51 protein-coding genes, 2 riboswitches and 1 other annotated feature (2 of these 54 running past the window's edge) are annotated in these 57,671 nt (G+C 40.1%); of the genes, 11 read left to right on the top strand and 40 right to left on the bottom strand.

The window, feature by feature from the left end; translation table 11 throughout:
* Positions 1 to 623 carry the 5' portion of a bifunctional folylpolyglutamate synthase/dihydrofolate synthase gene (locus tag G8782_RS00830; protein ID WP_172369023.1) on the bottom strand. Its footprint begins 583 nt before the window's first position, so the window shows 623 of its 1,206 coding nt (coding positions 1-623); its start codon is at positions 621 to 623; its stop codon lies beyond the left edge, outside the window.
* 62 nt (positions 624 to 685) lie between these two features.
* Between G8782_RS00830 and G8782_RS00825 the strand changes: the two genes are divergently transcribed.
* Complete coding sequence (locus tag G8782_RS00825; protein WP_172369022.1) at positions 686 to 1,552, top strand: ATP-grasp domain-containing protein; 867 nt, start codon at positions 686 to 688, stop codon at positions 1,550 to 1,552.
* Positions 1,549 to 2,370 (top strand): ATP-grasp domain-containing protein, encoded by an 822-nt coding sequence (locus tag G8782_RS00820; protein ID WP_172369021.1) that lies wholly within the window; start codon positions 1,549 to 1,551, stop codon positions 2,368 to 2,370. Before G8782_RS00825 ends, G8782_RS00820 begins: the two co-directional genes overlap by 4 nt.
* Positions 2,371 to 2,498: 128 nt before the next feature.
* Here G8782_RS00820 and G8782_RS00815 read toward each other — a convergent pair whose 3' ends face one another.
* The 13 genes from G8782_RS00815 to G8782_RS00755 all read right to left on the bottom strand — a co-directional run bounded on the left by G8782_RS00815 (position 2,499) and on the right by G8782_RS00755 (position 20,383).
* Positions 2,499 to 5,144, bottom strand: a complete 2,646-nt coding sequence (locus tag G8782_RS00815) for a valine--tRNA ligase (RefSeq protein ID WP_172369020.1) — start codon at positions 5,142 to 5,144, stop codon at positions 2,499 to 2,501.
* A gap of 60 nt (positions 5,145 to 5,204) precedes the next feature.
* Positions 5,205 to 5,434 (bottom strand) — a binding site (T-box leader).
* Positions 5,435 to 5,660: 226 nt separating this feature from the next.
* Positions 5,661 to 6,329, bottom strand: coding sequence for a hypothetical protein (locus G8782_RS00810; protein WP_172369019.1), 669 nt, complete (start codon positions 6,327 to 6,329; stop codon positions 5,661 to 5,663).
* 707 nt (positions 6,330 to 7,036) lie between these two features.
* Positions 7,037 to 8,329: a glutamate-1-semialdehyde 2,1-aminomutase gene (hemL, locus tag G8782_RS00805; RefSeq protein ID WP_172369018.1), complete on the bottom strand. Its 1,293-nt coding sequence runs from the start codon at positions 8,327 to 8,329 to the stop codon at positions 7,037 to 7,039.
* Complete coding sequence (gene hemB / locus G8782_RS00800; protein ID WP_172369017.1) at positions 8,330 to 9,310, bottom strand: porphobilinogen synthase; 981 nt, start codon at positions 9,308 to 9,310, stop codon at positions 8,330 to 8,332.
* Positions 9,303 to 10,070 (bottom strand): uroporphyrinogen-III synthase, encoded by a 768-nt coding sequence (locus G8782_RS00795; protein WP_172369016.1) that lies wholly within the window; start codon positions 10,068 to 10,070, stop codon positions 9,303 to 9,305. The genes hemB and G8782_RS00795 overlap by 8 nt, the downstream gene beginning before the upstream one ends.
* Positions 10,057 to 10,992 carry a hydroxymethylbilane synthase gene (hemC, locus tag G8782_RS00790; RefSeq protein ID WP_172369015.1) on the bottom strand — a complete coding sequence of 312 codons (936 nt, stop codon included), beginning with the start codon at positions 10,990 to 10,992 and terminating at the stop codon, positions 10,057 to 10,059. The genes G8782_RS00795 and hemC overlap by 14 nt, the downstream gene beginning before the upstream one ends.
* Positions 10,993 to 11,019: 27 nt before the next feature.
* The gene (gene ccsA, locus G8782_RS00785; protein ID WP_172369014.1) at positions 11,020 to 11,850 is read right to left on the bottom strand and encodes a cytochrome c biogenesis protein CcsA; all 831 of its coding nucleotides are present in this window, start codon (positions 11,848 to 11,850) and stop codon (positions 11,020 to 11,022) included.
* 108 nt (positions 11,851 to 11,958) lie between these two features.
* Complete coding sequence (gene hemA / locus G8782_RS00780; protein ID WP_172369013.1) at positions 11,959 to 13,323, bottom strand: glutamyl-tRNA reductase; 1,365 nt, start codon at positions 13,321 to 13,323, stop codon at positions 11,959 to 11,961.
* Positions 13,324 to 13,582: 259 nt separating this feature from the next.
* On the bottom strand, positions 13,583 to 14,164 hold the full coding sequence (gene yihA, locus G8782_RS00775) for a ribosome biogenesis GTP-binding protein YihA/YsxC (RefSeq protein ID WP_172369012.1): 582 nt from the start codon (positions 14,162 to 14,164) through the stop codon (positions 13,583 to 13,585).
* Positions 14,151 to 16,487 (bottom strand): endopeptidase La, encoded by a 2,337-nt coding sequence (lon, locus tag G8782_RS00770; protein WP_343034902.1) that lies wholly within the window; start codon positions 16,485 to 16,487, stop codon positions 14,151 to 14,153. The genes yihA and lon overlap by 14 nt, the downstream gene beginning before the upstream one ends.
* Positions 16,488 to 16,588: 101 nt before the next feature.
* Positions 16,589 to 17,854 (bottom strand): ATP-dependent protease ATP-binding subunit ClpX, encoded by a 1,266-nt coding sequence (clpX, locus tag G8782_RS00765; RefSeq protein WP_172369010.1) that lies wholly within the window; start codon positions 17,852 to 17,854, stop codon positions 16,589 to 16,591.
* A gap of 159 nt (positions 17,855 to 18,013) precedes the next feature.
* Entirely contained in the window at positions 18,014 to 19,300 is a 1,287-nt protein-coding gene (tig, locus tag G8782_RS00760) for a trigger factor (RefSeq protein WP_172369009.1), read from the bottom strand.
* A gap of 108 nt (positions 19,301 to 19,408) precedes the next feature.
* On the bottom strand, positions 19,409 to 20,383 hold the full coding sequence (locus G8782_RS00755; protein WP_172369008.1) for a tetratricopeptide repeat protein: 975 nt from the start codon (positions 20,381 to 20,383) through the stop codon (positions 19,409 to 19,411).
* A 694-nt stretch (positions 20,384 to 21,077) separates the two neighbouring features.
* Here G8782_RS00755 and G8782_RS00750 point away from each other — a divergent pair.
* A complete protein-coding gene (locus tag G8782_RS00750; RefSeq protein WP_172369007.1) occupies positions 21,078 to 22,274 on the top strand; it encodes a chromate transporter in 1,197 nt (398 codons plus the stop codon).
* A 38-nt stretch (positions 22,275 to 22,312) separates the two neighbouring features.
* On the opposite strand, the gene G8782_RS00745 is transcribed toward G8782_RS00750, so the two are convergent.
* The 4 genes from G8782_RS00745 to G8782_RS00730 are packed head-to-tail and all read right to left on the bottom strand — an operon-like array spanning position 22,313 to position 24,196.
* On the bottom strand, positions 22,313 to 23,122 hold the full coding sequence (locus G8782_RS00745; protein WP_172369006.1) for a DUF2935 domain-containing protein: 810 nt from the start codon (positions 23,120 to 23,122) through the stop codon (positions 22,313 to 22,315).
* Between the two features lie 12 nt (positions 23,123 to 23,134).
* Positions 23,135 to 23,704, bottom strand: coding sequence for a manganese catalase family protein (locus G8782_RS00740; RefSeq protein WP_172369005.1), 570 nt, complete (start codon positions 23,702 to 23,704; stop codon positions 23,135 to 23,137).
* 16 nt (positions 23,705 to 23,720) lie between these two features.
* A complete protein-coding gene (locus tag G8782_RS00735; RefSeq protein WP_172369004.1) occupies positions 23,721 to 23,993 on the bottom strand; it encodes a spore coat protein CotJB in 273 nt (90 codons plus the stop codon).
* Complete coding sequence (locus tag G8782_RS00730) at positions 23,990 to 24,196, bottom strand: spore coat associated protein CotJA (protein ID WP_172370167.1); 207 nt, start codon at positions 24,194 to 24,196, stop codon at positions 23,990 to 23,992. Before G8782_RS00730 ends, G8782_RS00735 begins: the two co-directional genes overlap by 4 nt.
* Before the next feature lie 156 nt (positions 24,197 to 24,352).
* Between G8782_RS00730 and G8782_RS00725 the strand changes: the two genes are divergently transcribed.
* Positions 24,353 to 25,054 carry a DUF421 domain-containing protein gene (locus G8782_RS00725; RefSeq protein WP_172369003.1) on the top strand — a complete coding sequence of 234 codons (702 nt, stop codon included), beginning with the start codon at positions 24,353 to 24,355 and terminating at the stop codon, positions 25,052 to 25,054.
* A gap of 51 nt (positions 25,055 to 25,105) precedes the next feature.
* On the opposite strand, the gene G8782_RS00720 is transcribed toward G8782_RS00725, so the two are convergent.
* Positions 25,106 to 25,798 (bottom strand): DUF421 domain-containing protein, encoded by a 693-nt coding sequence (locus tag G8782_RS00720; protein ID WP_172369002.1) that lies wholly within the window; start codon positions 25,796 to 25,798, stop codon positions 25,106 to 25,108.
* 199 nt (positions 25,799 to 25,997) lie between these two features.
* On the opposite strand from G8782_RS00720, the gene G8782_RS00715 reads away from it, so the two are divergent.
* Complete coding sequence (locus tag G8782_RS00715; RefSeq protein ID WP_172369001.1) at positions 25,998 to 26,237, top strand: hypothetical protein; 240 nt, start codon at positions 25,998 to 26,000, stop codon at positions 26,235 to 26,237.
* 61 nt (positions 26,238 to 26,298) lie between these two features.
* On the opposite strand, the gene G8782_RS00710 is transcribed toward G8782_RS00715, so the two are convergent.
* From G8782_RS00710 to G8782_RS00670, 9 genes are all read right to left on the bottom strand, one after another.
* On the bottom strand, positions 26,299 to 27,021 hold the full coding sequence (locus G8782_RS00710) for an MgtC/SapB family protein (RefSeq protein WP_425505465.1): 723 nt from the start codon (positions 27,019 to 27,021) through the stop codon (positions 26,299 to 26,301).
* 94 nt (positions 27,022 to 27,115) lie between these two features.
* Positions 27,116 to 27,718 (bottom strand): protein kinase domain-containing protein, encoded by a 603-nt coding sequence (locus G8782_RS00705; protein ID WP_172368999.1) that lies wholly within the window; start codon positions 27,716 to 27,718, stop codon positions 27,116 to 27,118.
* 283 nt (positions 27,719 to 28,001) lie between these two features.
* Positions 28,002 to 29,597 carry an FAD-dependent oxidoreductase gene (locus G8782_RS00700; RefSeq protein ID WP_216667733.1) on the bottom strand — a complete coding sequence of 532 codons (1,596 nt, stop codon included), beginning with the start codon at positions 29,595 to 29,597 and terminating at the stop codon, positions 28,002 to 28,004.
* Between the two features lie 106 nt (positions 29,598 to 29,703).
* Positions 29,704 to 30,444, bottom strand: a complete 741-nt coding sequence (locus G8782_RS00695; RefSeq protein WP_172368997.1) for an ABC transporter ATP-binding protein — start codon at positions 30,442 to 30,444, stop codon at positions 29,704 to 29,706.
* 1 nt (position 30,445) lies between these two features.
* Positions 30,446 to 32,077: an ABC transporter permease gene (locus G8782_RS00690; protein ID WP_172368996.1), complete on the bottom strand. Its 1,632-nt coding sequence runs from the start codon at positions 32,075 to 32,077 to the stop codon at positions 30,446 to 30,448.
* Between the two features lie 125 nt (positions 32,078 to 32,202).
* Positions 32,203 to 33,267, bottom strand: coding sequence for a Fe(3+) ABC transporter substrate-binding protein (locus G8782_RS00685; protein ID WP_172368995.1), 1,065 nt, complete (start codon positions 33,265 to 33,267; stop codon positions 32,203 to 32,205).
* A gap of 371 nt (positions 33,268 to 33,638) precedes the next feature.
* Positions 33,639 to 35,126 carry an aldehyde dehydrogenase family protein gene (locus G8782_RS00680; RefSeq protein ID WP_172368994.1) on the bottom strand — a complete coding sequence of 496 codons (1,488 nt, stop codon included), beginning with the start codon at positions 35,124 to 35,126 and terminating at the stop codon, positions 33,639 to 33,641.
* 102 nt (positions 35,127 to 35,228) lie between these two features.
* Positions 35,229 to 35,366: a hypothetical protein gene (locus G8782_RS00675; RefSeq protein ID WP_172368993.1), complete on the bottom strand. Its 138-nt coding sequence runs from the start codon at positions 35,364 to 35,366 to the stop codon at positions 35,229 to 35,231.
* 159 nt (positions 35,367 to 35,525) lie between these two features.
* Complete coding sequence (locus tag G8782_RS00670) at positions 35,526 to 37,058, bottom strand: AbgT family transporter (RefSeq protein ID WP_172368992.1); 1,533 nt, start codon at positions 37,056 to 37,058, stop codon at positions 35,526 to 35,528.
* 424 nt (positions 37,059 to 37,482) lie between these two features.
* Positions 37,483 to 37,592: riboswitch (SAM riboswitch) on the top strand.
* A 129-nt stretch (positions 37,593 to 37,721) separates the two neighbouring features.
* Between G8782_RS00670 and G8782_RS00665 the strand changes: the two genes are divergently transcribed.
* The 5 genes from G8782_RS00665 to G8782_RS00645 are packed head-to-tail and all read left to right on the top strand — an operon-like array spanning position 37,722 to position 41,922.
* On the top strand, positions 37,722 to 38,009 hold the full coding sequence (locus G8782_RS00665) for a hypothetical protein (protein WP_172368991.1): 288 nt from the start codon (positions 37,722 to 37,724) through the stop codon (positions 38,007 to 38,009).
* A 37-nt stretch (positions 38,010 to 38,046) separates the two neighbouring features.
* Positions 38,047 to 39,423: an LLM class flavin-dependent oxidoreductase gene (locus tag G8782_RS00660; protein WP_172368990.1), complete on the top strand. Its 1,377-nt coding sequence runs from the start codon at positions 38,047 to 38,049 to the stop codon at positions 39,421 to 39,423.
* Positions 39,424 to 39,450: 27 nt separating this feature from the next.
* Positions 39,451 to 40,266, top strand: coding sequence for a MetQ/NlpA family ABC transporter substrate-binding protein (locus tag G8782_RS00655; protein WP_172368989.1), 816 nt, complete (start codon positions 39,451 to 39,453; stop codon positions 40,264 to 40,266).
* An 11-nt stretch (positions 40,267 to 40,277) separates the two neighbouring features.
* Positions 40,278 to 41,279, top strand: coding sequence for an ATP-binding cassette domain-containing protein (locus G8782_RS00650; protein ID WP_172368988.1), 1,002 nt, complete (start codon positions 40,278 to 40,280; stop codon positions 41,277 to 41,279).
* Positions 41,269 to 41,922: a methionine ABC transporter permease gene (locus G8782_RS00645; protein ID WP_172368987.1), complete on the top strand. Its 654-nt coding sequence runs from the start codon at positions 41,269 to 41,271 to the stop codon at positions 41,920 to 41,922. The genes G8782_RS00650 and G8782_RS00645 overlap by 11 nt, the downstream gene beginning before the upstream one ends.
* 236 nt (positions 41,923 to 42,158) lie before the next feature.
* Here the strand turns inward: G8782_RS00645 and G8782_RS00640 are convergent, their stop codons facing one another.
* The 5 genes from G8782_RS00640 to G8782_RS00620 form a co-directional block, all read right to left on the bottom strand.
* Positions 42,159 to 42,803, bottom strand: coding sequence for an alpha/beta hydrolase (locus G8782_RS00640; protein WP_172368986.1), 645 nt, complete (start codon positions 42,801 to 42,803; stop codon positions 42,159 to 42,161).
* A gap of 96 nt (positions 42,804 to 42,899) precedes the next feature.
* Positions 42,900 to 43,319, bottom strand: coding sequence for a GNAT family N-acetyltransferase (locus tag G8782_RS00635; protein WP_172370166.1), 420 nt, complete (start codon positions 43,317 to 43,319; stop codon positions 42,900 to 42,902).
* A gap of 495 nt (positions 43,320 to 43,814) precedes the next feature.
* Positions 43,815 to 46,892, bottom strand: a complete 3,078-nt coding sequence (locus G8782_RS00630) for a PQQ-binding-like beta-propeller repeat protein (protein WP_172368985.1) — start codon at positions 46,890 to 46,892, stop codon at positions 43,815 to 43,817.
* Positions 46,893 to 47,428: 536 nt separating this feature from the next.
* Positions 47,429 to 48,079, bottom strand: a complete 651-nt coding sequence (locus G8782_RS00625; protein WP_343034898.1) for a M15 family metallopeptidase — start codon at positions 48,077 to 48,079, stop codon at positions 47,429 to 47,431.
* Positions 48,080 to 48,339: 260 nt separating this feature from the next.
* Positions 48,340 to 49,095: an SDR family NAD(P)-dependent oxidoreductase gene (locus G8782_RS00620; RefSeq protein ID WP_172368984.1), complete on the bottom strand. Its 756-nt coding sequence runs from the start codon at positions 49,093 to 49,095 to the stop codon at positions 48,340 to 48,342.
* A gap of 226 nt (positions 49,096 to 49,321) precedes the next feature.
* Between G8782_RS00620 and G8782_RS18570 the strand changes: the two genes are divergently transcribed.
* Positions 49,322 to 49,450, top strand: a complete 129-nt coding sequence (locus tag G8782_RS18570; protein WP_281357860.1) for a hypothetical protein — start codon at positions 49,322 to 49,324, stop codon at positions 49,448 to 49,450.
* Positions 49,451 to 49,631: 181 nt separating this feature from the next.
* Here the strand turns inward: G8782_RS18570 and G8782_RS00615 are convergent, their stop codons facing one another.
* From G8782_RS00615 to G8782_RS00585, 7 genes are all read right to left on the bottom strand, one after another.
* Entirely contained in the window at positions 49,632 to 50,309 is a 678-nt protein-coding gene (locus G8782_RS00615) for a carboxymuconolactone decarboxylase family protein (RefSeq protein ID WP_172368983.1), read from the bottom strand.
* A gap of 138 nt (positions 50,310 to 50,447) precedes the next feature.
* Positions 50,448 to 52,151 (bottom strand): acetate--CoA ligase, encoded by a 1,704-nt coding sequence (gene acsA / locus G8782_RS00610; protein ID WP_172368982.1) that lies wholly within the window; start codon positions 52,149 to 52,151, stop codon positions 50,448 to 50,450.
* A gap of 302 nt (positions 52,152 to 52,453) precedes the next feature.
* Positions 52,454 to 52,568: riboswitch (SAM riboswitch) on the bottom strand.
* Between the two features lie 302 nt (positions 52,569 to 52,870).
* Positions 52,871 to 53,629, bottom strand: a complete 759-nt coding sequence (locus G8782_RS00605; protein ID WP_172368981.1) for a ParB N-terminal domain-containing protein — start codon at positions 53,627 to 53,629, stop codon at positions 52,871 to 52,873.
* Between the two features lie 14 nt (positions 53,630 to 53,643).
* Positions 53,644 to 54,852 (bottom strand): type III PLP-dependent enzyme, encoded by a 1,209-nt coding sequence (locus G8782_RS00600; RefSeq protein WP_172368980.1) that lies wholly within the window; start codon positions 54,850 to 54,852, stop codon positions 53,644 to 53,646.
* Complete coding sequence (locus G8782_RS00595; protein WP_172368979.1) at positions 54,849 to 55,628, bottom strand: HpcH/HpaI aldolase family protein; 780 nt, start codon at positions 55,626 to 55,628, stop codon at positions 54,849 to 54,851. Before G8782_RS00595 ends, G8782_RS00600 begins: the two co-directional genes overlap by 4 nt.
* Positions 55,622 to 57,433, bottom strand: a complete 1,812-nt coding sequence (locus tag G8782_RS00590) for an IucA/IucC family protein (protein WP_172368978.1) — start codon at positions 57,431 to 57,433, stop codon at positions 55,622 to 55,624. The genes G8782_RS00595 and G8782_RS00590 overlap by 7 nt, the downstream gene beginning before the upstream one ends.
* 3 nt (positions 57,434 to 57,436) lie before the next feature.
* Positions 57,437 to 57,671, bottom strand: partial view of an IucA/IucC family protein gene (locus tag G8782_RS00585; RefSeq protein ID WP_172368977.1) — the end only. It continues 1,523 nt past the right edge of the window; 235 of the gene's 1,758 nt are visible here — the last part of the coding sequence; its start codon lies beyond the right edge, outside the window — the gene reads right to left on this strand; it ends in the stop codon at positions 57,437 to 57,439.

Genomic DNA, 57,671 nt, shown 5'->3' with positions numbered 1-57,671 from the left:
TTCTTCTTTGCCGCCTGCGAAACAACTTGAAGAGCTTTATCCGATAAGGGACCTGTCACTACTGGAATTCCAGTTTTTATTATCCCGGCTTTATGAGCCGCGACCTCATTTAATGCGGTTCCAAGAAATGCTGTATGATCTAGCGCAATCGACGTAATGACAGATACAAGAGGCGTAATTACATTTGTGCTATCCAGTAATCCGCCCATTCCAGTTTCAAGTAATACGTAATCTGGTTGCAACCGATTAAAAGAAATGAATGCCGCCACCGTCAATAATTCAAAATCCGTCAACATGCCGCTTAGTTCAGTCATTTCTTCAAATGTTCGATTCAATTCTTCTTTTGTTATAGGTGATCCATTGAATCGTATTTGATCATGAATGTCTATGATTGCTGGTGATGAAAATACGCCAGTTGAATACCCATGTTCTTTCAAGATGGATTCCATAAAGGCTATGGTTGACCCTTTGCCATTCGTCCCCGTTACATGAATGACTTTTAGCGTTTTTTCTGGATTTCCTATTACGTCAAGAGCTCTTTCTATTGCTACTAAGCCTGGTTTTATTTCATCATCGCTATTAATTCCCCAGCGCTCTTTATATTCTTTCATTTTTGGAATCATCATAAGTCCCCCGTATGTTAAAATATTAGTAGCTAGAGTATATCATGACCGGAGGAAATTCTATGTACAGTTGTTGGGTAATTTATAACGGAAGTTTGACAAGCGATAAATTTAAAGACCAAGCCGTATTAATAATAGAAGCTGCTGAACGAGCAGGTATAAAAGCCGAGTTAAAGAAAAATTATGAAGTGCTAATGGATTTGACAAGCGAGTTTGAACAGCAACCTGATTTCGTTGTTTTCCTAGACAAAGACATTCTGCTTGCGAAGTTTTTGAAAAATAATAACATCAGAATATTTAACGATCCCATTGTTATCGAAACTTGCGATAATAAAGCGAATCAATATTTGGAGTTAGCGAAACATGGGATTTCAATGCCGAAAACCATCATCGCGCCGAAGGTTTATCCGTCATTTACGATTGCTGATTCTGGTTATTATGAAAAAGTTCTTAGTGAATTGGGACTTCCAATGATTATTAAGGAAGGTCACGGATCATTCGGGATGCGGGTTTATTTAATAGAAACAGAAGAAGAATTTTATGCGAAGACGGAAGAGTTACGCGGGGTCGACTACGTTTTTCAAGAATTTATTGAAACTAGTAAAGGTAGAGATATTCGAGTTAACATCGTAGGCGGTGAAATCGTCGCAGCAATGTACCGCCATTCGGAAACCGATTTCCGTGCCAATATTACAAACGGCGGTGTGGCTGAAGTCATCGAATTAACAGATGCACAGCGAGATTTAGCAATCAAGGCTGCCGATGCGGTAGGCGCAGAGTTTGCAGGCGTCGACTTATTGTTCGGAGAAGATGAAAAACCGCTCGTCTGCGAAGTGAACGCTGCTGCCCATATACGAAACATTTACAACGTCACGGGGATTAACGTCGCGGATGAGATGATTGCGTACATATTGAGGGAAATCGGATGAAGGGATATGTCTATTATTCTCTTACAGAGTCTGTAAGAAATTATGCATTTATAGAGGATTTAATCGAAAAGGCAGAACATATTGGCATCGAACTTAGGTTAATTGTAGATAACGATCAACCCAGTGCTGATGCAGATTTCATTTTATTTAGAGACCGGAATCCAGAAAAGGCTGCATTATTTGAGCGACTAGGCTTTCGAGTTTTCAACCGTTCTGAAGTGAACAGGATTGCGAATGACAAACTTCAGTCGTTTGAATTAGCTGCCCTGTTAGGTGTGCCATCGGTGCCGACAAAAAAACTGAATTCAGCAGAAGATGTGAAATCCTATCCTGCTGTATTAAAAACCGCGGATGGTCATGGCGGAGATGAAGTATATCTTAGTACGTCTATGAAAGAGACCGAATCATTTATTACTAGGTTCAAGAATCGTAATCTAATCGCTCAACCATATATCGAATCCAACGCAACCGATGTACGTGTTTTCGTTATCGGAAAAGAAGTCGTAGGAGCTGTTAAACGTACAGGAAATGATTCATTTAAATCGAACTATACATTAGGCGGATCGGTAGAAAAATATGTGCTCTCTAGTTGGCAGGAAAAAGAAGTCGTTCGGATTGCACGAGCGTTAAAAAGCGACTACATTGGAATCGACTTCCTTATATTGCCTGATGGTCGCTGGATTTTGAATGAAATTGAGGATCCTGTGGGCGCCCGGTCATTGTACACAACGTATGATTTTTCAATAGCCGAGAAATTGATGGGATATATTAAAGAACAAACAACTAATTATTTCACTGTTGTTAAATCTGTCATTTAAGTAGAAGGCTTAATTAGACCTCTCCCTCTCTACAGCAAAACAATAATATTTTTCAAGTAACTGAAATATAATCAATATAAAACATGTAAAAACACCCTGTTGAAAATTCCAACAGGGTGATTTTTGTATTAAATCTCTTTCAATTCCTTCATACGCTTCTCAACTGTCGCGTATTTTTCGAGATAGTCTTTTTCTTTCGCACGTTCTTCAGCTACAACTGCTTCTGGTGCGTTGTTGACGAAGCGTTCGTTTGAGAGTTTGCCTTGGACGAGTTTGACTTCGCTTTCCCATTTCTTTAACTCTTTTGCCAAACGCGCTAGTTCTTCGTCGATATTTAGCAAGCCTTCCAGCGGTAAGAACAACTCAGCGCCGGTAATGACGGCTGACATTGATTTCCCTGGTGCTGATATTCCTTTACCGATTGTTAATGGTTTTGGATTACAGAAACGTTCGATGTATTTTCGGTTCGTTTCAAATATCTCGGCTGTTTTATCGTCTCTTGTTGAAATATAGAGCGGAACTTCTTTGCTCATTGGCGTGTTCACTTCTGCACGGATGTTTCTTACAGAACGGATAATGTCCATGAGCAACTTCATTTCAGAGGCACGCTCTTTATTCGACAATGATTCATCAACTGTCGGCCACGGCGCGATCGTAATTGATTCGCCTTCGTGCGGGAGGTTCTGCCAAATTTCTTCAGTGATGAATGGCATGAACGGATACAGGAGACGCATCGTATTGTCAAGAACATACGCGAGTACTGAACGCGTCATCTTTTTCGCTGCTTCATCTTCCCCGTATAATGGCAATTTCGCCATTTCGATGTACCAATCGCAGAAATCATCCCAAATGAAGGAGTAAAGCGCACGGCCTACTTCACCGAACTCATATTTGTCGGCAAGATTTGTTACTTGCTCGATGGTTTCATTCAAACGAGTCAAGATCCATGTGTCTGCGACAGATTTCTCGCCGGATAAATCGATTTCGTCATATGTCAATCCGTCCATATTCATGAGAGCGAAACGAGATGCATTCCAGATTTTATTGGCGAAATTCCAGTTGGATTCCACTTTATCCATGGAGAAACGGATGTCTTGCCCCGGGGATGCGCCCGTTGATAGTGTATAACGAAGTGCATCGGCACCGTATTTTTCGATGACTTCCATCGGATCGACACCGTTATCTAGTGATTTAGACATTTTACGCCCTTCGGCATCACGCACTAATCCGTGAATTAACACATCCTTAAATGGACGCTCTTCAGTAAACTCGAGCCCTTGGAAAATCATTCTTGACACCCAGAAGAAAATGATGTCATATCCTGTAATAAGTGCATCAGTCGGGTAGTATCGTTTGAATTCTTCATTATCTACATCTGGCCATCCCAATGTTGAGAAAGGCCAAAGTGCGGAAGAGAACCAAGTATCTAATACGTCTTCGTCTTGTTTCCAGTTTTCGATGTCAGTTGGTGCATCGTGACCGACATATACTTCGCCGGTTTCTTTATGGTACCAAGCTGGGATGCGATGACCCCACCATAGTTGACGCGAAATACACCAGTCATGGATATTTTCCATCCATCTTAGATACGTGTTTTCAAAACGACTTGGAACGAAGTTTACTTTACCTTCACCTTTTTGAAGTTCGATTGATGCATCCGCGAGTGGCTGCATTTTAACGAACCATTGAGTCGATAAGTACGGTTCAACTACCGCGCCGCTTCGTTCTGAATGGCCGACTGAGTGGAGATGGTCTTCGATTTCAAAAAGAACGCCGCTTTCTTGCAGATCTTTGACGATTTCTTTACGGCACTCGAAACGGTCCATTCCTTTGTATTTTCCAGCGAGATCATTCATCGTTCCGTCTTCGTTCATCACGAGAACGCGTTGCAAGTTATGACGGTTTCCGATTTCGAAATCATTTGGATCATGCGCTGGAGTGATTTTAACCGCGCCGCTTCCGAATTCCATATCCACGTAATCATCGGCAATTATTTCAATTTCACGGCCGACAATCGGAAGTGTGACTGTTTTACCGATTAAATGTTTATAGCGCTCATCTTCAGGATGAACGGCAACCGCAGTATCGCCGAGCATCGTTTCAGGACGCGTCGTCGCAACTTCAATGCTGCCTGTGCCATCTGTTAGTGGGTAACGCATATGATAGAATGCACCCTGCACATCTTGATGGATAACTTCGATATCCGATAAAGCTGTTTTTGTTTTCGGATCCCAGTTAATAATGTATTCGCCGCGGTAAATTAACCCTTTATTGTAGAGTTTGATAAAGACTTCCTGGACCGCTTTTGATAATCCTTTATCTAACGTGAAACGTTCGCGCGTGTAATCGAGGCCAAGACCGAGTTTTGCCCATTGTTCGCGAATATGGGATGCATATTCTTCTTTCCAATTCCAAGTTTCTTCAATGAATTTTTCGCGTCCCAAGTCATAACGGGATTTTCCTTCTGAACGAAGACGAGCTTCTACGCGTGCTTGAGTTGCGATTCCAGCATGATCCATTCCTGGAAGCCATAACGCATCATAACCTTGCATTCGTTTCATTCGCGTTAAAATATCTTGGAGTGTCGTATCCCAAGCATGCCCGAGATGGAGTACGCCTGTAACGTTCGGCGGCGGGATGACGATCGTATAAGGCTCTTTACCGCTTTCTGGTTTGGCTTCAAAGTACTTTCCTTCAAGCCACCATTGGTAACGGCCATTTTCAATTGTTTGCGGTTCGTATTTAGTCGGCATTGATAAATCTTCAGTTGACATGGTTAGTTCCTCCTGTTAAATAAATTTATTTTCGGACACAAAAAAACTCCGTTCGTCTTAAAAAAGGACGAAGGAGTTGTTCGCGGTACCACCTTTATTTGTGCACAGCAAAAAATGTACACCTCATACTTGTATAACGGCTTCAAACCGGTTTCCACTAATGAAGAAGGTTCTTGTTCATGGAAACTGCTCACGGGGGACATTCTGTGCATTCTTTACGGGGCCTCTCACCTTTGGCTCCCTCTCTTTAGAAAATTATGTCACGTACTATTCCCGTTCATCGCATCAATATGCAGTTGAATTGATTATATAGGAAAACAGGCGTGTACGTCAAGTAAATCAAGAAAGGATTGTGTTATGAGAAAAGGGTATAATCCATACTTATTGCCACCTTGGCTGCGAAAAACCCGTTTTTATTGTAAAACCATCATTATTCCAATCGCCGTTTTTCAATTAATTCGGATGTTGATCGTGCCGACTGCCGGTGACTTTCTATTACTGTGCTTTCTCGCGGGATTAGCTTTCGCCCTGCACCGAAACATTATTTGAGCGGAAAACTGTTGTTGAAATCCCATCTTCCAAGCCAGCGATGAATGACAATGTTTCATCTTCTTCCCGGTCTGGAATTGATACATTTTCATATTTCACAGTATGTTCCGGGGCTGGATTATCTTCAACAACCTCTTCTGTTTCAGCAACTTCTGCAGCAACATTTGAAGGTGATTCTGGTGTTTCTTCTGTATTGGGTTCTTTTTGTTTAGGGTTAGAGCTATCCTCTTGAACTTCGATGATTTCCCTATAGGAACATTGGACTTCCCAAATGACTGCAATTGCGCCTTGTCCCTCCATCTCGCATTGCGCATTTGCTGTCGCGATGTTTAACGGATCATTTGCTTCTGGTGGTAAATCGATATTAAACGGAACCGCATATTCAAAATAGCCTAAATTCCCATTAAGCTCAACATCGTCAATTAATATTGCAGAGTCTGCTTTACCCGTTCTAGGAACTTCTAAGTCAAATTCTACATTCACTGCTAGATGGTAGATGCCGGTCATCCGAACCGATTCCCCCGAACGATCGATTGTAAATCGAGGCGTCACCCTGACCGACTCTGTACCTGTTGGAGTTCCTGTCGATTCTGGAAATACAAAGTCCTCTTTCATTTGCCATTGTACAGTTTTCATATTTTTCTCCTCCTATTCCCTTACAAACAATTGTATGCATGATGATTGATTGTTAGAAGATAATCGGGGGAGGATGTTTTAATATTTATATTGTCGCGATGGGGACGTTTCCTGGTTTCGGGGAAACGTTTCCTTCTTTTGCGTTAACGTTTCCAAGTACGTGCGATACGTTTCCTAGTTTGATGAAAACGTTTCTTACTCCCAGTAATGTTTCCTACTTCGACGGAAACGTTTCCTTCTTTTGCGTTAACGTTTCCAAGTTCATGTGAAACGTTTCCTAGTTTGATGAAAACGTTTCTTACTCCTAGTAACGTTTCCTACTTCGACGGATTCGTTTCCTTCTTTTGCGATAACGTTTCCAAGTTCATGCGAAACGTAACCTAGTTTAATGAAAACGTTTCTTACTCCCAGTAACGTTTCCTACTTTGACGGAAACGTTTCCTTCTTTTGCGTTAACGTTTCCAAGTACGTGCGATACGTTTCCTAGTTTGATGAAAACGTTGCGTTCTCACAAGAACACTTCTTTCTTCGTCGACACACAATCTAATCACAATGAAATCTATAGTTGATCGAAGTTCGAACTCTTCGTTGTTCGATTGGCTCGACGCTCGTCCGCAGGAAAGCGCCGCCCGGAACGTAGACCAACGGTATCCATAAAAATACCGAGTACTTGAAATCGTTCAAGTACTCGGTAAAGGTTTTATTAATTATCGCGCTAACTTTTCAAACACCGTATGGAAGGCTTCAACAGTTTTCGCAATATGTTCTTCAGTATGCGCAGTTGAAATGAACATCCCCTCAAACTGTGACGGTGGTAAGAAGATACCCTCTTCCGCCATTAAGCGGTAGTAATCTGCAAACAATTCTAGATCTGATGTTTTAGCTGCATCGTAATTGACGACATCTTCATTCGTGAAGAAGAAACCGATCATTGAACCAGCACGGTTTACTGTGTGCGGAATATTATACTTTTCCGCCGCTTCGCGGAAACCATTTTCAAGTTGGTCGCCAAGCTTCATGAAGTGATCATAAGATTCCGGCGTCAACTTTTTCAACGTTTCAATTCCCGCAGTCATGGCAAGCGGGTTACCTGACAATGTACCTGCTTGGTAAACAGTTCCAGCCGGCGCGACATTTTCCATGATTTCTCTGGATGCACCGTATGCACCAACTGGAAGTCCGCCGCCGATGACTTTTCCAAGACATGTAATATCTGGTTGCACATCAAAATGACCTTGCGCACAGTTATATCCAACACGGAAACCTGTCATAACTTCATCAAAAATTAAGAGCGATCCATTTTCGGTAGTTAATTCGCGGAGACCTTCTAGGAATCCTGGCTGCGGTGGGACAACTCCCATATTTCCAGCAACAGGTTCAACAATGATCGCTGCTAAATCGTCGCCGAACTCATCAATCGCAACTTTCACGCTATCGAGATCATTGTAAGCAACTGTAACTGTGTTTCTCGCTACGGATTCTGGGACTCCCGGGCTGTCTGGAAGTCCTAGTGTTGCAACACCAGAACCTGCTTTGATCAATAAAGAGTCACCATGTCCATGGTAACATCCTTCAAATTTCAAAATAATATTACGTCCTGTAATGCCTCGTGCAAGACGTAATGCGCTCATCGTCGCTTCTGTTCCCGAGGATACCATGCGCACCATTTCAATCGAAGGTACACGATCAATGACAATCTCGGCAAGTTCATTTTCAGCCAATGTAGGCGCACCGAAACTGGAACCAGTTTCCGCAACGCGTTGAATGCCTTTAACAACATCCGGATCCGAGTGACCTAAAATAAGAGGCCCCCATGAAAGAACGTAGTCGATGTATTCATTCCCATCGATATCCGTAATCATTGCACCTTTACCGCTTTGCATGAAAATCGGGTCCATATTTACTGATTTAAATGCACGAACTGGTGAATTCACACCACCAGGCATTAAGTCTACTGCTTTTTCAAACGCTTGTTTCGAGTTCGTATAATTTTTCTCCAATTATTTTCCCTCCAACCAGCGCGCCGCATCTTTCGCATGGTACGTCATAATTAAGTCCGCACCCGCACGCTTCATACTTGTTAATGTTTCAATGACAATATCTTTTTCGTTTATCCAGCCATTTTGTGCTGCCGCTTTCACCATAGCGTATTCCCCGCTCACATTGTAAGCGACGACCGGCAATGTGAAGTTATCTTTCACATCGCGCATGATATCGAGATACGAAAGTGCCGGTTTAACAATCAGGAAGTCGGCTCCTTCAGCAACATCGGATTCAGCTTCTCGAATGGCTTCAAGTCGGTTTGCCGGGTCCATTTGATACGTTTTGCGGTCACCTGATTGCGGTGATGAATGAGCCGCATCGCGGAACGGTCCGTAATATGCAGACGCATATTTTACTGCGTAAGACATAATAGGGATATTCACAAATCCTGCTTCGTCAAGCCCGCGGCGAATTGCAGCGACAAATCCGTCCATCATATTGGACGGCGCAATGATGTCAGCTCCGGCTTCAGCTTGGCTAACTGCTGTTTTCGCAAGTAATTCCAGCGATTGATCATTTAATACATAGCCGTCTTCGATGACTCCGCAGTGCCCGTGGTCTGTATATTGGCAAAGACAAGTGTCCGCAATCACGACGAGTTCCGGGTGGCGTTCCTTCACAAAACGAGTTGCCTGCTGCACGATTCCTTCTTCCGCGTATGCTTGGGATCCTATAGCATCTTTTTCTTTCGGAACACCGAATAAAATAATCGATGGAATGCCAAGTGAAACTACTTCATCCACTTCGGCAGCTAGATGATCAAGCGACAATTGATAGACGCCCGGCATCGATTCTACCGCATTTTTCACATCGTCCCCTTCGACGACGAAAATCGGATAGATGAAATCTTCTTTTTGCAAAACTGTTTCTCTTACCATGGAACGAAGAGTTCCAGAATTCCGCAACCGTCTATTTCGACGGAAATTTAAATTATCCAAACGTAACATCCTTTCGACTCGCCAATTTATCGACGAGATGCTTTAAAGTATAAGTTTCAGGTCGAACATGAACGGGCGCGCCGACTTCTTTAAGCGCTTTCTCGGTGACATGCCCGATAGCACCAATTATATAGCCGTCCCACCCAGTTTTGGGTGCCACTTCTTCCGCGAAAATTTCGACTGCTGACGGACTTGCAAATAACACCGATACCGCCTTTTCTCGTTGCAATAAATCCACAAGTTCATCTGTGTTTTCATCCGCTTTTTCGGTTTTATAGATTGTCCATTCATCAACAATAAACGGCAGTTCCTCACTGATTGTCGGTCCCGCGATCGTTCCGCGCAAAAACAGCAACCGGCGCAGATCATTTTCCTGCGGATTAAATTCTTTCACGAAAACGTCCGCGCTAAAAACTGTCGGGATAAACTGCACTGAAAATCCGATCTTCTCAAGAGCGGCCGCAGTGCGCGTGCCGATTGCAGCTACATTTGAAGGAATCGTGTCTGTAGATACCCCGTGACGCTTCATTTTCGCTTCAAATGCCGATACGGCGCTTTGACTCGTGAAGATAAGCCAGTCGTAAGTAGGACTGGCATCCAGGCGTAATTTATCGGTTGGTTCTATTAATTCCGTGACTTTTATTAACGGGAGAGAAACTGGGTGTCCCCCGTAATTTCTAACCAATTCAAATACATCTTCTGATTTGGGAGTGCCTGTGAAAACGACTGTCTTCCCTTTTAACGGTTCACTTTCCTTCATCCATCTCGGCCATCACTTTCTTTATAACATCGCCGGCCCCTTCAGCACGCAACGTATTTGCCACTTGCATTCCTGCTGCAACCGGATCCGAGTTGACAACGGTATTTTTAAATACTTGTGTAGCGTCTGGTGAAGCGACGTAACCCGTAAAGTGAATGTTTTCTCCGTCATACTGAGCATATCCGGCGATTGGAACTTGGCATGAACCGTCCATTTCCGATAAAAATGTGCGTTCTGCTTCAATCTCTTTCCATGTTTTATCGTCGGATACTTTTGCGAGTTCATCCAATAATTCTTTGTCATCTTTACGGCATTCAATCGCCAATGCACCTTGCCCGATTGCAGGTATGCAATCCTCGACGGACATGAATTCTGTTACTACATCGTCATCCCAACCGACACGTTTCATTCCCGCAGCAGCCAGTAAAATCGCATCGTATTCTCCGTCGCGCAATTTCTTCATGCGCGTTTCGATGTTTCCGCGTATCCATTTGATTTCTAAATCTGGACGCAAGAGTAATAATTGCGAACTACGGCGGAGGCTCGATGTACCGACAACTGCACCGATCGGAAGATCCATGAATTTGACATGGCCATTTGAAATGAATGCATCGCGTGCATCGACACGTGGCGGGATGCAACCGATCATGAGTTCTTCAGGCAATTTAGCTGGCATGTCTTTTAAGCTATGTACCGCAAAATCGATTTCTTTATTGAGGAGCGCTTGTTGAATTTCTTTTACAAACAAGCCTTTACCACCCACTTTGGAGAGCATGACATCAAGGATTTGATCGCCTTTCGTCACGATTTCCTTGATTTCAAATTCGAATGGCGCACCTGCTTCTTTCATTTGTTCAATAAACCACTTTGTTTGTGTCATGGCAAGATTACTTCTTCTCGAACCTACGATGATTTTTCTCATTCTGATCAACCTTTCATAAAGGGTTCATTAAACCCAAAAATGGAATCCGGACAATGTGCTGCCCAAAAAGAAATTAATAATAACAAAGAGGAATGCAAATATATTCGCCCATGCACCGTTGTTTCCTCTCAGCCTACCAGTTTGCATGGCCAATAAAACAAGAATATACAAAATTAGAATCAAAAACGAGCTAATAATCTTAAAATCAAAGAAAGACCAATTACTTAACACGAGATGCGCCCATTGCATGCCGAGAATCAAACTGATCATCAGTAAAGGGATTCCGATGATGACCCCGACTTTCATGCCAGTCGCGGTTTGTTGAAGTGACGGCAGGCGAACAAATTGTTTCGACCATTTCCGCTTCTTCAATATCTTATATAATAGTAAATATAATATCGCATAGACAAAAGATATCGCAAAAGCGACATAGGACAAAATCGCGAATGTAATGTGAATGAAAAGGAGTTCAGATATTAAAGCGTCTCCAATTGGCGATTGCTTTATTTGCGTCCTGGCAAATGTATGAATCGTCATAAATATAAACCCGATAACATTAAGGAAAAATACCATATAACTCGGCTTTGAAAATAAATGCAGCAAAATAGAAACTGTTAGTAGCAACCAAGCGTAAAAATAAATTCCTTCAAATAATGATAAAATCGGAAAGCGTTTCGTTTCAACAATATACATGATTAAAGAAGTTGTTTGCATCGCATAAACAACCATGAGAATCCAAAAAGCAACTCGATGCGCGATTTTATCTTTATTTAAATAGTCAATAAAGTAAAAGACAAGACTGAACGCATACAAGATGACCATCCACTCGTGCAGCCTTGTCATCGTGATATCAGCCAAAACGTCTCAGTCCTTCCCGAAATAAAGTCTGATTTTAAACGATATAAAAAGGCGTCTCCCCATTTACAGTGTAACATTTGCAATGAGGAAAAGCCCTTTTAGTAATCGTCAAAATGACAAATCAGGTTCCGAGGAAAGATTTTTTTTCGACCTTGACGCTAGCCGCTCTTGTGCTAATCTCGCCAATTCCTCTTTTTCCTTTTCAACTTCTTCATCAATCCCGAAAATCTGTTGGAATAACGCGATTTTTTCAGCTGATTTAGAATCCATTGCCATTTCTTTCACTTGCAAGATTGGATCTTTTAGCAGTTGATTGATAATCGATTTTGTATGTTTGCTTAAAACTTTCTTCTCGCGCTCTGTTAAATCTGGAATTTTGTTCATCATGCTTTCCATCGTTGTAGCTTGTATGCGGAGCGCTTTTTCACGGAGTGCAGTGATGACTGGAACGACGCCAAGTGTCGCGAGCCATTCATTGAACTCGATGATTTGTCCTTCAATCAATAAGCCGATTTTCTCTGCAGCTTTTTCACGCTCTGCAAGATTCGCATCGACAATTCCTTGTAAATCATCTATATCATATAGAAACACATTTGGAATCTCCCCAATTTTAGGGTCTAAATCTCTTGGAACTGCAATGTCGATCAAGAAAATCGGATTGCCTCTTCGCATCTTATCAACGTTTTTCATTAATTCATAATCAATGACGTAATTTGATGCCGATGTTGAACTGATCAAGATGTCTGCTTCCAATAATGCGCATTGCAACTCACTGATCGGCTTCGCTACCCCGCCAAATTTCTTGGCGATTTCTTCAGCAGTTGAAAATGTACGATTCAGAACTGTGACTTTTTCAGCACCGCTACCTTGTAAATTTTGAAGTGCCAATTCGCCCATTTCACCCGCGCCAAGAATTGCGATGTGCTTGTGATTTAATGAACCGAATATTTGTTTTCCTAGTTCGACTGCCGCATAAGAAATCGAAACAGCGTTTGCACCGATATCCGTTTCTGCATGCGCACGCTTGGAGAATGTTACAGCTTGTTTGAATAGCTCATTAAAAACAGTGCCTGTAACGCCAATAGACTGCGCTTCGAGAAAACTATCACGGACTTGTCCTAAAATTTGTGTTTCGCCAAGTACCATTGAGTCCATTCCCGCAGCCACTTTCATTAAATGTTCAATCGCTTTATCGTTTTCATTGACAACTAGGTGCGCTTCGAATGATTCGATTGGCACATTGAACCAATCCGCTAAAAAGCGTTTTACGTAATAACGTCCTGTATGCAATTGATCGACCACTGCATAAACTTCAGTTCTATTACAAGTTGATATGATTGTGTTTTCCAAAATACTTTTTTGTTGTTGCAACGTTTGCATCGCTTCTGTCAATTCTGATTCAACAAACGACAACTTTTCCCTTATTTCAACAGGTGCAGTTCGATGGTTAACACCTACTACGATTGTATGCACTTGGTGCTCACACCTTTCACGTTCTAATTCACTATTTCAATTATAACATATTTCAGCCCGAATTTCGCTCCCAAATGTGAACAGCCTATGACTGACACTAGTTTACTCATCATATTGAGAATTATTCTAATCTAATTTCACCCTGTTTACAATTGATGTGCTCTTATTGTCGAAATAGGCCAAACGACCAATACGCCGCAAAACTTCTACCGTAAAAACAAAAACTCGATTGATTAAAACCATCAATCGAGCCATCTAATCACATTCTTTTTTTTATTTCTCCCCACGCTTCATCCATCCCTATGCCTTTTTCAGATGAAAAAACAATGAGTGGATCTTCGGGACGCATGTTGAGTTTCTCGCGAATGATTTTTTTATGTTTATTCCAACTGCCTTTTGGAATTTTATCGGCTTTTGTTCCGATAATAATTGCCGGTAGTTGGTAATGAACTAAAAACTCATACATGATTTTATCATCCTTGGTCGGCGGATGACGTAAATCTATAATTTGAACTACCGCTTTTAAGATTTCTCTTTCAGTCAAATATTGTTCAATCATTTTTCCCCATGCTTCACGCGAAGACTTAGATACTTGCGCGTAACCGTAACCTGGAACATCAACGAAAAATAATTGTTCTTCGATTTTATAAAAATTCAATGTTTGCGTTTTTCCCGGTTTCGAGGAAGTACGCGCCAGACTTTTACGTCCGATCATTTTATTGATAAATGACGATTTCCCTACATTTGAACGACCCGCGAGTGCAAATTCAGGATAACCTTCAGTCGGATATTGTTCCGGCCTGACTGCACTCATGATCATTTCTACGTTATTCACTTTCATTTGATGACGCCTCCAATGCAATTTTAAGCACTTCTTCAACGTCACTCACGAATACAAACGATAATTCTTCACGAACACTATCAGGAACATCTTCAACATCCCGTTCATTATCCCGTGGCAATATTATCGTCGTTAATCCAGCACGATGCGCACTTAATGTTTTTTCTTTTACGCCGCCGATTGGAAGCACACGTCCGCGAAGTGTGATTTCGCCTGTCATGCCCACTTCTCTTCGGATTTTTCGCTTGGTCAAAGCGGAAACTAAAGCTGTCGCGATTGTAATTCCCGCGGACGGACCGTCTTTCGGAACAGCACCTTCTGGAACATGAATATGAATATCAGTTGTTTCGTGGAATAAAGGATTGATTCCAAAATCCTCTGTTTTCGAACGGACATAAGAAAAAGCCGCTTGTGCAGATTCTTTCATGACATCTCCTAATTTTCCAGTGAGAATCAAATCCCCTTTACCCGGAGATAATGACACTTCAATTTGCAATGTATCGCCGCCGACTTGCGTATAAGCGAGTCCAGTTGCAACACCAATCTGATTTTCAGACTCAGCAAGTCCATACCTGAATTTCTTTTTACCAAGAATTGTTTCTAACGTTTTTGCCGTGATAACCACACGTTTCTTTTCATTCGTGACAATTTGTTTTGCTGCTCTTCTGCAAATCGCTGCAATTTGACGCTCCATGCTTCGAACGCCAGCTTCTCGCGTGTAATAGCGAATGATATTCAAAATCGCTTCGTCATTTATTCGAAGTTGCGAACCAGTCAGTCCGTGTTCTTTCATTTGCTTCGGAATTAAATGATTTTTCGCGATTGAACTTTTTTCTATTTCCGTATACCCGGCGATCGATATGATTTCCATACGGTCGCGCAATGGTCCCGGGATTGAACTTAAATCATTCGCGGTTGCAATAAATAATACATCCGATAAGTTATACGGTTCTTCAATATAGTGATCGCTGAATGTCGCGTTTTGTTCCGGGTCGAGCACCTCAAGCATCGCTGAAGATGGATCGCCCCTGAAATCATTCGACATCTTATCAATTTCATCAAGTAAAAATACCGGATTAATCGTGCCGGCTTTTTTCATTCCTTGAATGATTCGTCCCGGCATCGCCCCGACATACGTGCGTCGATGTCCGCGTATTTCGGATTCATCACGAACGCCGCCGAGTGAAATTCTAACAAATTTGCGGTCGAGTGATTCAGCGATTGAACGTGCTAGCGAAGTTTTCCCGACCCCGGGAGGTCCTTCTAAACAGAGAATCGGTCCGCGCAAAGAGTTTGTTAATTGACGAACAGCCAAATATTCGAGAATACGCTCTTTAACCAGTTCAAGTCCTTCATGGTCTCGATTTAAAATTTCTTCTGAATGATTAATATCAAGTTGGTCTTTTGTCGCATGAGACCACGGCAATGTGACAAGCCACTCGATATAATTGCGAATAACGCCGCTTTCTGCTGAAGCTGCAGGAACTATTTCATACCGGTCAAGTTCGCGTTCCGCTGCTTCTTGAACGCCAGCAGGCATATCCGCTTCATCAATGCGCTTTTGAAGTTCGGCAACTTCTACCCCTTTGCCGTCTTTATCTCCTAGCTCGGTTTGAATCGCTTTCATCTGTTCGCGCAAATAAAATTCTTTTTGCGTTCGTTCCATTGCTTCTTTTACACGCGCATTGATTTTATTTTCCAATTCGAGAACTTCTTGCTCATTATGTAATTGGCCAATAAGCCATTCATAGCGCTCTTTCACGTTGAATAGTTCCAGAAGTTCTTGTTTCGCTTCGATTTTCAGTGGCAAGTGAGAAGTAATCGTATCCGCAAGCCGACCTGGATCTGCGATTTTAGCTACTGAGTCATACGTTTCCTTCTTGATTTTTCTCGAAACTTTGGAGTACTTCTCAAAATAGGAAAGAAGTGTTCTCATTAAAGCTTCCATTTCAAAATCTTTTTCAACATTGTCTTCGATGCTCGTAATGCTTGCGACAGAGTACTCAGCTTTTTCTTCATACTTGGTCCATTCTGCGCGATCGATGCCTTCGATTAAGACACGATACGTTCCATTCGGCAACTCGGTCATCGATTTAACATAAGCGAGCGTTCCAATATCATACAAATCTTCAGGCGTTGGCTCTTCAACGGACTCATCTTTTTGCGTCACAAGGAAAATCAGGCTGTCTTCTTTTACGGAATGCTCGATTGCCGCAATGGAGCGAACTCTCCCTACATCGAGGTGTAAGATCATTGTTGGGTAAACGAGTACCCCGCGAAGTGGCAATAAAGGTATTTCATTTTTGATAGTCGTTGTTGTCACGTCCATGTCACCTCCATTATTAACTAGTTAGATGGAAAAAGCTGGCATCCGAAAAGCGCAAGTTTACATACGCATTTGGTGCCAGCTTAAACCTTTTCGCATTATGCTGAGGTTTTGCCGTTCATTAAAACAAATTCAGAACCATCGTCTCGGAGTAAAGTCGGACTTCCTTCTCCTATAACTGAATCGCGCGTAATTATGCATTCAGTCACTTCTTCAAGAGATGGCAGTTCGTACATTACATCCAACATAATGTTTTCAATTATCGAACGCAATCCACGAGCACCCGTTTTCCGTTCTATCGCTGCTTTTGCTATTTCAAGCAATGCATCCTCTTCAAATCGAAGCACGACATCATCAAGTTCAAGCATTTTTTGGTACTGTTTGACGATTGCATTTTTCGGTTCCGTCAATATTTGATAAAGCGTCTCTTCGTCCAAAGGTTCTAAGCTTGCAAGAACAGGCAAACGACCTATGAATTCTGGAATTAAACCGAAATTTTGAAGGTCTTCCGGAATTAGTTTCGATAAAATCGTCTCTTGTTCCTCAACCGTGTTTGGATCAGTGCCAAAGCCAATCAGTTTTTGACCCATTCTGCGCTTAATGATTTCATTAATCCCGTCGAAGGCGCCTCCAACAATGAACAAGATATTCGTTGTATCGATTTGAATGAATTCTTGATGTGGATGCTTGCGTCCGCCTTGTGGTGGAACACTTGCAACTGTCCCTTCAAGAATTTTGAGAAGTGCCTGTTGCACACCTTCACCAGAAACATCACGTGTAATCGAAGCGTTTTCGGATTTACGCGCAACTTTGTCAATCTCATCGATATAAATAATACCGCGTTCTGCTTTTTCAACGTCATAATCTGCAGCTTGGATTAATTTCAGTAATATGTTTTCAACGTCTTCTCCAACATACCCTGCTTCAGTGAGTGATGTTGCGTCGGCAATCGCAAACGGAACATCCAGTATGCGTGCAAGTGTTTGTGCAAGTAATGTTTTACCGCTACCCGTTGGTCCGATAAGAACGATGTTTGACTTCGCCAATTCAACGTCATCGATTTTACTGCCAGAATTAACACGTTTATAATGATTATAGACAGCAACAGATAATGATTTTTTGGCTCTATCCTGCCCGATTAAGTATTCATCAAGTATACTTTGTATATCTCTCGGTTTCGGAACATCTTTCAGCTCAAAGCCTTCTTCTAAGCCAACTTCCTCTTCCACGATTTCAGCACAAAGTTCAACACATTCATCACAAATATAAACCCCTTGCCCGGCGACAAGTTTACGGACCTGTTCCTGAGACTTCCCACAAAACGAACAGTTTAAGTTGTCTTTTTCATCATTAAATTTGAACATTATGCTCACCCCTATTCAAGTGACAATATTACAAGACTCCGGAAGTATAATCAACTAATTAGTATTCATAAAACCGTGTCGATAGAACTGGGTTCCCCCTATGTAAAACAAGGTACGGTATACTTACGGTATACCGTACCTTGTCCTTATTGCTTAATATTATTCAGTAATTTTTGCATTTTCCACAAGGAATTCAACTGTTTTATTGAAACGCAAGTCGTTTTCTAAAACGCGTGTGCCGCCAAGTGCTGTTTTAATCTGCTCAATATCCATTCCGAATTGATCAGACATTTTTTGAAGTTCTGCGTTAATATCTTCTTCTTCGACTTCTACTTTTTCAGCTTCGCCGATTGCTTCTAGTACTAATGAAACACGGACACGGTTTAATGCATCGTCTTTCATTTGCGCGCGAAGTGCTTCTTCGTCTTGTCCGGAGAACTGGAAGTATAGCTCAAGGTTCATGCCTTGTTGTTCTAGACGTTGGCCGAACTCTTCCATCATGCGTTCTACTTCTGACTCGATCATCACTTCTGGAATATCGATTTCCGCATTGCGTGCTGCAGCTTCTACTAGGTCGTCACGAAGTGCAGTTTCAGATGCGCTTTGTTTTTCCACAGTAGTTTTTTCTTTTAATTTCGTGCGAAGTTCGTCTAGTGTTTCAACTTCTTCATCGATTTCTTTTGCAAGTTCGTCATTTAGTTCAGGAATTTCTTTCCCTTTGATTTCAGTGACTTTCACTTCGAAAACTGCCGGTTTGCCAGCAAGTTCTGCAGCGTGGTACTCTTCTGGGAATGTTACTTCGATTTCTTTTTCTTCTCCGACTTTCATGCCGATCATTTGATCTTCAAATCCTGGGATGAATGATCCTGAACCGATCTCAAGGTCGAAGTCTTGTGCTTCGCCGCCTTCGAATGGCTCCCCGTCAGAAAATCCTTTGAAGTTCAGTTTTACAGTGTCGCCATTTTCAACTTCGCCGTCTTCTTTAACGACAAGTTCAGCGAAAGCAGTTTGTTGATCTTTCAATTGTTGTTCGATATCTTCATCAGTAACTGTAGTATCAAGACGCGTCACTTCAAGGCCTTTGTACTCGCCAAGTTTCACTTCAGGTTTAACAGTAACAACCGCTTTGAAAATTAGGGATTTTCCTTTTTCCAATTGCTCAATATCGATTTCCGGACGATCTACAGGCTCAATTCCTGCTTCTTCAACCGCTGAACCGTATGCTTCCGGCAGGATGAAATCAAGTGCTTCATTATAAAGCGATTCAACACCGTACATTTTCTCAAACATTTGACGCGGCATTTTCCCTTTACGGAATCCTGGTGCTGTTACATCTTTAACAACTTTTTTAAACGCTTTATCAAGACCTTCTTTTACTTTTTCAGCTGGCACCTCTACAGTAAGTGTCCCTTTGTTTCCTTCTTCTTTTTCCCATTTAACTGACATATTTAAAACCTCCGACTCTTATTGGTGACTCTATTTTTGCATGTATATACTTTTTTAACAACTCTTTCAGTATAGCATAATGACTTCATCTTTCAACAATTTTACGATTTACTCGAAGTTGGACATATCGTCGATTTGTTTGATGAAGTAATGAAGCGATGTGTTCGGTAATTCTTCCCCCGTGAATAAGCATTCTATGTAATCTACGTAAGCATATGCAACTTCTTCTTCCTCGTATTGTCCCCAAGTAAATGGAAATGCTGTGATGGCAAATTTCTCTATTAGACTTTTGGCCATCTCAAATCTCGATGGATCTTTGACAAGGATTTCTTCTAATCTCGACAAGACGTTTTGTGTGAAGGTGTCTTGACCGGGCAATGTCATCTGAGCGGGTACTATGACCATCTCATCTCCAAATTTTTTGATGGTTATCTGTTTCGCATAACCGACTTGCTGCAGGAGTGTTATTGCAAATGTAACAATGAGCGGCGGTAAATGCACGCTTTCTGCAATGTCTTCTAGTACCGGAATCATTGCGCGGAGATCTGTTCCTTCTAAGGATGCAAGCGTATGTTGTTGCGTATAGATATCCATTTCCAGAAATTCTTCGAATGTGAAGACGGCTTCTGAGGGAATGGATTCGTCGGGCGTATAACGCATCGACAACCGGCTATTCAACTCTCGCAGGTAAGTGAATTTCGTTAATAATTCTTTTGGTATGATGCCTTCTTCTAAAAGCGTGTCAATTGTCATTTCGACTTCTTCGTATTCTTGAAGTTGGATGCAGATTGTTAAGTATAATTCCATCGCATCTACGTAGTTTGCGGTTCCGCTATGAAGAAGCCTTGTCGCGATGTCCCTCGCACGTTCGAAATCTTTTGTTTCGTATAGCGCGACTGCATACGGCCCTAAAAATTCAGGGTGCTCGGGTTCAAATATAATCGCTTGGTCAAATGCCTCAACCGCTTTTTCAAATTGATTATGTTTTACGCATTCGATCCCTTTCGCCACTAACTTTTCAAAAGTTCCAGGAAATACGATAACATTTTCACTTTTACGAAGCCTTCTGTATTTTTTGCGCATGTCATCACTCACCTCCATTTGACTAAATTTTATTTTTTATGCATTGTTTCGTGGCTATTAAGGTTGTTCATTAAGTAAGAGACTGAACTAGGAATTAATCATTTTAATACGCTCCGGCGCTGGTGGATGCCTCCCGCAATAAGCCAGGTAGAAGATCACCACCTGTCTTATTACTCCGGCTACCACTGGCAAGGCGCCTATGCTGGTTAGAATGTTTAGATAGCAATTTCATATAACATTTGTGAGAAAAAATCTGTTTAATAAACTGAATAACCTGCTTAGTAAAATGTAATCTAACAGTTGATTGTAGTGTAGGGCGGCGACTCCCGCGGGAATAGCATCAACCGAAAGCCCCGCAGGAGCTAGCGACGAGGAGATTGAGGTGATGCCCGCAGGAAAGCGTCCGCCCGAAACGAAGATCAACGGTATATGTATATCCAACGGTTTTTAAGCAAATAAAAAATATAGAAGGAACCAACTGAAATTACCTTCTATATTTTTATTTATATATATGTATTTACAACGGTAAATTCATTTTTAGTATATCCATAAACAGCCATATTATCAACTATCCTAATAATAATTGACTATCCGATGTTAAGTGTTTGTAAACATTTTCTAAATTGCTTAATGTAGTGAAAAAAAGATGATATAGTGTCTAGAACGCTACAAGTTTTAGATAAAGGAGCTAACAATGAAAAACAATAACAAAAGGTTCAAATTGCTCTGGGAACTATTCTTGATTTCAACGCGACTTGGATTGACGTCATTTGGCGGACCTACAGCGCATTTAGGATATTTCCATGAGGAATACATACGAAGAAAAAAATGGATGGATGAAAAAACTTATGCGGATTTAGTTGCCTTGGCGCAGTTCTTGCCGGGTCCTGCAAGTAGCCAAGTAGGAATTGGCATCGGTGTGATGCGCGCTGGCGTGGTTGGCGGGATTATTTCATTTATCGGTTTTACATTCCCTTCCGTAATCGCACTCATTCTATTCGCATATTTGCTAACTGGTTATGATATCGGAAATGCTGGCTGGATTCATGGATTGAAGATTGTTGCAGTTGCAGTAGTTGCTCATGCCATTCTCGGTATGGCAAAGAATTTAACACCTGACCTTAAAAGAAAAGCGATAGCTTTACTCGCACTCTTCGGGACCCTTTTATGGCAATCGGCAATCAGTCAAGTAAGCATTATTTTATTGGCTGCATTAATCGGGTTTCTTCTATATAACAAACAGTTGATCGCAATTGAAAAGCCAAGTTCAATATTCCCGATTTCCAAAAAGATATCAGCACTCTGTTTTCTGATGTTTTTCGGCTTTCTTTTTCTTTTACCGATCATTCGTGAGTTAACTGGCTCCTATTGGATAGCCATGTTCGACAGTTTTTATAGATCAGGTTCACTTGTATTCGGCGGAGGCCATGTCGTATTACCATTATTGGAACAAGAATTTGTACCAACAGGTTGGATAACTGAAGAAGCATTTTTAGCGGGTTATGGTGCAACACAAGCTGTACCGGGACCGCTGTTTACATTCGCGGCTTATTTAGGAACTGTTATGAAGGGCTGGTTTGGCGGTTTAGTTGCGACAATCGCAGTATTTTTGCCAGCATTTCTATTAATTGTCGGCGCATTGCCTTTTTGGGATCAATTACGCAGCAACCCTAAAATTAAAGGCGCGATAATGGGTGTGAATGCTGCTGTTATCGGAATACTAATTTCCGCGTTGTATCATCCGATTTGGACGAGTTCTATTCTTGGACCAATGGATTTTGCATTAGCAGCCTTATTATTCAGCATGCTATCCTATTGGAAATTGCCGCCTTGGATTATTGTGATAACAGGCGCACTCGGCGGTACCTTATTAACTTTTCTTATAAAATAATGAAAAACCCGTTGAATTTTCTATCAACGGGTTTTTCATTAAGACTTCACTCGCGGTTTTGTCGGGTCATCTTTCGGTGGAGGAAGATCGGTTGTTTCGGCCAACTTCATTAAATAATAAGTTTCTTCACGTGCCATATGATCGGCCATCAGAGGTGTCAGCGTTCCAAGTATTTTTTTATTAAGTCTCATCTCTTCTAATTCATTTAAAAAAACTTTAAATAGTTTCATTTCTAAGTCAATATCTTTGTGGAATTTTTCGAGTGCAGGGAATTTCATTACATTTGCGCGTAAATACCCAGCCATTTCAACCGCTTTTAAATAAAATGCTTCCCAATCTTTTTTAAATTCACGACTCATTTTTTTATGCATTTTTTCGACATCATCCAAATTCGAGTCAATGGCTCCTGCATGCCCCGCTGCATCTAGTAACCATAACAAGTCATGATGCAAAGGGTGAACTGCCGGCGGCATTTGACCTTCTCCTAAATATGAAAACACCCGAATCGCTTCTTCTACCTCGTTGACCATATGATTAATGAAAGTTGGCGGAAGCGAGATTTTTATCTTTCCTACTAAGTGTTCTTTTAACAACAACAATTTAAATGTACGTATTTCTTCACTAGTCGCCTTCGATTTCTTTAATAAATCCAACAGCGCTTCTTCATTTAATGATGTTTTTGAAGTGGCAAGAAGTTGATCGAACTGCGTAATGAAATAACGTGCCGTATTAATTTTTTCTGTCTCGCTCGGCGCTAAAGAATCATGAATGAATCGGCCATGATCTCCTAAAATTTGAAGCCAAAAGTGAAGTTCAAACAACGCTTCCTTTTGAAACGTTTTCGGCAAAAAAATTTCCTCCTAAAATATTTTCTTGCGGTCACGTTCATCTTTAAGAATTTCTACAGATTCCCTAAAGCGCAATGAGTGAATATTTTCGCGTTCTCGTAAAAATCTAAGCGAATCATTTATTAAGACATCGTCCGAGATATCAATAAGCCACTGATATGTCGCGCGCGCTTTTTCTTCCGCCGCAATATCCTCATACAAATCGGCAATTGGATCTCCTTTGGATTGGATATACGATGCTGTCCATGGAACTCCCGCTGCATTTTCGTAAAAAAGCGAATGACCATGATTGGCGAAATGCGCCCCAAGACCCGCTTCTACTAGTTGTTCAGGCGTGGCATCTTTGGTTAATTTATAAATCATAGTCGCGAGCATTTCAAGATGGGAAAATTCCTCTGTAGCGATATCATTCAGAACGCCGATTACCTTTGTGGGAACAGTATACCGTTGATTCATATAACGAAGTGCTGCTGCAAGTTCCCCGTCTGCTCCCCCGTACTGTTCCATTAAATATCTAGCAAGCTTTGGATTGCATTCGCCCACTTCTACCGGATATAAAAGCTTTTTCTCATACACCCACATTATAATTCCCCCCTTATCATCGCTGCCATGGCCACGGTGCTTGATTCCAACGCCATCCCATTTCAATTGCTTCTTCGGAAGGAATTGATAAAAGAGACAGAGGTCCATATCGGTTCTCGTATTGCCGTCGAATTTGGGCTGCCTTCTTGATTGCCTCTCGCCACTGTTCTAAAGCTTCCGGTTCATCTGGATGTGTATTGGTATATAGCGTTAATTCAACGACGACAAAATCGGCTTCTTGAACACGCAACATCATTTCCCTCTCTTCTTCAAACGCGCTTAAGTTCACGAAATTCCCTCCTCCCGATAAAATTCGTCTGCAAGTAGCGGCCAAAGTGTTCCGATCATAAGTGCTTCCCTCGGCGAAACCTGTTCAAGATCAGGCGGTTGAAAGTCCATAAAAATTGGCGGCGGTAAGACGAACTTTTTCACTCTCATCGGCGGACATGGATCTAATGGGGATACATATGGTCTATAACTTCCCCGGTACATCGACTGCTCCAAACTCATCACTCCTCGAACTAGTTTATGAATACAATCTATTTTTGACACTTCTTTATTTATCAAGTAAGTTACTTCAACTTATAGTTGTTGGGTTTTAGTCAATAATAAGGTTAGATTGAAATTAGAAAAGAGGAGTCTATCTTGATGGAATTTTTTCATGGACACGAATCACTGACGACAATCCAGTGGATTATACGTGCTATTGTTTCTTATGTCTTTTTACTTTTTGCTACTAAAATTATGGGACGCCGCTCTATTTCTCAGTTGCGATTGATTGATTTTACAATCGCTTTAATATTGGGCAACATTCTTGCCCACCCATTGTCCGATGAAAAATTAGGGATGAAAGGGTCGTTAATTACGACGACAGTCCTGGTAGTTTTATATACACTAAGCGTATTCATTAGCTTGAAGTGGACTTTCTTTAAGAAGTGGATTGAACCGTCTCCTTTTCCATTAATTAAAGACGGTAAAATACAGTATAAAGGGTTGAAAAAAGCAAGAATTACAGTGGAACATCTTTTGTCTGAACTACGAAAGGAAAAAATAGATGAGGTTAAAAAAATCGCCCTCGCATTATGGGAACCAGATGGGACTATTTCGTTTTTCATGTTTCCCCAACATCAATCGTTAACAGCAGAGGACATGAAAATTATTAAAAAACCATTTACCTTTCCCACGAAAATCATTCAGGAAGGCAAAGTTGATTTTAATGTACTTGATTCATTCGGAAAAGATACTGCTTGGCTTGATAAAAAATTAGAAACCTTAAATGTTGGCGTACCAGATATTTTATTGGCAACAATTGATAGCAACGATAATTTCACTGTCTATCTTTATGATTAATATAAAAATGACTTCATTCATCTTTAATTGAATGAAGTCATTTTTTCACATCTATTCGTTAACAGTATCCTCATATGTCTTAATAAAAAATCCTTCTGTACTAGACCATTCACAATATATGAGTTCTTTCAAATTTACATAGCCCAATTGCTCTAATTCAGATTTAAGCCATTGTTTTGATTTGCCAATTGAATCGAGTGCATCTTCTTTTATCTGTCCATCATCGATGATCAGTACTGTTGGGTCTTCTTCATCAATCTTGATTTTCATATCTCCGTTCGTTACTCCCTTATACTTCGCGTACTGATTTATCGTAATATCTCCGCCCGGCTCGATATATAAATCTCTTACTTCTCTCAATGAAAAAATACCATTCATTCGAAGCATCGTTCTTAACTGTTCCATTTCTAATTGATTTTTATCGATTAATTTTTTATTGAGTTTTCCATTTGCGATAATTTTGTCTGGTTCGCCCTTCAGTAATATTCGTAATTTATTTGACTTGGTTACGATCTTTTCAATTATATATATCACTATTGCCCAAACAGCGACTCCGAATAACAACATTAAAATTGAAACTTTTTCATCAAATAGACTTTCTTCAAGTATTCCTCCAAATATTAAGAGATAAATGATATCATACGGCGTCATTTGAGAAAGATGTTTTTTACCTAACCCCCTCATAACTGTCATGAGCGCAATCAAACCAATAATAAGCTTTGCACCGATTAATAAGTAATCCAATACTATCACCTCAGCATTAATTATTTACATAGTCTATATATCCTTATCACATCTTTTAAAACCAGTTAACTTCTATTGTAAGTTTTTGACTCTAAAGTGTTATTTATCAGTTATTATGATTGATTTTATAAAATACGGGTACATGTAGAATGCAGGAGATAATAGAATATTTAAATTAAATTAGGAGGAGATTTTAATAATGATTACAAAAAACATCGGTAAAGGTAAATTGTTGAAAGTCAGCGCGGCTGCAATTTTGTCAGTTGGATTGCTCGCGGCATGCGCTGATGATGGTGACGATGATATTATCATTGATGACCCAAACGAAGGTGAAGTTACCCCTAACCCGAATGACGGAACGGATACAGAGGTCGACGTCGATATGGACGATACGAATGATGACCCGAATGAAAATGTTGGCACTGATAGTGAACAGTAACTTGGAGAAACAAGCATAATGAATTAAGAGCAATAGCGGATTTGCTATTGCTCTTACTGTGTTATTTAATAATTTCTATTTCTATCGATTCAATATATGGTAATGCGTCTAATTCATTATAAAATTGAATGGTTGGTTTTTCTGAAGAAGTTGACAAACGTAAATCCATCTCATGTTTTATTGACTGATCTTTGTCTACGATTTGTCTGATTTTCAAATGTTCTACAGTCATTTTTAGTTTCTCCAAGTAAGCAAGGACATCTGCTATATGTGATTTGTCGGAAAGAATTAGCGTGCATGGAACTTCCTTCGAACGAAGTCGCTTCGGTCCGAACTTGCTGAGAATGGGAGCCAGTACTTCTACAACAAACATAACACTAACCACTGCAAATGCCGCTTCAATGTAAAAACCGGCACCGACCGCAATACCTATACTCGCGGCTCCCCAGATCATTGCGGCTGTTGTTAAACCGGTTATCGTATCATTATCTTTTCGTAATATCGCACCGGCTCCGAGAAAACCGATTCCGCTGACAACCTGCGCTGCAAGACGAAGTGGATCCATTGTCACATTAATATCATCTCGTGCGGGTACAAGATAGGCCGATTCAATGGAAACAATGGTCAATAGACAACTGAATGTTGCAATGACTGCACTTGTTTTCAGTCCAATTGGCTTCTTTTTTATTTCTCTTTCCACACCAATTATTAAACTTAGAAGCAGCGCCAATGAAATTTTTATCAATACCTCTGGATATAAGGCTTGATCCGCAATCCATTCCAATACAATCCCCACTTTCATTGAAGTGATAATCTACTATTACCGTTAATAGATAATGAGTAACTTATTTTATGAATTAATGTAGAAAATAAGATATTCAATAGGATGGTAAAAGTCCTTTTTTATAAAGGTAAGCAACAATATTCAAGTAGATCGCCGAAATTTTCTTTGGAAAAAAACGTTTACGGTAAAGCCGATAATAAGCTTTTTTCAAATCATGCCACTGCCTGCAATTTTTCTTTTGTCGAAAACGTGCAACATCAATGATTTTTATCTCGCCATTTAATGTGATTAATATGTTTCGCAAATGAATATCTGAAGGGTTTAACCCCCTCGCTTTGGCTAAAGAAAGTGCATAATCGATTTCTTTTACATGTGTCGGTGTAATGATTTTCCCTTGCGAAATACAATCGAAAAGTGTGAATCCCTCAATGTAATCCATGACTATGTAATTGGATCCAGCATCATAAATCGAAGGGTAGTAAGAGATATTTTGAAGTGTTTGATATACTTCGGCTTCCTCCTTTGCAATATAAGTAAATTCAGGGAAAAATATTTTAATTGCCATTTTTGATGAATTTATCCTAAAAACAAAGGCACTTCTTCCTGTCCCGATGTGCTCTAATGAATCATCATGGCTGACTAACCGATTTTTCTTGTTGATAACGACTGACTTTGCCAGTTCTTGATAAGTATTCAAGTTTTGTCCTCCAGTATTATATAAGAAATCAAAAAGAGACGTTATCACCAATAATTGGCCATTAACGTCTCAAACATACAAAAGACCTCACCAAATAATTGGTAAGGTCTCGCAAACAACGGTAGTTGCCAACAAAGCCGAGGGATCAACCCCTGTGTTGACGACTTTGCTGTATAGCTACTCCCCTTATCAGGAAGAAAAGTTTTTAATTTATTAGCCTAGTATAAGCGTTGACTGTTTCGGAGTCAATTATTTGCATTATGCGATTTTGAATCGATAAATATCAATAACCAGAGTCTTCCGATGTCAAATTATCGCTCAACTTATAATCATATTTTTGCAACGGTTTTTCCGCCGGACCTTCAATTACTTCTCCCGTAAACGAAAATCTGGAACCATGACATGGGCAATCCCATGTTCGATCACCACTGTTCCACTCAACTTCACATCCAACGTGAGTACATGTTGTATCCACGATATGGAGTTTACCCTCATCATCTTTGTAAGCGCCTTTTCTATGCCCGTCCAGAGTAATGACGGCACCTTCGCCGTGCGATAAACTTTCCGGCTTTGTGTTAGGTGATTCGAGCTTCCCTTTAATTAATTGACCGACAACGTTGGCGTTTTCTTTTAAGAAGTTTTTCAAACTAGGATGTATATAGAATCGTGAAGGTGAATACAACTTTTGAAAATTATTCTCTTTCCCTAAAACCATATCCCTGAACAAAAGTGCTGCTGCAGTGCCATTGGACATTCCCCATTTCCGGAAACCTGTAGCAATCAAGATATTCGGTTGTCCCGATGTTAATTCACCGATATATGGCAATTTGTCCAGCGTTATCAAATCTTGCGCTGACCAGCGGTAAACAACCTCTTCTAATCCAAAAACTTCCTCGCCGAATTTCTCCAAAGCCTTATAGTGTTCCATCGTTTCGATTCCTTGACCGGTTTTATGGTTCTGACCAATTACGAGCACCATTTCTTCTCCATTAATCGTTACAGAACGTAGTGAACGCGTTGGCTCATCGGCACTGATATACATTCCGCCCGGATATTTCTTTTTCGCTTTCACAGCAAGCACATAGGAACGATCCGCATGCATTCTAGTGGAATAAAGCCCTAGTCCTTCATAAAACGGAAAATGAGAACAAGCAAGAACATATTTAGCTGTGATTTTAGGTGCTAACTCACCGCGAGTCAAGACAACAGGCCGTTCGCCGGGTTCAATATTCACTGCGGTCGTGTTCTCGAAGATCATGCCTCCTTTTTCCTTGATGAGCTTCATTAGATGCACTAAATATTTAGTAGGGTGAAACTGTGCTTGGTTTTTCATAACAAGTACATTTTGTATATCTATATTGAAAGGAAAACTATCAACTAGCCCGCCATCGATACCGAGCTTTACATAGGCTTCTGCTTCATTCTCTATTTTGCGTGCATATTTTTCTGAAGTGGCGTATATGTACGCGTCTTGCGTGCTAAAATCACAGTCGATTGCATGTTTGTCCACAGTTTCTTTGACAAAGTTTAGTGCTTCAGTATTCGCCTCGTAGTATAAACGTGCATTGCTTCTTCCAATATTGCGGATGAATTCATCGTAGATTAAATCATGTTGCGCCGTGATCTTTGCAGTCGTATGGCCTGTTGTTCCGTTCAACACTTTACCCGCTTCGATTACAGCGACCTTCAAGCCTTCGTTAACCAATAGATATGCTGACGTGATTCCCGTAATACCAGCCCCTACAATCACTACGTCAACCTCTAGATGGTCCTCTAAACTTGGAAACTGCGGAAATTCAATATCCGTCCTCCAATAGGACTCCGGATGCTCAGGCAACTTTCCAATTTCATTATGGGTCACAATATATCCTCCATTCATTACTCAATATAGTAGAATCATTCCCGTTTTGATCTGCATATATTCTCAATTAAAAAAAGCTTCATCCTCGGAAACGGGATGAAGCAGTAATAGATAATTTTATTCGTCAAACGCCGATTAGTTCTTCGTACGTGATTTCGATCATACCGGGAATTTCCGTCGGAGAAACTCCAAGCAAATCGCAAGGGCGTCCAATTTTGTCAATTTTGCCGTCCTTGATTTTCACGATGCGATCTGCGAGTGCATGGGCGTCGTTTTGATTATGCGTAACGAAAATGGCTGTGGTTTTTGCCTTCTTTAAAATCCGTCTGAGATCTCCGCGAATTTTCACTTGCAAATCCGTATCCAAGTTACTGAAAGGTTCGTCTAAAAGAATCAGTTCGGGTTCAGGAGCGATTGCCCGCGCTAACGCAACCCGTTGCTGCTGGCCACCGCTTAATTGGTGCGGGTAACGTTTTTCAAACCCCGTAAGCTCAACGAGTTCAAGGACTTCTCCCGCCCGTTTGATTTTCTCTTTACGACTCATTTTCGGGAGCCCAAATATAATATTATCTTCAACGCTCATATGCGGGAAAAGCGCATAGTCTTGAAAAACCATGCCGATTCCACGTTTTTCAGGATGAATAAATGTATCCTCACAGAACATTTTCTTGCCGTTCAGTGTAAAAGACCCTCCTGACGGCATTTCCAGTCCCGCAATTAAACGCAGAAACGTACTTTTTCCACTACCGCTACGACCAAGCATTGAAATAACTTCCCCTTTTTCCACCGAGAAGGAAAAATTGTCTACTGTTTTCGAGGAAGAGTTGGAATAAGAAAACATCAAATTATTAATTTCCATATACATATTATTTTGGCTCCTCTCTGAGTAACTTATGGAAGACGAAAATTGCAATCGTGCTCACACCGACAATCAGTAGTGATGCTTGGGATGCTTCCATAATCTTTTCATCGCTTGCATATTGAAACGCCTTCGTGGCAAGTGTGTCGTAATTAAATGGTCTTAAAATAAGTGTTAACGGAATCTCTTTTAATATATCTACAAACACGAGGATAAATCCGCTAATAATTGCGCCTTTCATCATCGGTACGTCTATTTTGAAAAATGTCCGAAGGCTGTTGGCGCCGAGCATGCGCGATGCATCTCGGAAATTCGTCCCGATTTTATCGAAACCCGATTCAATCGAATTATAACCGATTGCAAAAAATCGGATAACATACGCGCTGATGAGCATGACCAGATTGACGCTCAAGACGAGTTGCGAATCGATACCTATGGCCTGATAGAAAGGCGCAAGGAACCGATCAAGGGTAATGAATGTTGTAATAACTGCCACAGCGACAACCACGCCTGGTATTGAATAACCGAGGACAGTCAATTTCGGCAATACTTTCGCAAACTTGTGTTTGACCAATCGTCCGAAGTTGCCGACAACTAGGGAAAATACAATAATCAGGAATGCGCCGAGTCCTGCTACAGTAATCGAGTTTTTCGTATAAAGCAATACGTCCTCCATCGGCACTTTGCCGAATGTAAGGATTACCCAGTCAATTAACTGAAGGATCGGAATGAGAAACGCAACACTGAAAATGCTAACCGTGTAAAGTGTCGCAAAAACCGCTTTCTTCCCTTTTAGTTTTACAAGTGGAAGCGGTCTGACTTTCGTCGTTGAATAACTATATTGTTTCCCGCCCCTGAGTAACCGTTCGATTATCAAGATGAAAATAACGATACCCATAAGTGAGGCAGCTAGTTTAATAGATGAATCCAAGTCACCGAGTCCAAACCAAGTTTGAAAAATAGCTGTGCTAAAGGTCTGAATTCCAAAATATTTAACTACTCCGTAATCGTTTAATACTTCTAAGATTACTAGACTCACACCGCCAATTATTGAAACGCGAGAAATCGGGATGACGACTCTAAAGAATATTTCCATGGGGCCTTTTCCTAAAGTTCGCGCACTTTCAATTAAGGAGGCCGATTGATGGGACAGAAAAATTCTTGTGATCATATAAACGTATGGATAAAGAACCAGTGTATAGATGAAAATCGCGCCTGGAATATTCATTATATCGAAATAGGCGGGATTTGGCGTAATATCGAAATGGTTACGAAGTGTCTTTTGAATGACCCCCGTGTAATTTATGATGCCATGATATGTATAAGCACCAATAAAAGGCGGAATCGATAAAGGAAGAATCAGTGCCCATTTCATAAAATTCCGAAGTGGAAAATCATATTGGGCAATGAGCCAAGCAAGACTGAGCCCGATTGAAATCGTGAACAGCGCCGTAAAGAAAACGAGTGTAAGAGTTGTTTTTATATATTTTAAAAGCATGAACTCTTTAATATGCGCCCAATTATCACTTGCCGGAGAAAATATGCCTAATACGATTGACAAATTCGGTGAAAAAAGCAAGATGATAATAAGTACCGCAGATATTGTCCACCCGTTAACATTAGCTAAATGCTTGTTCATAACCAAATCCATCCTTTACCATTTCCGCGACAATCCACTAACCTTAATAGAGGTCACTGAAAAAATACAATATATCTACTTTTTTAGAAAGTACTTGAATAATCGTTATTCAAGTACTTCGAATTTTATTTCCAGCCGACTTCGTTGAAAATCATGATTGCTTTCGCGTTGTTTTCTCCGAGGGTCGATAATGGAATATCTTGTTCTTTAAAGTCTCCCCATGATTTAAGGAGTTCTGAAGGTTCTACGTTTTCATTCACTGGGTATTCATAGTTTGCGGAAGCGAATTTGCTTTGCGCTTCTTCATCAGTGAGGAATTCAAGTAGTTTAACCGCGTTATCCGCGTTTTTAGAACCTTTGACGACTCCGGCTCCACTGATATTCACATGCGTTCCAGTTGTTTCTTGGTTCGGGAAGAAGACGCCTAGGTTCTCCGCGACTTTCACTTCTTCCGGTTCTGTCGAATTAAGCATTTGACCGAAATAGTATGAGTTCATAATTGCGACGTCACCGATGCCCGCTGCGATTGCTTTCGCTTGGTCACGATCTCCGCCTTCAGGATTTTGAGCAAAGTTGTTGACGATACCTTGTGCCCATTCTTTTGCTTTCTCTTCGCCATCGATTTCTATGAATGAAGCGAGTAGCGACTGGTTATAGACGCTTTCAGATGATCGAACAAGAACGCGATTTTTCCACTTATCTTCTGTTAGTGCTTCATATGTGGAAAGGTCCTCAGGTTTAACTTTATCTTTATTATACACTAGAATACGCGCACGTTTTGTCAAACCGACCCACATATCGTCATTGTCGCGTAATTTTTCAGGGATTTGTTTCATTAATTTGTCACTTGACACGCTTTGAAGAAGCCCTTCTTCTTTCGCGCGGTACAGTCTGCCAACGTCAGCTGTTAATAATAAATCGGCTTTTGTCGCAGTCCCTTCACGTTTAATACGTTCGATAAGTACATCCGCTTCATCTTTGATAACGTTTACTTTTATTCCAGTTTCTTCTTCAAATTTTTTATATAATTCATTATCCACGTCGTAATGACGACTAGTATACAAATTCACTTCCGTCTTTTCAGTTTTCTTATCACCTGCATCAGCACCACTTTCTTTTTTGGTTACGCTTCCGCATGCTGAAAGTACGAGCATCATGGCGATAACGATTAAGAATAAACTCTTTTTCATAATATCCAACTCCAGACAATAGTTTTTTGATTGAAAATGATTCTCAATCTCATCAATAAATATATAATGATATAAGATAGATGTCAATTTAAAGTATATGTATTTATCAGTGCAATTTTAATGTGGCGACTGAAAATAGGTTCGTTTGCCCGCCGGAGTTTCACGGGCTGCACACTAAATCAATCGGGGCCCCTTCCCTAGTAATATGTTTTTTTAAATATGACGGTGCAGTAATTTCGAATAAACCATTTCGAGACAGGTAAAGATTACATCGAAGAAGGTGCCAAATACGAAAAGTTTGAGAATGGAACTAAAGCACAAAAACACCCCTGTACCGATTTCGATTCGAAACAGGGGGGATTTTTATTAGATTAGAATGGATACTGGCGGGTTTCTTCTTGTACAGAAATCCATTGAAAAGTTGTGAACTCGTCAAGCGACCACTCTCCGCCGAAACGGCCGACACCGGAACTTTTTTCGCCGCCGAAAGCTACGAGAGGCTCATCATTTACACTTTGATCGTTGATATGAACCATACCTGTCTCCATTTTCTGCGCGAATGCCATCGCTTTTTCAGCAGTTCCAGCATGAACGGATCCGCTGAGGCCGAATTCAGTATCATTGGCTACGCGAAGCGCCTCCTCTTCGCTAGAAACTGGAATTATTGTCACGACTGGTCCGAACATTTCATTTTTAGCAGTAGACATTTCATTCGTACCCTTCAAAATAAACGGAGACATGACATTGCCATTGACTGAACCTTCAAGAAGAATTTCCGCCCCTTCTTCTTTCGCTTTTTCAACTTCTCCGAGAATACGCTTAACTGCTTTCTGATTGATAAGCGGTCCTATCAAAGTATCGGTGTCGGATGGGTTTCCGACTTTAATCCTTTTCGTCAGTTCTACGTATTTTTTGCTAAACTCTTCATATATGTTCTCGTGGACGATAATCCGGTTAACGGCCATGCAAATTTGACCGCTGTGCATATACTTGCCAAACGCAGCGCCATCTACAGCGCGGTCAATATCCGCGTCTTCAAGAACAACAAAAGGGTTATTGCCTCCGAGTTCGAGAACCACTTTCTTGATCATGCGGCCACAAATTTCACCGATATGGCGACCGACTCCAGTTGAACCGGTGAAAGAGATCATGCGCGGTATCGGATGTTCTACGAAAGCGTCACCAATCTCACTTATGTTCGGTACGACCACGTTCATAACACCTGATGGAACACCAGCTTCTTCAAATATTTTACCGAGCACCGTTCCGCCCGACATCGCTGTTTGAGTATCCGGTTTTAACACAACACTGTTACCTGCCGCGAGCGCTGGTGCAACGGAGCGCATCGCTAGATACATCGGAAAGTTGAACGGCCCGATGACGCCGACAACGCCCAACGGCTTTCGGAAAACTTTGTTTTTCTTGCCTGGCACGATTGAAGGCGGTGATGTCGCTTCTACATGAAATGGGAAGGAAGCTGCGTGACGCGTAATCGCGATACAGAAATCGACTTCCACATTCGCTTTGATAAACGTGGAACCCGAATCTTCAATTAGCAGTTGAACCAATTCCTCCCGGCGTTCCTCCATAATCCGTGCTGCTTCATTCATTATTCGGGAACGTTCGAAAGCATTAACCTCCGCCCACTCCTCTTGCGTGTTTTTCGCAGATTGATAGGCTTCATCTATATCCATCACACTTGCTGACTTGAATGATGCCACTGTATCCTGCGTATAAGGATTTATCAAATCGATTGTGCTAGATCCTGTTCCCTCACTCCATTGTCCTCCGATAAATTGCGAATCTAAACCTGTGTAGCCAACCAAAAACAAAACTCCTTTCTGTATTTCTAATTCCATCCTTCTGTTCCCTTCAATCAAGGAGCTAAACACCCTAATTAAATTTAAAACATGACAGAAAAAGCCCCAAAACATTAGTTTGCAATGTTTCGAGGCTTGTGTTTATTGATTATTTTGTTGTTGTTCAGACGGCTCTTCTGTCGGATCCGGTTCATTTTCGTCAACGCCGTTACAACCGAATAGTAAGCCTGCTGACAAAATAACCGACATAAGCGGAAGAAAATATTTTTTATGCTTCATTCCATTTCCTCCAATCTAATTATTCTTGTGTTACTTTGCCCAGCCATTGCTTTTTTATTCATGGAATAAAAAAAGCATCCCGAAGGATGCTAAAGAAACAGCTTGCTTATGAATGAATCCAAATCATCAGTTTTTCAACCCTATATTAAGGAGCCAATTTTAATTAGAATTCCAAAACAATTCGCCTTCTGGCCCGAGTGGTATTCCAAGTAAATACCAAATCGCGAACAAAAGTATCCACATAATCGAAAAGGCAATGGAGTACGGTAACAATGACGTCATAAGCGTACCAATCCCCATTTTCGGATCATACTTTTTCGCAAATGTTAGGACAATCGCAAAATACGCTAGCATTGGTGTTATTGGATTCGTAATGGAATCCCCTATTCTATATGCCATTTGCGTCAATGCTGGACTATATCCTAAAATCATAAACATCGGTACGAACACTGGCGCTAGAATAGCCCATTTAGCCGAAGAACTCGCGATTAAGAAGTTAATAAGTGCCGCTACAATAATAAATCCAATTAACAGCGGAAGCCCTGTCAACCCGATTGCTTCTAATGTTTCGGCTCCTTTGATTGCAACAACTGGACCTAGATTACTCCAGTTGAAATAGGCGATCATTTGCGCCGCTACGAATGCAATGACAATGTACATTCCCATTCCAGACATTGCTTTAGCTAAAAGACTCGCCAAGTCTTTCGAATCGTTAATTACTTTAACGACTTTCCCAAAAATAATTGACGGCACTAGAAATAAAATCATCATTAATGGCACTAAGCTGTCCATTAAGGGAGATACCGTCAAGGAGCCAGTCTCTGGATGCCTGAACAGTCCATTTTCGGGAATTGATAGACTCAGGACAACAACCGCCATAACCGCTACTGAAATCCCCGCCCAACGTAAACCTTTCTTTTCTTCTATCGTTACTTCATCCAACGTCTCAATTTCACCTTCATATTTTCCAAGACGCGGTTCGACGATTTTAGTTGTGATGAAAACAGCTGTCGGGACTAAAACAAATGTCGAAGCGATGAGGAAATAATAGTTCATCGCTGGATTCGCAATGAATTCCGGATCAATCATCTGAGCACCTGTCTGCGTGAATCCCGCAACTAATGGGTCCAAAACACTTAATATCAAATTCGCACTAAATCCGCCGGCAACTGATGCATAAGCGGCAGCCAAGCCAGCAATGGGGTGCCGTCCTAACGCGATAAAAATCATTGCAACAATCGGAGGCAAAACAACCATAGCCGCATCAGCAGCTGCGTTCCCGACAATAGCTACCAACACGATTGTCGGAAGGATTAGTTTCTTTGGAGCGTTTAAAATGGTTGTTTTCATAACAGCTCCAATAAGTCCCGTTGACTCTGCTAGCCCCACACCAAGCATCACTACCAGCACCAGACCAAGCGGAGGAAAACTAGTAAAATTCGTTACGAGATTCGTTAGTATCTTTATAATTCCGTCCCCGTTCAGCAAATTAACAACGGCTACTTCTTCCCCGTTACCCGGGTTTACCGCCTTTATTCCAAGTAATGAAAAAATTGAAGAACAAATTAAAATAAGGCCTGCGATATACACAAACAACATTACCGGATCGGGCAATTTATTACCGTATCTCTCGATAAAGTCTAAAAACTTATTGAAAAAACCGTTCCTCTTGCTATTATCCGGTAAATTCATTTTTATCCCCCTTTAGCATTGTTTTTTGCATCTATTTTTTAGAATACGTTTAAAATAGATTACTATAATTTTCCGCTTTGTCAAATCAATTGAAATAATGCGTCATTATACTCCTATCAATTAAAAAACACCGAATCCCGAGTTCAATAACATCATGCTTCCAAATGTCATGATTCATTTCTCCCATTAATCCGACTGCAATAGTTCGTTCCATAACTGGATTTTTCCGTCTCTGTTGCTACATTTTAGTAGTTTTAAGTCGCCAAATTTAGAATCAAGTAAATTACCATGACTTTTCACTCATATCCGACTATTCCATCAAAATCTCTTGACTCTTTCTAGAAAGGCAGATAGAATCCAATCTAACGTTTAATCGTTAAGTTCTAGTTATTCTATCGAAATTTCAAAAATTGAATAGTAATGCTGCTTATCAAGAGAGGTGGAGGGACTGACCCTACGAAACCTCAGCAACCAGCAATTTTAATTGTATGGTGCTAAGTTCAGTAGAATACATTCGTATTCTTCAGATGAGACGGCTGAAACTACAGCGAATTTATGTATTTCACCCTCTCCTCATCATGAGTAGAGGGTTTTTATTTTTTTCATCAGAAGGGATGATTGGATAATTAATCTGATTTTATTGTGTATAGGAGGTGTTATTTTATGGCCGTGGATGTTCATTTGCCGGATCTTTCATTCGTCCGGAAGATTGAAGAGTCTTTCTTCATCAACCGTGGTGTTTACAATACAATCGACGCATGGTTTTACGATAATGGGTTCATAGATATTACAGAAAGAAGAATCCACGTACTGAGGTTTTTGCAACATATGACAGCGAATTTGAAAGAAGAACAATCGACAAAGCGACTTTCCTTCCCTGATGGATTAACGAATACGTTGGAAAGTTATATAGAACTCCAAGGAATTGGAAAGAAGTTACTGTTTGCATAGCGTTCAATCTCAAAAAGAAACTTAGGAGGAACTAACATTGACCAAAAAACGAATTTTATTAAATGCATTTGATATGAACTGCCCTAGTAACCAGTCTCCTGGACTCTGGTCTCATCCGGACAGTGAAGCACATCGCTACACGGATATTGACTACTGGATCGAGTTTGCAAAGTTATTAGAAGCAGCTCAGTTTGACTCCGTCTTTTTAGCAGATGTACTGGGGCCGTACGATGTCTATGAAGGGAAAAGAGATGCGGGTCTCAGGCAAGCGGTGCAATCCCCTATCAATGATCCACTGCTCATCGTTCCGGCAATGGCTGCAGTTACAAAAAATTTGTCATTCGGCATTACCGCATCCGTCACGCATGAACACCCTTATACATTTGCCCGTCGCATGTCGACATTAGATCATTTAACGAAAGGTCGGGTCGGCTGGAATGTTGTAACGTCTTATTTGAAAAGTGCAGCATTAAATATGGGACTTGACGAACAAATTGCACACGATGAACGATATTCAATCGCTGAAGAATATTTAGACGTTTGTTATAAATTATGGGAACAAAGCTGGGAAGAAGAGGCTGTTGTTCGAGATCCAAAAAGAAAGATGTATGTAGATCCAGACAAAGTTCATGACATTCAACATAATGGGAAGTATTTCACCGTTCCAGGAGCTCACTTATGCGAACCTTCCCCGCAACGAACCCCGGTCATTTATCAAGCTGGTTTATCGCCGAGAGGAAGTGCATTTGCAGCAGAACACGCGGAAGGTATCTATGTCTCTATGCCGACCACTGATATTGCACGAAAGTTTGTCGATAAAATACGCGGTCAAGCGGAGCAGTTTGGAAGAAAAGGCGAAGACATCAAAGTGTTTAGTCTGTTCACGCCAATCGTTGGCCGAACGCAAGAAGAAGCAGAAGCAAAATATGAAGATTATAAACAACATATTAGTCTTGAAGGCGCAATGAGCTTATTTAGCGGATGGACGGGAATCGATTTATCTGAATACGAACTAGATGAAGATCTACAATATGTTGAAAATGATTCAATGCGCTCACGCGTGGAAATTTTCACGAAAGTTGATCCCAATAAAAAATGGACCATTCGAGAAATTGCTGAATTTGTTGGAATCGGCGGTATCGGTCCGGTTGTTGTCGGCACACCTGAAAAAATCGCAGATGAAATGGAACGATGGGTTAACGAGGCTGATGTCGACGGATTCAATATAACTTACGCAATTAAACCAGGATCCTTTAAGGATTTTGCAGAATTGGTCATTCCTGTTTTACAAGAGCGTGGATTAGTTCGAAAAAAAGGCAACGCGGAAGGAACAACAATGCGCGGAAATTTATTCGGAACCGACCGATTGCCTGAAAATCACCCTGGAAAAAAACATTCCATCGTCACTGTCTAAAAAATTAAATATAAAGGTGGTCATTAAATGAAAAAAATCATAATTAGTTTACTGGCATTATTCACACTGCTCGCCCTTGCCGCATGCACTTCCGGCGAGGCAAGCGGAGATAAAAAAGAGTTGAAAATCGGGGCAACATCGGGACCATATGCAGATCAACTGAAAGAAAGCATTATTCCTTTACTGGAAAAAGACGGTTATAAAGTAAAGCTTGTTGAATTCAATGATTACATCCAACCAAACCGTGCATTACAAGAAGGCAGCATAGATGCGAATGTTTTTCAAACGTCCGTTTATCTTGAGGCTTTTAATAAAGAACATAATACGGATTTAGCAATCGGTCATGCCGTGCCTACCGCACCAATTGGTCTATATTCAGAAAAGCATAAAGATGTTTCTGACGTAAAAGAAGGAATGAAGTTAACATTGTCAAACGACCCGGTTAGCATGGCGAGAGCCCTTCAAATGCTGGATCGTTTCGGTTGGATTACACTTGCAGGTGAAATCGATCAAACTAGAGCTTCTGAAAAAGACATCGTTGATAACAAATACAACTTAGAAATTATCGCAATGGATGGTGCGCAACTTCCACGATCGTTAGGCGATACCGACTTTGCATTCATTAATGGGAATTTCGCAATCGCTTCGGGTTTACATTTGGAAGATGCTGTCCTTTTAGAGGATACGCCGCCTGAATTCATGAATAACGTCGCTTATCACAAAGATAATTTAGACGAAACGTTCGCAGAGGCAATCAAAAAAGCCTATCACTCTGAAGAGTTTTTACAATATACGAACGAAAATAATGCCGGATTTACAAAACCTGATTACCAGAAAGAATAGGAGGTGGTTCCGTGATTGAACTTGTGAATGTAACGAAAACGTATAATAGCGTCACGGCCGTTGATAATGTCAATCTCACCATCCCGAAAGGTGAAATTTTCGGCATTATCGGTTACAGCGGCGCCGGGAAAAGTACATTACTAAGATGTTTAAATTTGCTTGAAAAACCGACAGCAGGTCAAGTCCTCATCAATAAAAAAGATTTGACTGCTTTGTCAAAAACAGAAGTAAGAAAAGAACGGTTGAAAATCGGCATGATCTTTCAACATTTTCACTTGATCAGCTCTGCGAAAGTATATGACAACATTGCCTTTTCAATGTTAGCAGCTGGAAAAACGAAAGATGAAATTCAGCTGCGCGTTCCAGAGTTGCTCGAAATGGTCGGCCTTGCCGATCGTGCTGATCATTATCCGGCTCAACTATCAGGCGGCCAGAAACAGCGCGTCGGGATTGCCCGTGCGCTTGCAAACGACCCAACCGTTCTACTATGCGATGAAGCTACGTCCGCGCTCGACCCAAATACGACTGCGTCTATTTTGAAATTATTAAAAGAAATAAACGTAAGCCTAGGAATTACCATCGTCCTCATTACGCATGAAATGGAAGTTGTACAACAAATTTGCCATCGGGTTGCAGTGATGGAAAATGGCAAAGTGATTGAGGTGAATGAAGCGTACGAATTATTTGCTGATCCACAAACTCCATTGGCGAAGCAATTTGTTCAAACCGTTCATTCGCTAACATTGCCGGAACGTTTACTAAAAGCAAGGACAGGATCAATTGCTCAAATCACTTTCCGAGGCGACTCTGCAGAAGACAGTATCATCTCAGAAACGATCAGTCGTTTCAAAGTCACCGTAAATATCTTGCATGGCCAGATTAGCTATATACAAGATCGCCCGTTAGGTATTCTTATCGTAGAAATTAAAGGCAATCAATCCGAGATCGAACGCGCAATCGAGTATATCACGATTAGAACGAACCGTTTGGAGGTGCTGGCCGATGTCTCTTAACTTATTGAATGAATTTGGCATTGCATTTTTGGAAACTGCTTGGATGTTGACCATATCCGTCACTTTAGCAGTACTGATCGGAATCCCGCTTGGAATAGGATTATTTGTGACGAGCGAAGGAATGTTTTGGCAAAACAAGATTCTACAAAATATATCCGGAACAATCATTAATATTATTCGGTCCATTCCATTCGTCATCTTACTCGTCGTGCTACTTCCATTGACGACATTCATTCTCGGCACTTCAATGGGACCTACTGCAGCAAGCTTATCGCTAACGGTAGCAGGCATTCCATTTTACGCTCGATTAGTGGAAAACTCTTTACGTGAAATTGATAAAGGTGTCATAGAAGCAGCTGAATCATGCGGCGCTTCCCCGTGGCTTATTATCCGTAAAGTGCTACTCCCTGAATCGAAATCAGGACTCATCGCGGGTTTGACAGTAACGATTATTAGTTTGTTAAGCTATTCGGCGATGGCCGGAATGATCGGCGGCGGAGGCATCGGAGACTTGGCCATCCGCTTCGGATATTACCGCTATCAAAACGAGGTGATGGTCATGACCGTTGTCTTCTTGATCTTCCTCGTTCAGCTCATTCAATTTATTGGCGACCGTGCTGCACATGCGGCTGATAAACGGTAATATAAAAACCTAAAGCCCTGCATACGCTGACATTACAGCATGTGTAGGGCTTTTTGAATCTGCAACAAGACTTACCACTTGATGCCAGCGCATATACCAATGGGGTAATATATAAATTAATGAAGGATAAAAAACCTAATTCCTCCTTCTTTTTAGCTAGAAATCAGGCTTTTGATCTTCAACAATCGCGCACGATTCCAGAAAAACCTACCAAAAAACGTAAAAAAACACACTCCCTAAAATTGTTCAATCTCGACTATCACACTTTTCAAGACATTAATTGATTCCACAGCGTTTTCGTCATATTCTAAACTATGATTAACGTTAGAAATTAACTTCGAGGTGATATTTGGGTTTTCTATGACTTTAGAATATCTTTCCTCAATGTAACAAGGGTCTTTATCTCCGATTATGCACAAACTTTTATTTTTACTTCTTACCATCGCATTCAAAACATCTTCCCTTTGTATTAAAGGAGTTAACCAAATGGCTTTAGCGTTCTTAAAGCATTCTCTTTTTAACTCATAACTCATAGCAATTGTCCCCAGCGATTTTCCAATTAGATAATAATTTTCATATGTTTTGCTGATTAAAACTTCTTCGAGAACAGTCTTTACATCCAATTTAATTGCATCACTTATTTCCTCCATAGTGAAATCATCATAGATTTTTTTATTGTATTGATAATTAACTTGTAAAACATCAAACGATTTATGTAAAAATACCCCTGTTGAGTAATGAAGAAGAGGTGCCTGTGCGGTATATCCTGCACCTGGTAGTATTATTGCCAAGTTGCTAGAATCTTCACTTCTGCTCATTAATGTAAAAGGAATATCTAGCCCCTTATACCCTTTAACTGTCTGTGTTTCAACATTAAGCATTAAAATCTCCTCGTTTCCTAAATGTGTATTAATCTACTCTTTACTTGCTTAAATCAATTTCCTTATCGCCCCGTTAGTCGAAGAACTCAAAATTACTTATGTTGATTTAAAGTAAATTATCTCTGGATCCCCTTCGTCTAAATTTTCAACAAATCCACTCTGTATAAATCCATTTGCTTTAAATACTTCCTGCATTCTTTTGTTTGATTGATTGGTTGAAGAGAATATCTTCTTAGTAGGCGATATGCTTATAAAATACTCCAGAAGGGATGTTGCATATCCTTTTCGTCTTTCAGTCGGTTTAACTATTATCAGGGATATAAAACTACAATCAAAAAAATGAATATCAAAAATTAAAAATCCTACAAATGTGAAATCGTTTTTAATACCTACACATCTTTCTTCCTCAATAGCTTTTTTTATGTAGTTTCGTCTACTATCACTACCTATTACTTCTCTATCAATCCTCACTATTTCATCTATATCGTTTAATTGACATTTAACCAGAAATTCCATATTAACGTTCCCCTTATTGAAACATGACTTTATTAAAACATTTCCTTCTTCCTCTGGTTCATTCGCCAATCTGTATTCCAAATACCCCCGCCTAGTCAAGAATCTTTCCTTCTTGTCTGAGCAAATCAAGAACAACTCCGTATATTAACCACAAAAAAAAGTGTCAATTTTGTCTACTTGGTAATTTTATTGTTAACTGGCACGTTACTGAAAAAGCACGGAGCATTGTTCTTTATTCTTCCTTATACATACGAATACCTCTTTAATTTTCGACTAGCAAAAAAAGTGTCCTTTCCGTAACTTGGACAGGTCGTACTAGCAGATTAAATTATTCCACTAGAACTTGATGTCCGAGGAATTTCAATTCACTAAAGTCAATCAAGAAAAATCAGGCTGCCTGACACTCATAAAATACGGTGTCATGGCAGCCTAATAAGGTTTTTTATATGTGTTTCACATTGCTATTTCAGTCTATCCAATGCGGCTTGCTTATATTTATTCTGTGATAATCAGTTCATCTGATAAAGGAATCATATTTTCTTTTATTTCCTTTCCTGCCCAAGCCGTTACTCTTAATTTATATCCTTCTACATTTGAAGGAAGCTTAATTTTTGTTGACATTTCCTTCGTTTGATTTTTCGGTATTGTTCTAGATGCAATGGAAACATCTACTACTTCATTTTTTCCATTCAAAAGTTCCATCATTACGATAATATCTTGATTTTTGTTTTTCGTATTTATTACTTCAATTTCAGCCGTTATCTTATCATTTGGTGATAGCTTATTGATAGCTTGACCTTTTTCATCTGTGAATAATGTCTTTACGTCCAATGCATATTCTGGTTTTTCCCAATCTATTTCGTACTCCAATTCAGATATCCCATCAGTAGCCGTAACTTTGATGGATGTACTATTTTCATTGGTAACAATTTCAACTTGGGCACCTTCTTCACTGGCTTCGGCTTCTATGTTCATTTTATGTGTTGTGGACATTGTATAATTCGTCCGTCCGGGTGAAAAACCAGACAATATCTCGCCATCCACCGTTATCGATTTTAATGTTGCATCGGTTTCTGGAACGGCGATTTGATATAATTTACTGCCTAGTGCATAGTAAATACTACCATTCACTCCGAGTGACATATTGTTCATGAAATCTTCAACGAGGACTTTATATGCTAATGTTTCTGGGTCGATGGCAATTAACTTCCTCGATAATGTTGTATATAACATACCATCGGGTGCCCATTGCAAACGATACGGGAACCATTTGCTACTATTGTATAAGCTTGGTCGGATTACTTTACTTTTCACAATTTCTTTCGTAGCGGGATCCATTGCGAAAATGGTTCCATCCACTGCACCCCATAGATTTCCATCAGGACCAAATGAAAGTCCACCGATCATTCTTGGTGTTTCATCGATTCCTGGAATATTTGGCGTGAATTCTTCTAATTTCTCTCCTGTTTCAACATCCCAAACAAATATTTTGGCTTCTGTTGCTTTCGGGTCTACGCCTAGTCCACCCCATACAGATGTACCACCATATATCTTTCCATCTTTATAGGCCAAAGCAATAATACTTTGATCTTGTACTACATTTCGATATTGCGACCACTCATCTGTTTTTTCATCGTAGATTGCTAGAGCACCGCCTAGTATACCGTAATCTGGAACCGTTCCAACGAATAACTTATCGTCCCCTGATGTAATGGCAAACGGTCGGTCTTGCTGATCTGTAATATCATACTCGAACTTTGGATTACTATTTAAATCTACATATTCTAGTGGATCATAGCTGTACATCATAGCCCCTACATACGTACCGTAGTACACTTTTCCATTTAAAAATCCGATACCTTCTGGTTGAGCAAACGATGGGATATTTACTTCCAATTCTTTTGCAAAAGGATTATAAATACTCATCCCGCGCTGATATCCGCCCATGTATAGCTTTCCATCATGGCCTGTTTCAAGCGCTTGGATGGCCACTGCTTGGGAAGAGATATCTAGTTCGATAAATTTCACGCTATTGCTAGTTGGATTATAAAGCATGAACTCACCGTATTGCGTAACGATAGCCAAAACTGTTTCTCCGCCAGTTAATGTAATCCACTCCATATCCTTCACACGGACAGTGTCCGGAAGCATTGGAATGCCTTCAATTACCGTGGATTGATTGACACTAACATCATATTGATACAATCGGTTTTGGAATTTATAATATATGAGATTAGCGTTATCTGGCGATGGTTCAGAAATCATATTGCTATATTGAAATGTATGAACAACCTCGTTCGTTTCCGGGTCAATCACAAGCATTGTTATCGTACCAACAGAAACAAGAAGCATATCATTCACAATAAATATGTTTTCAATCATTCCGCCTTGTCCAGAATGCCCGTCAATGATGATTTCTTCTTTCTCTCCTGTAACTCTATCTACTTTAAATAGATGCTTAGTCGTACCGATGCCCACATAAATATGCTCATCTGTGACAGCTATTCCTCTAGCGTATTGCTGCCCTTCTTTTATAGTCCCGTAATCCCTGAATTCTCCAGTTGCAATGTCATACTCAAAGACACTTGCGTGGGGATATGTCGATCCATAAATCTTTCCGTCTTCTGTAGCCTCTAAATCCCACACCCAATCATCTGAAGGATTTACACCTAATTCTTCTATCTTTTTAAGTTCAGGTACATACCTATACAGTTTCCCGTCACCAGTTCCCGCAAAATAAACATTCTTATCAGATCCAACGGTCATTGCCCATAATGCTTCTGTATCTCTTATAACTTCTGAAAACTTAAGTGCCCCTGTTTCTGCATCTAGCACCGAGAATGTTCCTGGAAGACCATTCGAATGATAATAAACTTCATTTTCTCCCATTTGGTTCTCTTGGATGACAGATGCTTGTCCTAATTGTACTCGTACCATATCTCCAAGATTTGTTGGATCGTTATAATCTCGTTCTAATGGTTTGTCTACCTCGGCTAATTCGAAAGTTACATCATCGAAATATGCCTCGGTTAAACTAATCCCGCCTGAGTAAAAAGCGATTCTTGCGGTGACAGCATTGGTCGGAACATCCGTGAAAACTTTTAACTCTGTCCACTGATTTTTGGGCAAGTTTCCAAACAATTCCTGTTTTATTTTGTCGGATATCAATCGATCATTCTCGTCATAATAACGCACTTCAGAAACGATATTATGCGTTTGATTGACGACATTTGTCATTACTTTTGACAAGTAAGCTTTCCCCGGTACAACCGGAAATTTATCACTTAAAACACGCAGGCCAGCTTTGTCCGATTCGTCCTTAAAATGTAAGCTTTGACTTCCATTATTAAAAATCGAGCTACTAATGGATATCCCTGATGCCCCACTTTCTGGAGTCCATCCCGGGATTGAACCATCTTCATTTAAAGCCATTTCAAACCCAGCATTTACAACATTTCCTTGAGTCTCAATTTCTTCAGCAATAATTGATACAGGGAGAGCGGGTAATAAACTAATGATTAGGATTATGCAAAAGATGATAATTCCTACTTTTTTAGACGAATTCTTTTTCATATGTACACCCCTATTCTCATTTTCTTGGCGCCTGCAAATTAAAGATTATGATTTGTAATTACTACATACGTTCAACTCCTTTTTGAAAATGACTTTACTGCATCGTATACTGCCAATAAATTGCATGTTCACTGGACTACGCCGCAATACGGTCGTATAATCAAATATCCTGAAATAACTAAATTATGCGTCTACTCGGTTTCAAATTACATTACTTTTCAAGAAGAGACAAGTCTTAAAAGCGTCTTTAATTTCGAATAGTTAATTATTTATTTTGAAAATCTTTCGATATGTATTAATAATGGTTGCAATTTGGAATTGGTTTAACTAAATCATGTCTTTTAGAACATTACCAGATCTAACCGACATAAAGCGTCAGGTACTTCCATCAGAATTTCGGTTTGTGATTCAAACCGGGACACCCTCATATTTTGTTGAAAATAAAAAGAACGCCCATTTTGAGCGTTCATCACTACTATTCCTGGTTCGTTTACGTTCGTCAAAGAAGTCTAGTAAAAGTATCGATTAAAAGAATATCAAAACTTATTATTGAAGATTGGAACATAGTTCCTAAGATTAAAAAAGACGACAAAAACCGAACGTTTTTCTGTGTCCTCTGATATTAGCTGAGTTATTTTGGGACGTTTTCCTTCTTGCAAATCGTCAATGGTTAAGCCGAAATCCATCTGAAGATGAGGATAATCTTTAAAGCCGCGCCAGTCTCCTCCCCATTGAAAGCCCAGCTCCTTTGCAATTTCTGCAACCTCAAACCAGTCTGATTGACCATTTCCGTTCCCATCATATTCAATATCCCAAATCACATTACCATTCTCAAGCTGAAGAGCAAAATCGACTGCAAGGCCAAAGTTGTGATAGGATTCGCCTCCCTCCGAATGAGTAACTACTTTTCCAGGAGTTCTTCTGCCCTTATCATAAAGCTTGTCTTGCTCCTCATAAGAACGGTAATCATCTGTGATCAGGATTGTAATCTTTTTTTCTGCTGTTTTTTCTTTTAAAATCTCTACTTTCTCAGCTACAATGGGGTGCAGTTCGGTTGGTAGAGTCTCTACATTTATTTCGTATTCAAACTGGTCCGTTAATCCAGGGTTTCCCTTTATGAATAAATAAGATTGATAGACGACAAATGCAAAGAGGAATAACAGCAATAATTTCAGTAGTTTCTTCACAAGTTGTTATCCACTCCTTCTTAACGATTTTCGACAAAATCTATGTTTAATTTAACATGAATAGGACAAAAATTGCACGAATTTAGTTTCAAAAAGGCAAACTACCATGATTTAAGGCCCCTTCAATTTGCGGCTCATGCGGCTGATAAAAGGTAATTCAAAAACCGTATCCAAAACTAGTAATTAGTTTTAGATACGGTTTTTTCTCTGAAAAAATTAGCTGTACCTTTCAAAATAATTATTTTTCAGCACTTATTTAATTATGAAATGGATTGTCCACCATCAATTTTCATTTCGACACCGTTAATATGATTTGCTTTTTCACTTGCTAAATATGCCGAAAAATAGGCAACTTCTTCAGCGCGACCGATATGTCCAGATGGAATAGAATCTATTTGTCGAACAACTTCAGGACGGTTTTGTTCAATTGCATATTGGACCATAGGCGTATCGATTATTCCTGGACAAAGTGCAACAGCGCGAATTCCGTCTTTAGCATAATTGAAAGTTAGCTGTTTCGTGTACCCAACAACTGCGTGTTTAGAAGTAATATATGCTGCGTCTCCAACACCAGCAATTGTTCCTCCAATTGAAGCGACATTAATGAATGTTCCCTTCCCTTTTTTCAACATATGAGGCAAAATCTCATTCGTAAGTAAATAGACTCCTTTAACGTTTACATTCATGATTAGGTCCCATTCTACTTCAGTAATATCAAGAGACGCTTTAAAATCTGCCAAAACAGCCGCATTATTCACACAAATATCAACTGTACCAAATACTTCCAAGGATTTTTCAATCATCATTTGAACATCTTCTTTTTTAGAAACATCAGCAACAATACTAAGTACGGTTCCATTATTATCTTTAATTAGTTTTTCTGTTTCAGATAACCCTAGCGCATTCACATCACTAATGATAACCTTAGCACCTTCATTTACATATTCAATTGCTTGTGCTCTACCTAGTCCTGACGCAGCGCCTGTAATTAAGGCGACTTTATCTTGTAATAACATAATCATAACCCTCCCAAATTTATACCCAAAATTACTAGTCAACTAGAATTTTTTTGAAGCATTTACATATATAATTGTAACGAATTTCACAAAACATATCAATTTGGGCTGTCCCCAAAAATAAATTATACAGAGAAAGAAAAAGGTTTGTATTATGTTGCTTATTATTAAGCCAACGCTCGTATAGTGCTGCTCCCCTGCTTCCAAATCAGAACTCATCACGGGTTTGGCAGGAATAATCGGCGGTATCGGCGACTTAGCCATCCGTCTCGGAAACTACTTTATCCAAACGGATCGCCGTCGTCTTCTTGGTCTTACTCGTTCAAGTCATTTAATTTATTGGCGACCGTACTAAACATGCATTGATAAAAGGTAATCAAAAACCGTTTCCAGAACTAATTTCTAGTTTTGGAAACGGTTTTTATGTGTTTAATTGATTTCTAGAACCTGGCTCTTGCTAAGTGTTATAAACCGATTCTATTCTTTCCGTTTATAAAGCAATGAAACAACAAGGACCTTGAATCTAAGAATCTATTTTATGAATCAAATGCATTTAATGCATTTACACTATGAGCCAGAGCTGAACCAGCTTTTAATGCAGTTGCGACAAAAATCGACTCCGCCAGTTCTTCTTTCGTAACGCCCGCCTTCTTTGCAGCCTTCGTATGAATATCGATACAATACGGGCATCCCGTTGTATGCGCAACTGCAACTGCGATTAGTTCTTTCTCTCTTACACTTAAAATATTTTCTTTCAATGATTGCCCGTCAAAATCAACAAATGCTTTAAATGCATCCCCATTCAGCGCTGAAAATTCTTTTAATCTATTGAAATAAGATGCTTTATATAATTCCTCATCTTCAGTTTCATCGTATGCATTTAATGCATTCACGCCGTGTGCAAGTGCAGATCCTGCTTTTAATGCAGTTGCAACAAGAATCGCTTCAGACAATTCTTCTTTTGTTACGCCTTCTGCTTTTCCTGCTTTCACATGAACATCAATACAATAAGGACAACCTGTCGTATGCGCAACAGCAATGGCAATCAATTCTTTCAACTTTGTCGATAGCTTTCCTTCTGATAAAGCAAGCTTGTCAAACTGCACAAACGCTTTGAAAGCATCTGGGGCCAGTTTACTTAATTCACCAAGACGGTTAAAATATGATTTTTGATACAATGCCTCTTTACTCGCTACTAATACTTCTTTACTCATGATAATTTCCTCCTAATAATTTTTTATCCAAACACTGTTGATTTCCACTAAATCTAGCGCTACCAATTAATAAATGGTTAAACAAAAATCTACTTTGGTGTTTATCGCATTATTCAACTCCTTTATATAATCAACAGACTAAACGCCAACTTTTTGAAGTTCTCTGGCCTTTAATTCACGGCGAAGGATTTTTCCGCTGATCGGCGTTTTAGGCAGTTCTTCAAGAAATTCAATTTCTCTTGGCGCTGCATGTGCTGCGAGCCCGCCTCGGACAAATTGACGAAGTTCTTGCAGTAATGCATCATTTGCTTCATAGCCATTCCTGAGGACAATAAACGCCTTCACAATCTCGCCTCTCACCGCGTCCGGTTTTCCAATTACGCCGACTTCCGCAACGGCTGGATGTTCAATTAATTTACTTTCCACTTCAAATGGGCCAATCCGTTCACCTGAAGAATTGATCATATCGTCGCTCCTGCCTTGGAAGAAGATGTAGCCATTATCGTCAATCGTCGCTAAATCCCCCGATACATACCAACCTTCAAATGGGAAATACGTCGAATATTTGGCAGGATCTTTCCACACTTCGTGCATGATGGCAGGCCAATTTGCTTTTAACGCTAAATGCCCTACTTCACCAGAAGGAAGTTGCTCACCATCATCATCTAGGATTGCCGCTTCAATGCCTGGAAAAGGTCTTCCCATCGAGCCGGGGATAATTATCTCCGATGGCAAATTAACAATGAGTTGGGCCCCTGTCTCTGTCATCCACCAAGTATCATGGATTCGATTGGATAATGTTTTAATTCCCCAACGAATCACTTCTGGATTTAACGGTTCGCCCACGCTTAAAATGTGGCGAATGTTAGATAAATCATAGTCCGTTAACTTTTCGTCGTCTTCCGCCATCAACATTCTGAATGCAGTCGGCGCGCTATACCAAACCGTGACTCCCGATTTTTCTAAAACGGAGTACCATTCATCGGCATTGAATCGCCCGCCGTGAATGACGATTGTCGTCCGGTTGAGGAGCGGCGCGAAAACACCATATACCGTTCCTGTCACCCAACCTGGATGGGCTGTGCACCAATAGACATCATCTTCTTTTAAATCCAACACCCATCTGCCTGTAATGTATTGCTGAATCATCGCTCGATGTGCGTGGATGATGCCTTTTGGGCGGCCTGTTGAACCGCTCGTATAATGGATGTTAAGCCCATGTTCTAAATCCACCCACTCAATGATGTCTGCTTCAGCTTCGATCGCCCGTGCCTCTGCATATAAGGAAATCTCATCGCCCTCGCATTGTTCAGGCTCCGCTGTAATCCAAACTGTTTTTAATGATGGTAATTCTGCACGCGGCACACGTTTTATTAATTCCGGCGAAGCGATTAAATAAGTCCCTTCACAATCTGCAATCCGCTCTTTCACCGCATCTTCCATAAACGCTTCAAATAGCGGTCCGACAACAGCGCCAATTTTAATTGCAGCAAGCATTGCGATATGACAATCAGGATGCTTCGGTAAAAAGACAAAGACGAAATCTCCTTTTTTAACCCCTTGCTTTTTCAGAACGGTCGCCCATAGATCCGATTTCTCTTTCAATTCGCGATACGTTAACGTATATTCTTCATCTTCTCCAAAGTAATGAAGTGCAACTTTGTCTCCGAAACCTTCCGCAACATGGCGATCCACACATTCATAAGCCATATTCACTTTGCCAGTGTCAGACCAACTGAAGGTTGATTCAATTGCTTGCCATGAAAAATCTTCTTTTACAGGCAGTTCAGCTGTTATATTATAATTTCCTTCATATGGGTAGATCACTTCTTCGTTTGCCATGTTTAATCAACCACCTTTTCATTATGTAAGCCATCCAAAATTTCAACCTTTTTGCTGCTAGAAATGAATCTCCCCGGTCTCGAGGTCTTGCTGTCTCAATTGACATTTGCGCTTAGTTCCGGTGAATGCAATCCATTTTCTCAATTTGATTTCCTCCTCATCTGATTTTTATATTGAAATTCATTTCAATCCATTTTATCCAATTGATAGACTTCCCTATATGTATACTCGGATTTTTAATGTTGTAAATCCGATTCATATAAAAACCCCTCTTCATAAAGAAGAGGGGTGAAAAATTCCTCCTCTTATCTTCCAGGTTCATAACGCGCCTGTAGGATGTAGCACCTTTTCAGATTAATTCATCTGTCGGTTGCCGGGCTTCTTCGGGCCTATTCCCTCCGCCACTCTTCATAAGAGATATATGTAGTTGTAACAAATAAATCATTTCAAAAATTCAATTGATTGAAAGTTAGTATAGACAGAAAAAAAGAAATTGTCAACCTCATTTTTCAACGAACTACTAAGATTGTATAATTCCCGTCGAAAAGGATCGCTCACAATCTTACGAGTATGCCGAGGAATCTGATGATTTTCATTGCTCGTAAAGACAGTTCCATACAGTCATGCTGCATATTGCGTGCCTTTACTTCCAAGATTTAGAGATTCATTGCAATTGCCTTGAAACTTTTGCACCAAACCAATTTTCCCCTTTACAATTCTTACATCTCACATAAATACACTTTTTCTTCATAACATCTTAACGATTGCTCAGATTTAACCAGCAGTTCATTCCATTCTTCAAGTCGGTTGCTTTCTTTTAATAATGCAAGCGGCACCTGCAAGTTTAAAAACCGTCCATTCACTTGAAATCGCGTTACCCCCGCAGGCAGTTTCTTCCCATCAACCACATATTGCGCAATTGAATCATAATCTAATGTGCCATATGTAATGACCACTTCTTCAGTTTGTGGTATGAATTCTAATTCTTGCGGAACTCTAGTAACATCATGCTGCTTTGTATAACTTGAAACAATGGTGTGCCAGCACTCTAATAAATGAGATGCGATATCATTTTCATATAAAAAATGTCGTTCATTTTTGTTTGTTACCAATTCTACAAAGAGACTTCCTTCTTTTTTCTCTTTTACCCATGGAAGTTTTGTGTCTTGAAGGAGTTCTTCATACCAGTTTCCTCTTCTGACAAGATGAACCCATGCTGTAGAAGTAAACTCACCTTTTGTTACTTCCTGAACAGGGACCTTTGTGCATCCAAGTTTTTTTAAACTAATGAAGCGGTGAACACCATCCAGTACTAAATAGCGGTTATTTGATAAACGCGTTACAATAATCGGATGACGCAAAAATTGGTCATTTTCAATACTTAAGATCGTTTTTTCAAGCCGTGATGGTTCATGATCTTCATGAAGTTCGATCAAATCTATAGGTAATAGTTTCAGTGAAGAGATAATACTATTCATAAGAAATCCCCCTTTTATACTTTAAGTTCAATTTCCGTCTCTAAAAACGTATGCTGTGGATGAGGATGGCTTAAAAAATCATGATGTGAAATGGACCAGCCGTATGCACCTGCATATAGAAAAACGATTACATCTCCTATTCGGAGCTGATTAATTGATACATCTTTTGCAAAAACATCTTTCGGCGTACATAGTTGCCCAACCATTGTAACTTTTTCATTAACAACTGCTTTTCGTTCAAACGGATAATGCCACCTTTCAAGTGGCATCAGTTCAAATGGATGATTGTGCTGCCATGATACTGGAAGGCGAAAATGCTGGGTACCACCGCATACTACAACAAATGTTTTACCATGGGTTTCTTTTATATCAATGACTTCAACAGCATAATAACCGCAAGAAGATGTTAAAAAGCGGCCGCACTCAAAAATAATTACAACATTTCCCATATTCTCCTGAACTATTATTTTCTGTAGTTCACCTGTGAAAAGCTCCCAATTAAATTGCTGCTCAAGATTTGAAAAATTCACCCCGATTCCTCCACCAACATTCATGTATATAAGTGGAAACTTGTATTTTCGTGACCATTGTTTTGCTTTTTGACAATAAATTCTTATAAGCTCAATATGACCCGTATTGTCTAAGTTATTTGAAATTGAGTGGAAATGAAAGCCTTCAAGCTGAAGTGATTGATATGACAATGCTAACTGGATTGCTTCCTCTATTTGTGCTTCATCGATTCCAAATTGTGTAGGTCTACCTGCCATATGAAGTGTTGCTGATGGAAATGGTCCGCGCAAGTTAACGCGAAGTAATATGGAAACCCTCTTATTAAGGTACTCTGCAATCATTGCAAGACGCTTCAATTCATTGATACTTTCAACGTGAATAAGCTGGACATTTTCTGAAATTGCACTTGCTAATTCTTTATCCGTTTTTCCAGGTCCGCCAAAAATAATAGGTACACTCGAGTTTACAGCACGTGCTTTTTTTACTTCACCAATTGAAGCGACTTCAAATCCTTTAACATAAGGATGAACTGTCCTTAAAATTCGTTCTTCTGAATTTGCTTTCATCGCATAATACATATGGCAGTTTTGTGGAAGTGCACGAGTTACGAATTCAACATGTTTCTTTAAATGATCAAGATCATAAATATAACTACATATCGGCTCATCCTTTTCGTCTTTTAAAAGATGAATTGCTTCAAAAACTTTTTTCATGTACGGTTCTCCTCTTTTTCAGTTTTCGGAACAAGTAAATCTCTTACGGATCGGAAGAAAACTCCACGATCGTCACCCATTACGAGAGCGGCTACACGTTTATCAAACCATGTTTGTACATCTTGGGAACTTCTTGGAATTACACAAAAAGGTATAGAATATTGCATTGTTTTTTGATAAATTGTTTCAATTCCATCTTTTACTCGTTTAGAACTTGTTTTCCAAGGTATTCCATATGATTGTGATAAATCTGCTGCGCCTTCAAGCACCATGTCTATACCCGTCACAGACAAAATATCATCAAGATTTTCAATTCCCTCGTAATCTTCAATCATAAGGATCACCATAATTTCTTGGTTTGCTTGCTCGACATATTTTATTAAGTTATCTTTACCGAATGCTGCTGGTCTTCCTCCGTTTAAACTCCGCATTCCAAGTGGATAATATCGGCTAGCATGAATAGCCTTTTCAGCGTCTTCTCTTGTACGAATATGAGGAACAACGACTCCTTTTGCCCCTGCATCAAGTGCACGTAATATCGCACCTTCACTATTTTCACTTACACGAACAAACGGAGTTAACCCAACAACTTCAGCTGCTCGTATCATGTTTTCAACGGTTTCCGGATTAATGGATGCATGCTCGGTATCAATAATGACAAAGTGATAACCAGCATGACCGATCATTTCAACAATGAGTGGATTAGGAATCGAACAAAAGATTCCAAACACCCTCTCGTCTTTTTGAATCATGCCTTTGACTTCATTTCTCAGCATGTTGTTGCCTCCCGAATTGTAAAAAGCGGGTTTTTCACATGTTGGATTCTAAGTTCGGTTTCTGCAAACATTCTTCGTTTTGTAAGTTGCTCAACTTGAATGGTTTCTGCAAACAAATCAAACATCGAAAAACGCTCCTTTAGATGTGAAAAACGGGATTGATAAGATTCAATCACATCATGCGCATTCTTCCAAAACTCCATTTCCTGTACTCCATAGTACTCTTCAAAAAAGAAAGCAATTTCCGATAGATTAATGAAGAAAAATGCATCATGTACAAAATCACGAACAAGCTGGATATCATCCGTTTCAATAAACGAATTGAGGTTCACTTTTTTATGAACATCCGGCGTTGGTATTAAATCAGGACACAATGACGGATCCGCAAGGGTGTCTTTTTTAAAGCGTATCCCATCGTGGAAGTCCTTTAATGCAAGGCGTATTGGCCATCCATTCTCGTGAACTAACACCATATTTTGCGCGTGAGATTCCATTGCAATACCGTGTGCATATAAAAGGTGAATAAGCGGTGTAATGGACACATGAAGAAGCTGTTTTACCCAGTTTTCAGTTCCGTATCGATTTACCCACTCATTAATAAGCGCTGTTCCATCTTTCTTTCTATGATAAAGCGCATTAAACGGGATTGCCTCCTCCTCATCTTTCAGGTACGAATAAATGCTCTCACGCCAGATACCGCCTAAAACACCATACGTAGCTTCCTTTTCAAAAGATGGACGATCTGGTTTGTCATGGACTACCCCCATCACCTCACGCAAAAGAACTAGCTGAAGTTCTTCTTTCAAAAAATGATCACTTTCTTTAATCGTATGGAGCCAATCTGATATTTTTGCAGCGTTCCTAACGGTGTGTGGTGCTAAAACACGGTTTGTGGATGTATTTGTGATGCTCAATGGCAGCTTTACATAGCATTTTGTCCGCTCCGTTTGGTTAGATAGGGTGCGAATGGACTGCTGTGGAATGTAATGATCAGATCCCTCCCCCAATAAAATGATAGAACCCTTTTCCAGTTCTCTAAAAAACTGAGTAATGATGACGTTCTCCCACTGCCATGGATGAACAGGGATAAATATAAAATCAGATGCGTGCCGTTTTTTCTCATTTATTTTTTTTACAAATCGTTCAAAGTCATTTAGGGGTAACTCTTGCTTGATAAACTCCTTATAGTTTATAGATTGTGAGATTGATAGGGCTGCCTCGTTTTTATGTACCGCAATCCATATTAATGATAGACTCGGCTTAAAATCCGGTCCGAAGTTCATGTGATCTTCTATTGTAAAACCAATTCTTGATTTATAAGAGGGATGATAAGGATGGCCTTCCATTGCCTCACTCTCAACTTCGTCATAGGTTACGGCATTTATATCATTAGATCGCTTCCAATGATACTGGGCAACCGCATCCTTTATATGCGTTTCATTTAATTCTTTTATAAACATGGCCAGCCGGTTTCTATCCGCATCAATAAGTGGCGCGATTTCTTCAATAAAAAGGGCAAATGAATCTGCTTCCATCTCTTCCTCATCTTTTTGGCGTAAAATCGGATCCTTCGTTAACCTAAATCGACCAAAGCTAAATTTTTGTTTGCCACGACATATATATGTAACAGCATCACCAAATTTATCTTTTCCGTGAATCAACGTTTTCTCAATTCCGTTTTGTAAGGTTGTTCTCGTTGGTGTTACAATATTTTCAAAAATTAACGATTCTATTAATTGACGAAAAATCCGTCTTCTTACCTCGAGATATTCTACTGACTCAATGATTTTTTCTAATTCTTTCATCTATTATGCTCCCTCACTTTCATAGATTGGGTTTGGTATTTCAACAAATAATGGTGTTTCACCGCATTCCTGGAAACGGCTAATTAAATTTGCTTTTGCAGGTAGGGTTTTACTTTGTAGTAGCTTTTGCGCATATGCCCTTAATGGCGGAGAAGAAGCCGTCCTCTCTATTTCTAGTAAAACTGAACGAACCACCCGCCACAGCTTATGTTCATCATGTTGATGAACCTTCCCTAGG

The organism is Sporosarcina jiandibaonis, from assembly GCF_013184495.1.
Taxonomy (GTDB): domain Bacteria; phylum Bacillota; class Bacilli; order Bacillales_A; family Planococcaceae; genus Sporosarcina; species Sporosarcina jiandibaonis.
The sequence above is the reverse complement of the archived record's forward strand: the minus strand, read 5'-3'. Positions and strand labels throughout refer to the sequence as shown.

Bases quoted from the DNA above. Each gene is read 5' to 3' on its own strand.
- G8782_RS00590 (WP_172368978.1), bottom strand. From the start codon at position 57,433: ATGAAAGAATTAGAAAAAATCATTGAGTCAGTAGAATATCTCGAGGTA.
- G8782_RS00605 (WP_172368981.1), bottom strand. From the start codon at position 53,629: ATGAATAGTATTATCTCTTCACTGAAACTATTACCTATAGATTTGATC.
- G8782_RS00670 (WP_172368992.1), bottom strand. From the start codon at position 37,058: ATGAATTTACCGGATAATAGCAAGAGGAACGGTTTTTTCAATAAGTTT.
- G8782_RS00635 (WP_172370166.1), bottom strand. From the start codon at position 43,319: ATGGAATTTCTGGTTAAATGTCAATTAAACGATATAGATGAAATAGTG.
- clpX (WP_172369010.1), bottom strand. From the start codon at position 17,854: ATGTTCAAATTTAATGATGAAAAAGACAACTTAAACTGTTCGTTTTGT.
- G8782_RS00740 (WP_172369005.1), bottom strand. From the start codon at position 23,704: ATGTGGGTGTATGAGAAAAAGCTTTTATATCCGGTAGAAGTGGGCGAA.
- tig (WP_172369009.1), bottom strand. From the start codon at position 19,300: ATGTCAGTTAAATGGGAAAAAGAAGAAGGAAACAAAGGGACACTTACT.
- G8782_RS00750 (WP_172369007.1), top strand. From the start codon at position 21,078: ATGAAAAACAATAACAAAAGGTTCAAATTGCTCTGGGAACTATTCTTG.
- G8782_RS00615 (WP_172368983.1), bottom strand. From the start codon at position 50,309: ATGAGTAAAGAAGTATTAGTAGCGAGTAAAGAGGCATTGTATCAAAAA.
- G8782_RS00640 (WP_172368986.1), bottom strand. From the start codon at position 42,803: ATGCTTAATGTTGAAACACAGACAGTTAAAGGGTATAAGGGGCTAGAT.
- G8782_RS00815 (WP_172369020.1), bottom strand. From the start codon at position 5,144: ATGTCAACTGAAGATTTATCAATGCCGACTAAATACGAACCGCAAACA.
- G8782_RS00755 (WP_172369008.1), bottom strand. From the start codon at position 20,383: ATGCGCAAAAAATACAGAAGGCTTCGTAAAAGTGAAAATGTTATCGTA.
- G8782_RS00655 (WP_172368989.1), top strand. From the start codon at position 39,451: ATGAAAAAAATCATAATTAGTTTACTGGCATTATTCACACTGCTCGCC.
- G8782_RS00715 (WP_172369001.1), top strand. From the start codon at position 25,998: ATGATTACAAAAAACATCGGTAAAGGTAAATTGTTGAAAGTCAGCGCG.
- G8782_RS00600 (WP_172368980.1), bottom strand. From the start codon at position 54,852: ATGAAAAAAGTTTTTGAAGCAATTCATCTTTTAAAAGACGAAAAGGAT.
- yihA (WP_172369012.1), bottom strand. From the start codon at position 14,164: ATGAAAGTGAATAACGTAGAAATGATCATGAGTGCAGTCAGGCCGGAA.
- G8782_RS00620 (WP_172368984.1), bottom strand. From the start codon at position 49,095: ATGTTATTACAAGATAAAGTCGCCTTAATTACAGGCGCTGCGTCAGGA.
- G8782_RS00595 (WP_172368979.1), bottom strand. From the start codon at position 55,628: ATGCTGAGAAATGAAGTCAAAGGCATGATTCAAAAAGACGAGAGGGTG.
- G8782_RS00810 (WP_172369019.1), bottom strand. From the start codon at position 6,329: ATGAAAACTGTACAATGGCAAATGAAAGAGGACTTTGTATTTCCAGAA.
- G8782_RS00725 (WP_172369003.1), top strand. From the start codon at position 24,353: ATGGAATTTTTTCATGGACACGAATCACTGACGACAATCCAGTGGATT.
- G8782_RS00645 (WP_172368987.1), top strand. From the start codon at position 41,269: ATGTCTCTTAACTTATTGAATGAATTTGGCATTGCATTTTTGGAAACT.
- G8782_RS00730 (WP_172370167.1), bottom strand. From the start codon at position 24,196: ATGTACCGGGGAAGTTATAGACCATATGTATCCCCATTAGATCCATGT.
- G8782_RS00820 (WP_172369021.1), top strand. From the start codon at position 1,549: ATGAAGGGATATGTCTATTATTCTCTTACAGAGTCTGTAAGAAATTAT.
- G8782_RS00685 (WP_172368995.1), bottom strand. From the start codon at position 33,267: ATGAAAAAGAGTTTATTCTTAATCGTTATCGCCATGATGCTCGTACTT.
- G8782_RS00630 (WP_172368985.1), bottom strand. From the start codon at position 46,892: ATGAAAAAGAATTCGTCTAAAAAAGTAGGAATTATCATCTTTTGCATA.
- G8782_RS00690 (WP_172368996.1), bottom strand. From the start codon at position 32,077: ATGAACAAGCATTTAGCTAATGTTAACGGGTGGACAATATCTGCGGTA.
- hemC (WP_172369015.1), bottom strand. From the start codon at position 10,992: ATGAGAAAAATCATCGTAGGTTCGAGAAGAAGTAATCTTGCCATGACA.
- G8782_RS00795 (WP_172369016.1), bottom strand. From the start codon at position 10,070: ATGAAGGAAAGTGAACCGTTAAAAGGGAAGACAGTCGTTTTCACAGGC.
- G8782_RS00675 (WP_172368993.1), bottom strand. From the start codon at position 35,366: ATGAAGCATAAAAAATATTTTCTTCCGCTTATGTCGGTTATTTTGTCA.
- G8782_RS00680 (WP_172368994.1), bottom strand. From the start codon at position 35,126: ATGGAATTAGAAATACAGAAAGGAGTTTTGTTTTTGGTTGGCTACACA.
- G8782_RS00825 (WP_172369022.1), top strand. From the start codon at position 686: ATGTACAGTTGTTGGGTAATTTATAACGGAAGTTTGACAAGCGATAAA.
- G8782_RS00665 (WP_172368991.1), top strand. From the start codon at position 37,722: ATGGCCGTGGATGTTCATTTGCCGGATCTTTCATTCGTCCGGAAGATT.
- acsA (WP_172368982.1), bottom strand. From the start codon at position 52,151: ATGGCAAACGAAGAAGTGATCTACCCATATGAAGGAAATTATAATATA.
- G8782_RS00700 (WP_216667733.1), bottom strand. From the start codon at position 29,597: ATGAATGGAGGATATATTGTGACCCATAATGAAATTGGAAAGTTGCCT.
- G8782_RS00695 (WP_172368997.1), bottom strand. From the start codon at position 30,444: ATGTATATGGAAATTAATAATTTGATGTTTTCTTATTCCAACTCTTCC.